54 protein-coding genes and 1 riboswitch are annotated in these 57,671 nt (G+C 43.5%); of the genes, 48 read left to right on the top strand and 6 right to left on the bottom strand.

What is annotated here, in order from left to right:
- Positions 1 to 536: 536 nt before the first annotated feature.
- The 15 genes from TV75_RS11960 to purD all read left to right on the top strand — a co-directional run bounded on the left by TV75_RS11960 (position 537) and on the right by purD (position 15,870).
- Positions 537 to 1,187, top strand: coding sequence for a peroxiredoxin-like family protein (locus TV75_RS11960; protein ID WP_044339017.1), 651 nt, complete (start codon positions 537 to 539; stop codon positions 1,185 to 1,187).
- 238 nt (positions 1,188 to 1,425) lie between these two features.
- Positions 1,426 to 1,977: a DUF2179 domain-containing protein gene (locus TV75_RS11965; RefSeq protein ID WP_044339018.1), complete on the top strand. Its 552-nt coding sequence runs from the start codon at positions 1,426 to 1,428 to the stop codon at positions 1,975 to 1,977.
- A complete protein-coding gene (locus TV75_RS11970; RefSeq protein WP_044339019.1) occupies positions 1,974 to 2,174 on the top strand; it encodes an NETI motif-containing protein in 201 nt (66 codons plus the stop codon). The genes TV75_RS11965 and TV75_RS11970 overlap by 4 nt, the downstream gene beginning before the upstream one ends.
- Before the next feature lie 86 nt (positions 2,175 to 2,260).
- Positions 2,261 to 2,362: riboswitch (purine riboswitch) on the top strand.
- 153 nt (positions 2,363 to 2,515) lie between these two features.
- Positions 2,516 to 2,995 carry a 5-(carboxyamino)imidazole ribonucleotide mutase gene (purE, locus tag TV75_RS11975; protein WP_044339020.1) on the top strand — a complete coding sequence of 160 codons (480 nt, stop codon included), beginning with the start codon at positions 2,516 to 2,518 and terminating at the stop codon, positions 2,993 to 2,995.
- Complete coding sequence (purK, locus tag TV75_RS11980) at positions 2,982 to 4,142, top strand: 5-(carboxyamino)imidazole ribonucleotide synthase (RefSeq protein ID WP_172655734.1); 1,161 nt, start codon at positions 2,982 to 2,984, stop codon at positions 4,140 to 4,142. The genes purE and purK overlap by 14 nt, the downstream gene beginning before the upstream one ends.
- Positions 4,139 to 5,437, top strand: a complete 1,299-nt coding sequence (gene purB, locus TV75_RS11985) for an adenylosuccinate lyase (RefSeq protein WP_044339021.1) — start codon at positions 4,139 to 4,141, stop codon at positions 5,435 to 5,437. The genes purK and purB overlap by 4 nt, the downstream gene beginning before the upstream one ends.
- 107 nt (positions 5,438 to 5,544) lie before the next feature.
- Positions 5,545 to 6,270 (top strand): phosphoribosylaminoimidazolesuccinocarboxamide synthase, encoded by a 726-nt coding sequence (purC, locus tag TV75_RS11990; RefSeq protein ID WP_044339022.1) that lies wholly within the window; start codon positions 5,545 to 5,547, stop codon positions 6,268 to 6,270.
- The gene (gene purS, locus TV75_RS11995; protein WP_044339023.1) at positions 6,258 to 6,512 is read left to right on the top strand and encodes a phosphoribosylformylglycinamidine synthase subunit PurS; all 255 of its coding nucleotides are present in this window, start codon (positions 6,258 to 6,260) and stop codon (positions 6,510 to 6,512) included. Before purC ends, purS begins: the two co-directional genes overlap by 13 nt.
- Positions 6,509 to 7,195, top strand: coding sequence for a phosphoribosylformylglycinamidine synthase subunit PurQ (gene purQ / locus TV75_RS12000; RefSeq protein ID WP_044339024.1), 687 nt, complete (start codon positions 6,509 to 6,511; stop codon positions 7,193 to 7,195). Before purS ends, purQ begins: the two co-directional genes overlap by 4 nt.
- Positions 7,179 to 9,413 (top strand): phosphoribosylformylglycinamidine synthase subunit PurL, encoded by a 2,235-nt coding sequence (purL, locus tag TV75_RS12005; protein ID WP_044339025.1) that lies wholly within the window; start codon positions 7,179 to 7,181, stop codon positions 9,411 to 9,413. Before purQ ends, purL begins: the two co-directional genes overlap by 17 nt.
- Entirely contained in the window at positions 9,389 to 10,810 is a 1,422-nt protein-coding gene (gene purF, locus TV75_RS12010) for an amidophosphoribosyltransferase (protein WP_044339026.1), read from the top strand. The genes purL and purF overlap by 25 nt, the downstream gene beginning before the upstream one ends.
- An 11-nt stretch (positions 10,811 to 10,821) precedes the next feature.
- Entirely contained in the window at positions 10,822 to 11,850 is a 1,029-nt protein-coding gene (gene purM, locus TV75_RS12015; protein WP_044339027.1) for a phosphoribosylformylglycinamidine cyclo-ligase, read from the top strand.
- Between the two features lie 36 nt (positions 11,851 to 11,886).
- Complete coding sequence (gene purN, locus TV75_RS12020; RefSeq protein ID WP_044339028.1) at positions 11,887 to 12,462, top strand: phosphoribosylglycinamide formyltransferase; 576 nt, start codon at positions 11,887 to 11,889, stop codon at positions 12,460 to 12,462.
- A 349-nt stretch (positions 12,463 to 12,811) separates the two neighbouring features.
- Positions 12,812 to 14,347 carry a bifunctional phosphoribosylaminoimidazolecarboxamide formyltransferase/IMP cyclohydrolase gene (gene purH / locus TV75_RS12025; RefSeq protein WP_044339029.1) on the top strand — a complete coding sequence of 512 codons (1,536 nt, stop codon included), beginning with the start codon at positions 12,812 to 12,814 and terminating at the stop codon, positions 14,345 to 14,347.
- 248 nt (positions 14,348 to 14,595) lie between these two features.
- Positions 14,596 to 15,870: a phosphoribosylamine--glycine ligase gene (purD, locus tag TV75_RS12030; RefSeq protein ID WP_044339030.1), complete on the top strand. Its 1,275-nt coding sequence runs from the start codon at positions 14,596 to 14,598 to the stop codon at positions 15,868 to 15,870.
- On the opposite strand, the gene TV75_RS22595 is transcribed toward purD, so the two are convergent.
- Both TV75_RS22595 and TV75_RS22600 read right to left on the bottom strand, forming a co-directional pair.
- Positions 15,848 to 15,961 (bottom strand): EYxxD motif small membrane protein, encoded by a 114-nt coding sequence (locus TV75_RS22595; RefSeq protein WP_367379312.1) that lies wholly within the window; start codon positions 15,959 to 15,961, stop codon positions 15,848 to 15,850. The genes purD and TV75_RS22595 overlap by 23 nt on opposite strands.
- A gap of 166 nt (positions 15,962 to 16,127) precedes the next feature.
- Complete coding sequence (locus TV75_RS22600) at positions 16,128 to 16,565, bottom strand: YgaP family membrane protein (RefSeq protein WP_082051270.1); 438 nt, start codon at positions 16,563 to 16,565, stop codon at positions 16,128 to 16,130.
- Positions 16,566 to 16,690: 125 nt separating this feature from the next.
- On the opposite strand from TV75_RS22600, the gene TV75_RS12040 reads away from it, so the two are divergent.
- The 18 genes from TV75_RS12040 (at position 16,691) to TV75_RS12125 (ending at position 41,967) form a co-directional block, all read left to right on the top strand.
- Positions 16,691 to 18,430, top strand: a complete 1,740-nt coding sequence (locus TV75_RS12040; protein WP_044339031.1) for an adenine deaminase C-terminal domain-containing protein — start codon at positions 16,691 to 16,693, stop codon at positions 18,428 to 18,430.
- Between the two features lie 52 nt (positions 18,431 to 18,482).
- The gene (locus tag TV75_RS12045) at positions 18,483 to 19,520 is read left to right on the top strand and encodes a DUF3048 domain-containing protein (RefSeq protein WP_044339032.1); all 1,038 of its coding nucleotides are present in this window, start codon (positions 18,483 to 18,485) and stop codon (positions 19,518 to 19,520) included.
- Between the two features lie 21 nt (positions 19,521 to 19,541).
- The gene (locus tag TV75_RS12050) at positions 19,542 to 19,841 is read left to right on the top strand and encodes a YerC/YecD family TrpR-related protein (RefSeq protein ID WP_034760840.1); all 300 of its coding nucleotides are present in this window, start codon (positions 19,542 to 19,544) and stop codon (positions 19,839 to 19,841) included.
- Positions 19,842 to 19,982: 141 nt separating this feature from the next.
- Positions 19,983 to 20,669: a heptaprenylglyceryl phosphate synthase gene (locus TV75_RS12055; RefSeq protein ID WP_044339033.1), complete on the top strand. Its 687-nt coding sequence runs from the start codon at positions 19,983 to 19,985 to the stop codon at positions 20,667 to 20,669.
- A gap of 84 nt (positions 20,670 to 20,753) precedes the next feature.
- Entirely contained in the window at positions 20,754 to 22,979 is a 2,226-nt protein-coding gene (gene pcrA, locus TV75_RS12060; RefSeq protein ID WP_044339034.1) for a DNA helicase PcrA, read from the top strand.
- A gap of 71 nt (positions 22,980 to 23,050) precedes the next feature.
- Positions 23,051 to 25,057 carry an NAD-dependent DNA ligase LigA gene (ligA, locus tag TV75_RS12065; RefSeq protein WP_044339035.1) on the top strand — a complete coding sequence of 669 codons (2,007 nt, stop codon included), beginning with the start codon at positions 23,051 to 23,053 and terminating at the stop codon, positions 25,055 to 25,057.
- Positions 25,058 to 25,072: 15 nt separating this feature from the next.
- Positions 25,073 to 26,224 carry a CamS family sex pheromone protein gene (locus TV75_RS12070; RefSeq protein WP_044339036.1) on the top strand — a complete coding sequence of 384 codons (1,152 nt, stop codon included), beginning with the start codon at positions 25,073 to 25,075 and terminating at the stop codon, positions 26,222 to 26,224.
- A 715-nt stretch (positions 26,225 to 26,939) separates the two neighbouring features.
- Positions 26,940 to 28,448, top strand: a complete 1,509-nt coding sequence (gene putP, locus TV75_RS12075; RefSeq protein ID WP_044339037.1) for a sodium/proline symporter PutP — start codon at positions 26,940 to 26,942, stop codon at positions 28,446 to 28,448.
- Positions 28,449 to 28,705: 257 nt separating this feature from the next.
- Positions 28,706 to 30,298, top strand: coding sequence for a malate synthase A (aceB, locus tag TV75_RS12080; protein ID WP_044339038.1), 1,593 nt, complete (start codon positions 28,706 to 28,708; stop codon positions 30,296 to 30,298).
- 199 nt (positions 30,299 to 30,497) lie between these two features.
- The gene (aceA, locus tag TV75_RS12085) at positions 30,498 to 31,778 is read left to right on the top strand and encodes an isocitrate lyase (protein ID WP_044339039.1); all 1,281 of its coding nucleotides are present in this window, start codon (positions 30,498 to 30,500) and stop codon (positions 31,776 to 31,778) included.
- Positions 31,779 to 32,001: 223 nt separating this feature from the next.
- Positions 32,002 to 33,036, top strand: a complete 1,035-nt coding sequence (gene argC / locus TV75_RS12090) for an N-acetyl-gamma-glutamyl-phosphate reductase (RefSeq protein ID WP_044339040.1) — start codon at positions 32,002 to 32,004, stop codon at positions 33,034 to 33,036.
- 14 nt (positions 33,037 to 33,050) lie between these two features.
- Positions 33,051 to 34,280, top strand: coding sequence for a bifunctional ornithine acetyltransferase/N-acetylglutamate synthase (argJ, locus tag TV75_RS12095; protein ID WP_044339041.1), 1,230 nt, complete (start codon positions 33,051 to 33,053; stop codon positions 34,278 to 34,280).
- A complete protein-coding gene (gene argB / locus TV75_RS12100) occupies positions 34,243 to 35,052 on the top strand; it encodes an acetylglutamate kinase (protein ID WP_253275524.1) in 810 nt (269 codons plus the stop codon). The genes argJ and argB overlap by 38 nt, the downstream gene beginning before the upstream one ends.
- The gene (locus TV75_RS12105) at positions 35,049 to 36,209 is read left to right on the top strand and encodes an acetylornithine transaminase (protein ID WP_044339043.1); all 1,161 of its coding nucleotides are present in this window, start codon (positions 35,049 to 35,051) and stop codon (positions 36,207 to 36,209) included. The genes argB and TV75_RS12105 overlap by 4 nt, the downstream gene beginning before the upstream one ends.
- A 73-nt stretch (positions 36,210 to 36,282) precedes the next feature.
- Positions 36,283 to 37,347, top strand: a complete 1,065-nt coding sequence (locus TV75_RS12110) for a carbamoyl phosphate synthase small subunit (RefSeq protein ID WP_044339044.1) — start codon at positions 36,283 to 36,285, stop codon at positions 37,345 to 37,347.
- Positions 37,340 to 40,417: a carbamoyl phosphate synthase large subunit gene (locus tag TV75_RS12115; RefSeq protein ID WP_044339045.1), complete on the top strand. Its 3,078-nt coding sequence runs from the start codon at positions 37,340 to 37,342 to the stop codon at positions 40,415 to 40,417. Before TV75_RS12110 ends, TV75_RS12115 begins: the two co-directional genes overlap by 8 nt.
- Positions 40,417 to 41,367, top strand: a complete 951-nt coding sequence (argF, locus tag TV75_RS12120) for an ornithine carbamoyltransferase (RefSeq protein ID WP_156142423.1) — start codon at positions 40,417 to 40,419, stop codon at positions 41,365 to 41,367. Before TV75_RS12115 ends, argF begins: the two co-directional genes overlap by 1 nt.
- A 150-nt stretch (positions 41,368 to 41,517) precedes the next feature.
- On the top strand, positions 41,518 to 41,967 hold the full coding sequence (locus TV75_RS12125) for a YueI family protein (protein ID WP_044339224.1): 450 nt from the start codon (positions 41,518 to 41,520) through the stop codon (positions 41,965 to 41,967).
- Here the strand turns inward: TV75_RS12125 and TV75_RS12130 are convergent.
- Positions 41,964 to 43,031 (bottom strand): AbrB family transcriptional regulator, encoded by a 1,068-nt coding sequence (locus TV75_RS12130; protein WP_044339047.1) that lies wholly within the window; start codon positions 43,029 to 43,031, stop codon positions 41,964 to 41,966. The genes TV75_RS12125 and TV75_RS12130 overlap by 4 nt on opposite strands.
- A gap of 291 nt (positions 43,032 to 43,322) precedes the next feature.
- On the opposite strand from TV75_RS12130, the gene gatC reads away from it, so the two are divergent.
- The 4 genes from gatC to TV75_RS12150 all read left to right on the top strand — a co-directional run bounded on the left by gatC (position 43,323) and on the right by TV75_RS12150 (position 48,475).
- Positions 43,323 to 43,613 carry an Asp-tRNA(Asn)/Glu-tRNA(Gln) amidotransferase subunit GatC gene (gene gatC / locus TV75_RS12135; RefSeq protein ID WP_034760864.1) on the top strand — a complete coding sequence of 97 codons (291 nt, stop codon included), beginning with the start codon at positions 43,323 to 43,325 and terminating at the stop codon, positions 43,611 to 43,613.
- A 12-nt stretch (positions 43,614 to 43,625) separates the two neighbouring features.
- Positions 43,626 to 45,086, top strand: a complete 1,461-nt coding sequence (gatA, locus tag TV75_RS12140; protein WP_044339048.1) for an Asp-tRNA(Asn)/Glu-tRNA(Gln) amidotransferase subunit GatA — start codon at positions 43,626 to 43,628, stop codon at positions 45,084 to 45,086.
- A 12-nt stretch (positions 45,087 to 45,098) separates the two neighbouring features.
- On the top strand, positions 45,099 to 46,529 hold the full coding sequence (gatB, locus tag TV75_RS12145; RefSeq protein WP_044339049.1) for an Asp-tRNA(Asn)/Glu-tRNA(Gln) amidotransferase subunit GatB: 1,431 nt from the start codon (positions 45,099 to 45,101) through the stop codon (positions 46,527 to 46,529).
- Between the two features lie 275 nt (positions 46,530 to 46,804).
- Entirely contained in the window at positions 46,805 to 48,475 is a 1,671-nt protein-coding gene (locus TV75_RS12150; protein WP_082051271.1) for a M4 family metallopeptidase, read from the top strand.
- Between the two features lie 102 nt (positions 48,476 to 48,577).
- Here TV75_RS12150 and TV75_RS21870 read toward each other — a convergent pair whose 3' ends face one another.
- Positions 48,578 to 48,733, bottom strand: a complete 156-nt coding sequence (locus TV75_RS21870; protein ID WP_156142417.1) for a hypothetical protein — start codon at positions 48,731 to 48,733, stop codon at positions 48,578 to 48,580.
- Positions 48,734 to 48,834: 101 nt separating this feature from the next.
- Here TV75_RS21870 and TV75_RS12155 point away from each other — a divergent pair, with 101 nt between their 5' ends.
- The 7 genes from TV75_RS12155 to TV75_RS12180 all read left to right on the top strand — a co-directional run bounded on the left by TV75_RS12155 (position 48,835) and on the right by TV75_RS12180 (position 54,162).
- On the top strand, positions 48,835 to 49,263 hold the full coding sequence (locus tag TV75_RS12155) for a DUF4257 domain-containing protein (RefSeq protein WP_044339050.1): 429 nt from the start codon (positions 48,835 to 48,837) through the stop codon (positions 49,261 to 49,263).
- The gene (locus tag TV75_RS21875) at positions 49,229 to 49,393 is read left to right on the top strand and encodes a hypothetical protein (protein ID WP_156142419.1); all 165 of its coding nucleotides are present in this window, start codon (positions 49,229 to 49,231) and stop codon (positions 49,391 to 49,393) included. The genes TV75_RS12155 and TV75_RS21875 overlap by 35 nt, the downstream gene beginning before the upstream one ends.
- 430 nt (positions 49,394 to 49,823) lie before the next feature.
- Positions 49,824 to 50,390: a thioredoxin family protein gene (locus TV75_RS12160; protein WP_044339051.1), complete on the top strand. Its 567-nt coding sequence runs from the start codon at positions 49,824 to 49,826 to the stop codon at positions 50,388 to 50,390.
- 182 nt (positions 50,391 to 50,572) lie between these two features.
- On the top strand, positions 50,573 to 50,953 hold the full coding sequence (locus TV75_RS12165) for a helix-turn-helix domain-containing protein (RefSeq protein WP_034760875.1): 381 nt from the start codon (positions 50,573 to 50,575) through the stop codon (positions 50,951 to 50,953).
- A 353-nt stretch (positions 50,954 to 51,306) separates the two neighbouring features.
- Complete coding sequence (locus tag TV75_RS12170) at positions 51,307 to 52,086, top strand: class I SAM-dependent methyltransferase (protein ID WP_044339052.1); 780 nt, start codon at positions 51,307 to 51,309, stop codon at positions 52,084 to 52,086.
- A gap of 50 nt (positions 52,087 to 52,136) precedes the next feature.
- Positions 52,137 to 52,898, top strand: a complete 762-nt coding sequence (locus TV75_RS12175; protein ID WP_044339226.1) for an arylamine N-acetyltransferase — start codon at positions 52,137 to 52,139, stop codon at positions 52,896 to 52,898.
- 349 nt (positions 52,899 to 53,247) lie between these two features.
- Complete coding sequence (locus TV75_RS12180; protein ID WP_044339053.1) at positions 53,248 to 54,162, top strand: diacylglycerol kinase; 915 nt, start codon at positions 53,248 to 53,250, stop codon at positions 54,160 to 54,162.
- A gap of 52 nt (positions 54,163 to 54,214) precedes the next feature.
- Here the strand turns inward: TV75_RS12180 and TV75_RS12185 are convergent, their stop codons facing one another.
- Positions 54,215 to 54,565: a hypothetical protein gene (locus TV75_RS12185; RefSeq protein ID WP_044339054.1), complete on the bottom strand. Its 351-nt coding sequence runs from the start codon at positions 54,563 to 54,565 to the stop codon at positions 54,215 to 54,217.
- Between the two features lie 105 nt (positions 54,566 to 54,670).
- Positions 54,671 to 54,838: an SDR family oxidoreductase gene (locus TV75_RS21535; protein ID WP_437176713.1), complete on the bottom strand. Its 168-nt coding sequence runs from the start codon at positions 54,836 to 54,838 to the stop codon at positions 54,671 to 54,673.
- Between the two features lie 349 nt (positions 54,839 to 55,187).
- On the opposite strand from TV75_RS21535, the gene TV75_RS12190 reads away from it, so the two are divergent.
- The 4 genes from TV75_RS12190 (at position 55,188) to TV75_RS12205 (ending at position 57,631) form a co-directional block, all read left to right on the top strand.
- Positions 55,188 to 55,493 (top strand): antibiotic biosynthesis monooxygenase family protein, encoded by a 306-nt coding sequence (locus TV75_RS12190; protein WP_044339055.1) that lies wholly within the window; start codon positions 55,188 to 55,190, stop codon positions 55,491 to 55,493.
- Positions 55,493 to 55,876, top strand: coding sequence for a hypothetical protein (locus TV75_RS12195; protein ID WP_044339056.1), 384 nt, complete (start codon positions 55,493 to 55,495; stop codon positions 55,874 to 55,876). Before TV75_RS12190 ends, TV75_RS12195 begins: the two co-directional genes overlap by 1 nt.
- 131 nt (positions 55,877 to 56,007) lie before the next feature.
- Positions 56,008 to 57,384 (top strand): 23S rRNA (uracil(1939)-C(5))-methyltransferase RlmD, encoded by a 1,377-nt coding sequence (gene rlmD, locus TV75_RS12200; protein WP_044339057.1) that lies wholly within the window; start codon positions 56,008 to 56,010, stop codon positions 57,382 to 57,384.
- A 16-nt stretch (positions 57,385 to 57,400) separates the two neighbouring features.
- Positions 57,401 to 57,631 (top strand): excisionase family DNA-binding protein, encoded by a 231-nt coding sequence (locus TV75_RS12205; protein WP_044339058.1) that lies wholly within the window; start codon positions 57,401 to 57,403, stop codon positions 57,629 to 57,631.
- Positions 57,632 to 57,671: the final 40 nt, after the last annotated feature.

Genomic DNA, 57,671 nt, shown 5'->3' on the forward strand with positions numbered 1-57,671 from the left:
GTGAAGAAAGAGTAGCTCTTAGGAGTTGCTCTTTTTTTGTTGTGTGTGGATGTGGATATGTGGTTTGAAATTTCTCTCCACCTCTGTGTAAGAGTTAGGAGGTGTTTGGAAAAAGACGCATAAGTGAGTGTAACTGACGCATAAAATGAAAACTAGACGCAAAAAATGTCGGAGAAGACGCATAAATTTATAAAACGACGCAATTCCTGTCCATTTAGACGCAATTATTTAAGTCAGCACAAAGAATCAACGAAATAAAGGGCATCATTGGAACCTAGAGGTACTAAATTTCCATAGACTCTAGCTATATTTCATTCATTCTCAATTAAAACCTTAAAAAAAGCAATTCTACCATTTATCACATCCCTCTTTCACACCTTGCCAAAGTAATCCCTACATTCGAAAACAAACTAAACATCTAAGGTGTCACACCATCACCCATCCCTCTCCATCACCTTACTCAACCAAGCACATCGCTTTTCTTTTGAATAACCTGCTTTTATACTATAAATAAATTCTAAAGGGAGGTTTTTTAAATGACAGCAACCAATATGCTAGAACAGTACAATGAATATATTTCTAAATTTAAGCAGAATGCATCACAGGAAGTACAGGATAAAATGGGAAAAGCAATCAACGAATTGGAGCGCTCTGATGATGGTAAAGGTCTTCGTGCAGGGGAGAAAGCACCGAACTTTACGTTACCGGATGCGACAGGCAAAGGAGTCACACTGGAAGATGTGCTAAAAAAAGGTCCGGTCATTCTTACGTTTTATCGTGGCGGATGGTGTCCATATTGCAATATGGAGCTGCGTGCATACCAACAGCTAATGGAAGACATTAAATCAGCAGGTGCCCAGCTGATTGCGATCAGTCCACAAACACCTGATGCATCTCTTTCTACAAAAGAGAAGAATGAATTGGATTATTTCGTGTTAAGCGATGAAGGAAATAAAGTGGCAGATGAATACAAGCTTGTTTATAAGCTTCCTCCTTACTTAGTAGAGATATATAAAGAGAAAGGTCTGGATCTGGAGAAAGCGAATGATAGTGATTCATGGACGCTTCCTGTTTCAGCGACGTATATTATTAATCAGGACGGAACGATTGCTTATGAATATACCAAAGCAGATTACAAAGATCGTGTGGAACCTTCAGAAGTGGTTGAGAAGCTGAAATCTTTATAAATTGTACTATGAAAAAGGCTAAATGGTTGCGAGAAATGGCAACCATTTAGCCTTTTTGTGTTTTAAGATAGTGAAAATAGGAAAGATACAGAATAGGAAACCTGACTTTTTCTAGAAATTGTCACTGGTTCATCCACGTTTATTTTACTTGTAATGGTTCATATTCCGATTCTTTTCTAGTAAAATAGATACTTAATTTGAGCATACTACAAGTAGTAGTGGAGAAAGGAGCATCTCGGTGTTAGACAATAGCTTTGTGATGGTAGCGATTATTTTGATTATCAATGTTGTATATGTATCCTTTTTTACGATCAGAATGATTTTGACGTTGAAAGGTTATCGATATATTGCCGCTTTTGTAAGTACATTTGAAGTAGTGATTTATGTTGTGGGTCTTGGGCTGGTACTGGACAATTTGAATGAGATTCAGAATCTGATTGCGTATGCGGTCGGTTATGGTCTCGGTGTGATTGTGGGAATGAAGATCGAGGAGAAGCTTGCCCTTGGTTATATTACAGTCAATGTGATCACGAAAGAGTATGATAAGGCCCTTCCTAATGAACTCCGTGCAAGGGGTTACGGGGTGACGAACTGGGAAGCGAATGGATTGGAAGGGAACCGGATGGCTTTGCAGATCCTGACTCCTCGAAAGTATGAGATGAAGCTGTATGATACAATTAAGGAGCTTGATCCAAAAGCATTCATCATTGCCTATGAGCCGAAAGCGATTCACGGTGGATTCTGGGTGAAGACAGTCCGAAATATACGTAAAGGAAAGTTAAAACAATGAGTAAAAAGAAACTATTATTCGAAGTGCAGGAGAATGAGACGATTGCAGACTGCTTGGACCGTATGAAGGAAATGGGATATATGCCAGTAAGACGGATGGAAAAGCCTGTATTTGAAGAGCAGAAAGAAGGCAATAAATCGGAATATGTCCCTATTAGACAGACAATTGTCTTTGAAGGGAAGAAGGTTGAGGAGTAAACGCTTCAAATCCGAACATTAATTTTCAGACTTTTATTATCGTTCGATTATTCGTTGACAGAGCCTCTATATCAGGTTATGATGGAGACAAATAAACCGAATACCCTCATATAATAATGGGAATAAGGCCCATGAGTCTCTACCTGACTACCGTAAATGGTCGGACTATGAGGGAAAGTAGCTGTCTGGATACGAGCTCGTTTGTGGACCTTATCGGATGAAACGGGACCATTCTCTGTAAAATACCCAGATCAATTGCTTTCTCTCAATAAGTAGAGAACAATTGATCTGGGTATTTTTTGTTAAGAGGGATTAAACTACGGGAGGTGCCTGTCACCATTATGATATCAGTGATCATGGGAAGTACATCGGACTGGGAGACAATGAAGCATGCTTGTGAGGTTTTGGAAGAGTTAGAGATTCCGTTTGAGAAACGAGTTGTATCGGCTCACAGGACACCCGATTATATGTTTGAGTTTGCGGAAGGTGCAAGAGATCGCGGAGTGAAGGTCATTATTGCAGGTGCAGGCGGGGCTGCTCATCTGCCGGGAATGGTGGCTGCGAAGACCACATTGCCTGTGATTGGGGTACCGGTTCAGTCTAAGGCCTTGAATGGAATGGATTCACTGTTGTCGATCGTGCAGATGCCGGGCGGCGTTCCGGTGGCGACTGTGGCGATCGGGAAGGCAGGAGCTACCAACGCAGGACTCCTTGCCGCACAGATTCTTTCGATAGAAAATACAGAGTTGGCTGCAACTTTGGAAAATAGAAGAGATGCACTACGGGAAAAAGTGATGGAAAGCAGTGATGACCTTGAATAAAAAAACGATTTTACCAGGACAGATGATCGGGATCATCGGCGGAGGACAGCTTGGACGAATGATGGCCCTTGCTGCGAAACAAAATGGCTTTCGTGTGGCCGTTTTAGATCCGGCACCACAATCACCATGTGCCCAAGTGGCAGATCTTGTGATCACGGCCGGCTTTGACCAATATGATGCCCTTTATAGATTGGCAGAAGAGTGTGACGTGATCACATATGAATTTGAAAACATCGATTATGAAGCACTTAAATGGTTGTCGGAGCGTGCCTTTTTACCTCAAGGAGCAGAGCTCATCCGAATTACACAGGATCGCATCATGGAAAAGGAAGCCCTTACACTTGCAGGGGTGAAAGTAGCTCCTTATGCTGTGATTAAACAACAACAGGATATCTATGATAATATAGAAAAGCTTGGCTATCCAGTGGTTCTGAAAACATCAAGAGGTGGTTATGACGGGAAAGGACAGTATGTGATCCGTGAAGAGAGCGGGATAGAAGAAGCCGCTTCTTTATTGGAGAACGGTCCATGTGTGTTAGAGAAATGGATACCTTTTGAAAAAGAGTTATCCGTGATTGTGACACGAAATCCCGATGGACAGCAAACCAACTTCCCGGTAGTGGAAAATATTCATGTGGATAATATCTTACATGAAACGATTGCGCCGGCAAGGGTGAGTGAAGAAGTAGCAGATAAAGCGATCGAGATGGCGAAGAGAATCAGTGAGACTCTTGATCTAGTAGGGACGCTTGCGATTGAAATGTTCCTGACGGAGGATGGAGACATCTATATCAATGAGCTGGCTCCAAGACCTCATAATTCCGGTCACTACTCAATCGAAGCATGCGACTTCTCACAATTCGCCCAACATATCAAAGCTGTTTGTAACTGGCCGCTTGTTCAACCAACCTTATTAAAGGACGCTGTGATGGTTAACCTATTAGGAGAGCATATCGAGCCTATTATGAAGGCTGTTCCAAAACATCCAGACTGGTTCATTCATCTCTACGGCAAGGATGTACCAAAGCCGAAACGTAAGATGGGTCATGTCACTCTTTTAACAAATGATATTGAAGAGACGTTGATGAACATAAACGAAGCTGGAATTTGGAAGGTGCAAGAAAAGATCGGAGGACGACTGGTATGATAGAACGTTATACACGCCCTGAAATGGGAGCAATTTGGACAGAGGAAAATCGTTTTCAAGCATGGCTTGAAGTAGAAATTTTGGCTTGTGAAGCGTGGGCTGAAATCGGGGACATTCCGAAAGAGGATGTTGCGAAGATTCGTGAGAACGCCGGATTCAATGTAAATCGTATTAAGGAAATCGAAGAAGAAACGCGACACGATGTTGTAGCTTTCACCAGAGCGGTTTCTGAAACCCTCGGAGAAGAAAGAAAATGGGTTCATTACGGATTGACTTCTACTGACGTAGTGGATACGGCACTTTCTTATCAATTAAAGCAGGCTAACGAGATCATTCTAAAAGACTTAGAACGATTCGTGGAAATTCTAAAGAACAAAGCAATCGAGCACAAACATACGGTTATGATGGGGCGTACCCATGGTGTTCATGCTGAACCGACTACGTTCGGTTTAAAGCTTGCCCTTTGGTATGAAGAGATGAAGCGTAACGTAGAACGTTTCAAAGCAGCGGCAGATGGAGTGGAATTCGGTAAGATTTCCGGTGCCGTTGGAACGTATGCGAATATCGATCCATTCGTCGAGTCTTACGTATGTGAAAAGCTTGGCATTAAGCCGGCTCCGGTTTCTACACAAACATTACAACGTGACCGTCACGCTCATTACATGGGAACACTTGCATTGATTGCGACGTCCATTGAAAAGTTTTCTGTTGAGGTCCGCGGCCTGCAGAAGAGTGAAACACGTGAGGTGGAAGAGTTCTTTGCGAAAGGTCAAAAAGGATCATCAGCCATGCCTCATAAACGCAACCCGATCGGTTCTGAGAACATGACGGGAATGGCGCGCGTGATCAGAGGATACATGCTGACAGCTTATGAGAACGTGCCTCTATGGCATGAGCGTGATATCTCTCACTCATCAGCAGAGCGTGTAATCCTGCCCGATGCGACGATCGCTCTTAATTACATGCTGAATCGTTTCGGAAATATCATCAAGAACTTAACGGTATTCCCGGAGAATATGCAGCGCAATATGGATCGTACACTTGGATTGATTTACTCTCAACGAGTTCTTCTGGCCCTTATCGATAAAGGGATGACGCGTGAAGAAGCGTATGATACGGTTCAGCCGAAAGCGATGGAGGCGTGGGAGAAGCAAGTGGCCTTCCGTTCTCTCATTGAAGAGGATGCAACCATCACATCCAAGCTAACACCTTCTGATATTGATGACTGCTTCGATTATAACTATCACTTAAAGCATGTGGATACAATTTTTGAACGTTGCGGCTTGGTGGAATAAGTCCTTCTGATAATTGAATAGGGCAGGGGTTTTAGCAGAATCCCTCCCTTTTTTTATGGAAATATAGACTGAAGATTGGCAATATTACGTTAATGGGGGGATTTCACATGGAAAAAGGGACACTTTTATATGAAGGCAAAGCGAAACAAATCTTTGCAACACAGGATGATGATGTTGTTTGGATTCAATATAAGAATTCTGCCACTGCTTTTAACGGGGAGAAGAAAGCAGACATCGACGGCAAAGGGGTTTTAAATAATAAGATTTCGAGCTTGCTATTTTCAAAGCTTGCTGAAAAAGGAATACAGAGTCACTTTATTAAACAGTTATCGGACTATGAGCAGCTGGTCAAACGTGTGCGTATCATCCCGCTTGAGGTCGTGGTTCGCAATGTGATTGCAGGAAGCCTTTCGAAGCGACTCGGTAAAGAAGAGGGCACGCCACTTCAAAAGCCGATCATCGAATTTTATTATAAGGATGATGATCTTGGAGATCCACTCATCACGGATGATCACATTGATTTCCTGGAGATTGCTTCTCGGGAAGAACGCACTGAAATAAGGGAAATGGCTCTTGGAGTAAATGAGGTCCTTCAAGGGATTTTCAAGGAAGCGGGAGTCACGCTTGTCGATTTCAAATTAGAGTTTGGGAAAGATCGCAACGGTTCAATTTTACTAGGGGATGAAATTTCGCCTGACACATGCCGATTATGGGATGCAGAGACCAACCAAAAGCTGGATAAAGATGTTTTCAGAAGAGATTTAGGCAGTTTAACAGAAGTATATTCAATTATTTTAGAACGCTTAGGAGGAAACAAGCTATGTACAAAGTAAAAGTTTATATCACATTAAGAGAAAGTGTATTGGACCCTCAAGGAAGTGCTGTTAAACATGCTTTACATTCAATGGAATTCAAGGCTGTTGAAGATGTGCGCGTCGGGAAGTATATGGAGCTTACTCTTCCATCAACTGTTGAAAACGTGGAGGCTGCGGTTGAAGAAATGTGTCATCGACTACTCGCAAACCCTGTCATCGAGGATTACAGATATGAGATTGAGGAGAGTGTGGCTCAATGAAGTTTGCAGTAATTGTATTCCCGGGTTCTAACTGTGACATCGATATGTACCATGCGATTAAAGACGAAATCGGCGAAGAAGTCGAATACGTTTGGCACGATGCTGATAATCTGGAAAACTATGATGCTATTTTATTACCAGGCGGATTCTCTTACGGGGATTACCTGCGTTCAGGTGCGATCGCCCGCTTCTCAAACGTCATGAAAGAGGTCGTGAAAGCGGCAGAGCAAGGAAAGCCCGTTTTAGGTGTATGTAACGGATTTCAGATTTTACTAGAAACAGGCTTACTTCCGGGAGCTATGCGCAGAAATGATAGCTTGAAGTTCATTTGTAAAACCGTTCCTTTAACGGTAGAGAACAATGAAACGATGTTTACGAATGGTTATGAAAAGAATGATGTAATCCAAATTCCGATAGCACATGGAGAAGGAAATTATTTCTGTGATGAGGATACAATGAGCACTCTTAAGGAAAACAACCAAATTGTATTCACATATTGTGATGAAAATCCGAACGGCAGTGTGGAGAACATTGCGGGGATTACAAATGAGGCTGGAAATGTTCTCGGTATGATGCCTCACCCGGAACGGGCCATGGACACTTTATTAGGTAGTGAAGACGGGAAGAAACTATTTCAATCGATTGTGAAACACTGGAGGGAAAAACATGTCGTTAATGCTTGAACCAACTTCAACCCAAGTGAAAGAAGAACAGCTTTATCGTGAGATGGGTTTAACAGACGAAGAATTTTCAATGGTGGAAAACATTCTGGGAAGAACACCTAACTACACAGAGACCGGCCTTTTCTCTGTTATGTGGTCAGAGCACTGCAGCTATAAAAATTCGAAGCCTGTACTGATGAAATTCCCAACGACAGGTGAACGAGTTCTTCAAGGACCTGGAGAAGGAGCTGGAATTGTTGATATTGGCGATGATCAAGCAGTGGTGTTCAAAATCGAGAGTCACAATCATCCGTCAGCCATCGAGCCTTTTCAAGGAGCGGCAACGGGTGTCGGAGGTATTATACGGGACGTATTCTCGATGGGCGCAAGACCTATCGCACTCCTCAACTCTTTACGCTTTGGAGAGTTGGATTCTCCTCGTGTTCAGTATCTATTTAAAGAAGTCGTAGCAGGTATCGCAGGATATGGTAACTGTATCGGGATCCCGACCGTCGGAGGGGAAGTTCAATTTGATGCTTCTTACGAAGGAAATCCCCTTGTAAACGCCATGTGTGTCGGGTTGATCGACCATAAGGATATTAAAAAAGGTCAGGCACACGGTGTCGGGAACACTGTGATGTACGTTGGGGCAAAAACAGGTCGTGACGGCATTCACGGAGCCACTTTCGCATCCGAGGAATTAAATGAAGGGTCAGAAGAGAAGCGCCCGGCGGTTCAAGTAGGAGATCCATTCATGGAAAAATTACTTCTTGAAGCATGTTTGGAACTGGTTCAGAATGATGCCCTTGTTGGGATACAAGATATGGGTGCGGCTGGTCTTACAAGTTCATCAGCAGAAATGGCAAGTAAAGCAGGATCCGGGATCGAAATGAATCTTGACCTTGTGCCGCAGCGTGAAAGAGGAATGACGGCATATGAAATGATGCTTTCGGAATCCCAGGAGCGTATGTTGATCGTCGTTGAAAAAGGACGCGAGCAAGAAATCGTTGATCTTTTTTCAAAATATGACTTAGAGGCAGTTTCGATCGGTAAAGTAACGGATGATAAGCGCCTTCGCCTTCTTCATAAAGGAGAAGTCGTGGCGGATGTGCCGGTTGATGCACTTGCTGAGGAAGCACCGGTTTATCATAAGCCATCTCAAGAAGCGGCTTACTACAAAGAGTTTCAAGCAATGGAAACAGTATCTCCAAAAGTAGACGATTATAAAGAAACCCTTAAGGCGCTCTTGCAGCAGCCGACGATTGCGAGTAAAGAATGGGTGTACGATCAATATGATCATCAAGTAAGAACAAGTACAGTTGTAAGTCCGGGTTCTGATGCAGCAGTCGTACGGGTACGCGGTACTAGAAAAGCCCTTGCCATGACAACGGATTGTAATTCCCGTTACCTTTACCTGGATCCGGAGGTCGGAGGAAAGATTGCGGTAGCGGAAGCGGCACGTAATATCGTTTGTTCAGGAGCGATTCCACTGGCGATCACGGACTGCTTAAACTTCGGAAATCCGGAGAAACCGGAAATCTTCTGGCAGATTGAAAAATCAGTTGACGGAATGAGTGAGGCGTGCCGTGAGCTATCGACTCCTGTCATCGGTGGAAATGTGTCCCTTTATAACGAATCAATGGGTACTGCCGTTTATCCAACTCCGGTAGTTGGAATGGTTGGATTGATCGAGGACGTCGATCATATTACAACGCAAAGCTTCAAGGAAGCGGGAGACTATATCTTTGTCATTGGTGAAACCCATGATGAGTTTGGCGGGAGTGAGCTTCAAAAGCTTACAGAAGGAAAAATCTTTGGCAAGGCTCCAAAGATCGATCTGAAAACAGAGCTTCGTCGTCAAATGCAGTTACTTGAAGCAATCCAAAAAGGGCTTGTAGCTTCAGCTCATGACATCGCTGAAGGAGGTTTCGCCGTCGCTCTTGCAGAATCCACGTTTGGAACAAATGGATTGGGAGCAAAAGTAGAGCTTTCGGGAGAAAACAATGTAGCGGACCTTTTCAGTGAAACACAATCACGTTTCATCGTTTCAGTTAAACCTGAAAACAAAGACGAATTCGAGAAGCTTGTTCCGGATGCCAAGGCAGTAGGAAACGTAGCAGATCATGAATCAATTACGGTGTCATCAGGAAATGGAGAAATCATCTTACAAGCTTCAGTTGAGGAATTAGAGTCAGCTTGGAAAGGAGCCATCCCATGCCTGCTGAAATCAAAGGCTTAAACGAAGAATGTGGAGTGTTTGGCATTTGGGGACATCCTAATGCCGCACAAATTACGTATTATGGACTTCATAGCTTGCAACATAGAGGACAAGAAGGAACAGGGATTGTCGTTTCTGACGGTGATAAGTTACGCTGCCTAAAAGGGGAAGGTCTTGTAACGGAAGTGTTCCAGGAAGGCACGATCGAGAAGCTGGAAGGGGATTCGGCCATCGGGCACGTGCGCTATGCGACTGCTGGAGGTGGAGGCTACGAGAACGTTCAGCCTCTTCTCTTCAATTCGCAGAGCGGAAGCCTTGCTCTTGCCCATAACGGGAATCTGGTTAATGCGAACGCCTTGAAGCATCAGCTTGAAGGACAGGGGAGTATTTTTCAAACTAGCTCGGATACAGAAGTACTGGCTCATTTGATTAAACGAAGCGGTTATTTCAACTTGAAGGATCGCGTGAAAAATGCGCTGACCATGTTGAAGGGCGCCTATGCATTTGTGGTGATGACGGAAACAGAAATGATGGTGGCCCTGGATCCGCACGGGCTACGCCCACTATCACTTGGTAAGCTTGGGGATGCTTACTGTGTTGCGTCTGAAACATGTGCCTTCGATATCGTGGGGGCTGAATTTGTACGGGATATCGAGCCGGGGGAGCTTGTGATCATCAATGATGAGGGATTGACCTCAGAACGGTTCAGTTTTTCAGGTGGGAATGCGATGTGTACGATGGAATACGTATACTTCTCAAGACCAGACAGCAATATTCAAGGGATCAATGTCCATTCCGCGAGAAAAAGAATGGGAATGGAACTTGCGAAAGAAGCACCGATTGAAGCGGATGTTGTAACGGGTGTACCTGACTCCAGCATTTCAAGTGCGATCGGCTATGCAGAAGCATCAGGAATTCCATACGAATTGGGTCTTATTAAGAACCGCTACGTTGGGCGCACGTTTATACAGCCTTCTCAATCTCTTCGTGAGCAAGGTGTGAAGATGAAGCTTTCACCAGTCAGAGGAGTGGTAGAAGGGAAACGCGTGGTAATGGTGGACGATTCGATCGTTCGCGGAACAACAAGCAGACGAATCGTCAGCATGTTGAAAGAAGCCGGAGCCAAGGAAGTTCATGTGTGCATCAGTTCGCCGCCGATCAAGAATCCTTGCTTCTACGGCATTGATACATCGACTCATGAAGAACTGATCGCATCTTCCAATTCAGTGGAGGAAATGCGGCAGATCATCGGCGCCGACTCCCTGACCTTCTTGAGTACAGATGGTGTGTTAAAAGCCATCGACCGGAATGATTCGTCAGAAAATCGCGGTCAATGCCTGGCTTGCTTTACAGGGAAGTATCCAACCGAAATCTACCCGGATACACTTCATCCACATGAAAAAGAGTTAGTGAAATAGGGGGAATCATGATGGCAAACGCGTATCGTCAAGCAGGAGTAGATATCGAAGCGGGGTACGAATCAGTCGACCGCATTAAAAAGCATGTGAAAAGAACCGCACGAGAAGGGGTTCTTGGTCAATTGGGCAGTTTTGGCGGGATGTTCGATTTATCTTCTTTGAATTTGAAAGAGCCTGTTCTTGTATCAGGTACGGATGGAGTCGGTACGAAGCTGAAGCTTGCCTTCATGGCAGACAAACATGATACGATCGGGATCGATTGTGTGGCCATGTGTGTGAATGACATTGTCGTTCAGGGAGCGGAACCACTGTATTTCTTAGATTATATAGCGACTGGAAAAGCACTTCCAGAGAAGATAGAAGGTATTGTAAAAGGTATAGCGGACGGATGTGAAATGGCGGGCTGTGCGCTGATCGGTGGCGAAACTGCTGAGATGCCTGGTATGTATTCCGAGGAAGAATATGATATCGCCGGCTTTGCTGTAGGAGCTTGTGAAAAAAAAGAGATCATCACAGGCGAAAAGATTTCTGAAGGAAATGTGTTAGTCGGGCTGGGTTCCAGTGGTATACACAGTAATGGGTACTCTTTAGTACGAAAAGTATTCTTCGAAGATCAGTCGTTCTCTTTGGAAGAATCATTACCGGAAATCGGGACCACACTAAAAGAAGCGTTGCTTACACCTACCAAGATCTACGTGAAACCAGTGTTAGCTGCAATGAAGCAATTCTCCATCAAGGGTATGTCCCATATTACAGGCGGCGGTTTCATTGAAAATATCCCGCGGATGCTGCCGGATCATTTGCAAGCGGACATTACAGAAGGAAGCTGGGATATTCCAGGCATTTTCACGGCCATTGAGCGCTATGGGGAAATTCCCCGCAGCGAAATGTACAACATTTTTAATATGGGAATTGGATTTGTATTAGCGGTTGAGGAAAAAGAAGCAGAAGACATTCTTCAATTCTTCAACGAACAGGGAGAAGAAGCCTTTATCATCGGACGTGTGGCAACTGGAAATGGAGTGCGTTTCGTTCGTTGAAATGAAGGATGAGTAAGTCAATATCGGGGGCGAGTCATGAGACAGATTGCCATTTTTGCATCAGGAAGCGGAAGTAATTTTCAAGCGTTGGTAGATGCCGTACAAGGCGGAACACTGAAAGCGAATATTAAACTTCTTGTCTGTGACCAGCCGGGAGCGTTTGTGATTCACCGAGCTCAATCAGCAGGGATTCCGACATTCGTCTTCCGTGCAAAAGATTACGAAAACAAGCAGGCATTTGAACAGGAAATCCTAAATGAACTGGCTCATTTGGGTGTTGATTTTATTGTATTAGCAGGTTATATGAGATTGATTGGTCCAACATTACTGGAAAGCTTCGGAGGACGGATCGTGAATATCCACCCTTCTCTTCTCCCTTCCTTTCCGGGAAAAGATGCCATCGGTCAAGCGATCGATGGTGGAGTGAAGATCACTGGCGTCACCATCCACTATGTAGATGCCGGGATGGATACAGGCGAAATCATCGCGCAGGAAATCGTCCGGGTCACAACAGGCGAAACCAAACAATCACTCCAGGACAAAATCCAGCACGTCGAACACCACCTATACCCAACCATCCTGAATCACCTCTTCCTTACTACCGGCCACTAAAGCCGGGGAGAGGTGGTTGCTTTATTGTGGTAGTGTGGTAAAGTGATGAGGGACGGACCTCGGGATTGGGTTGATTTTGGTGAAGCGGTAGAAGAGTGAGTGCACAGTATAGTATGGGCAGGGCGTGTTTGTTGTTTGTACATAATCTGGGTCAACAAACATCGAAAGTGGCACAAGTTTAACAACAATGAAAAAGTGCTGCAACCCACAGAATAAAACAGCCGTGATACACGACATCACCAACCACTCCCTTTACTTTTACACCATTAAACCCTCAATCCCATCCTCAATTCAACAACAAAATAATGAAATAAAATCAGCATTACATAAGGCAGAGGAGGATCAGACATTGAAAAAGAGAGCATTGATCAGTGTTTCAGATAAAAGCGGAGTCATCGAATTTGCGAAAGAATTAAAGACACTTGGGTATGAAATCATTTCGACGGGTGGCACAAAGAAGCTTCTCTTAGAAAATGAAGTGGACGTCATGGGAGTGGAAGAAGTAACGGGTTTTCCTGAAATTTTAGAGGGACGTGTAAAGACCCTTCACCCTAACATCCACGGTGGGCTGCTTGCAAAACGCGGGGAAGATAGCCATCGCCAGCAGCTTCAGGAACAAGGAATAGAAGGGATCGACCTGGTTTGTGTGAACCTTTATCCATTTCAACAGACCATCTCTAAGCCGAATGTCGGTGTAGAAGAAGCCATTGAGAATATCGATATCGGCGGTCCAACGATGCTTAGGGCGGCTGCGAAAAATCATCAATACGTTACAGTCGTAGTCGATGCTTTGGATTATGATGAAGTCATTGCTGAGTTAAAGCTTCATGGCGAACCATCATTGGAAAAACGTCGCAAATTAGCGGCCAAGGTGTTCCGTCATACGGCAGCTTACGATGCATTTATCGCTGAGTACATGACAGACATTTCAGGGGAAGAGCACCCAGAGCGTTTTACGAGGACGTATGAGTTAAAACAAACATTACGCTACGGGGAAAACCCTCATCAGCAGGCTTCTTTCTACCGTGCACCACTTGGATCTGAATTCTCTGTAGCCATGGCGAGACAGCTTCACGGAAAAGAGCTTTCTTATAATAATATCAATGATGCGAATGCAGCTCTTCAAATCGTGAAAGAGTTTACGGAACCAGCGGCAGTCGCTGTAAAGCATATGAACCCGTGTGGAGTCGGCGTTGGCTCTACTATTAAAGAAGCCTTCTCGAAAGCCTATGAAGCCGATTCTACATCTATTTTTGGTGGGATCGTGGCTCTGAATCGTGTCGTGGATGAAGAAACAGCCAAGCAGCTTCATGAAATTTTCTTAGAGATCGTCATCGCTCCAGCTTTCAGTGATGAAGCGTTTGAAATCCTTTCAGGCAAAAAAAATATCCGCTTATTGACGGTTCCATTTGAATCCACAAACAAAATCGAACGTAAATTAACGACCGTTGAAGGTGGATTGCTTGTTCAGGCGGATGACACATTTACCCTTGAAGATGCGGATTTGAGAGTGGTAACAAAACGTCAGCCAACTGAAGCAGAGTGGGCAAGCATGAAATTAGGCTGGAAAGTTGTGAAACACGTGAAATCCAACGCAATCGTTGTAACGGATGCTCACATGACAGTGGGAGTCGGGGCAGGTCAAATGAACCGCGTAGGAGCTGCTAATATTGCCTTGGAGCAAGCAGGCGAAAAAGCAAAAGGGGCAGCGATGGCATCTGACGCATTCTTCCCAATGGACGACACCGTAGAAGCAGCAGCCAAAGCAGGCATAACAGCCATCATCCAGCCAGGAGGCTCAATTCGTGACGAAGACTCCATCAAAAAAGCCGATCAATACGGCATCACCATGGTCTTCACCGGAATCCGCCACTTCAAACATTAATTTGAGGGACGGACCTCCAATTATACAAGGAAGTTTTGTAATATTACCGTTTAAACCATGTGGGGAACGAAATATTGGGAACTGGGTGATTAGAAAGAGTGCGGATTGAGGGCCGGACCTCAACCAAACTACTGCCTACCCATTGCCAATTCATCAAACCCACCTAACCATAGATCCATTCCACATACAACCTCTCCTCATCTTCAACTCTGGCAGGAGAGGTTTTCTTAAAAAGGGGGCTTTTCAAGATGAAAGTACTTGTTATCGGTCGCGGTGGTCGTGAACATGCCATATGTAAGAAGTTAGCGGAAAGTGAAAGTGTGACAGAGGTATTCTGTGCACCCGGTAATGCAGGGATTGCAAGCGTTGCGACGAATCTCCCATACACTGAATCCGATGTGAATGAACTCATTGCTTTTGCCAAAAAAGAGCATATTTCTTATACCTTTGTAGGTCCTGAAAACCCATTATTGGAGGGGATCGTTAATAGCTTCCAAGCTGAAGGGCTGCAAATCTTTGGCCCGACCAAAGAAGCTGCCATCATAGAGGGAAGCAAATCGTTCTCAAAGGATTTAATGAAAAAATATAGCATTCCTACGGCAAAATATGAGGTGTTCACAAGTGTTGAGAAAGCAATTGAATATGTAAAAGAAGTTGGCGCCCCTATTGTCGTGAAGGCGGATGGATTGGCAGCAGGAAAGGGTGTTGTGGTTGCTGAAACAGAGGAAGAAGCGATCAGTGCATTGGAAGAAATGCTTCTTGATGAAAAGTTTGGAGATGCTTCTTCTAAAGTGGTAGTGGAAGAGTGTCTGTTTGGGGAAGAGTTTTCTTTGATGGCCTTTGTACATGGAGAATCCGTTTATCCGATGGTGATTGCGCAGGATCATAAGCGTGCCTTTGATGGTGATCAGGGACCGAATACTGGCGGAATGGGTGCGTATTCCCCGGTACCTCATATTTCGGACGATGTCGTGCAAGAAGCGATTTCAACTGTTCTCTATCCGACAGCTCAAGCGATGGTACAGGAGAATCGCTCGTTTACCGGGATTCTTTATGCAGGTCTGATGCTGACAGATGAGGGTCCCAAGGTCATCGAATTCAATGCGCGATTTGGCGATCCGGAAACACAGGTGGTACTGCCGCGGTTGACTTCTGATTTCGGTCTCGTTATAAAAAACATGATCGAAGGGAAGCCGGTGCAATTAGAATGGTCTGATGATGCAGTTCTTGGAGTCGTTTTGGCTGCAGATGGTTATCCCGGTAAATATGCAAAAGGGATTGCCCTCCCAAATCTTGATAAGTCATTAGCTGAAGAAACCCTTGTATACCACGCTGGAACTGAGCTGAATGAAGAAGATTCATTAGTTTCAAATGGTGGAAGAGTGTTACTTGTAGCTACCTCTGCAGCTTCTGTGGAAGAAGCGCAGGCTAAAGTGTATAAAGAGTTAGACAAGGTAGACTGTAAAGGATTGTTCTATAGAAGGGACATCGGGAAGAAAGCTATCGAACACGTCTCTTCCTAGTTCTGCGAACATAAACAAAAGCAATGGCAACAATGCCGCCAATGAGCGAAAATAACACATACGACATATCCGTTAAATACTCCCAAAACATAAATGAACAACTCCTTTATTAAAAAATAGATTAAATCAAGAGTGCCAGGTCCTATCCCATTTAAGGGACGGACCTCGGCACTCTTGCCATTAGCGGATTTCAAAGGCGGAATTCACTGCAGGAGAACATGCCTTTGAATTTGGAAAGGGAAGGAGAGGTCCGTCCCTCAGCGGAGGTCCGTCCCTTCGATATTCTCACCATTCAATGCTGCCTGGACTTCTTTGTTGGTGAGTTCTTCTGGATTGAAGTTTGATTCTTTTTTGGTATTGTCGAGCGGGTCTTGTTTGTGTTCTTTTGTTGGGTGGTGGTCTTTGTTTTCTGGTGATTTGTCTGATTTCAGCATGTCTTTAAAGTTCATCATATCTTTCGCTTTGAATCCTCCGAAACCACCGTTTCCGTCCCCGCTTTTCTCAAATAGGGCTGTAACAGGGCAGTAGCGAAGAATTCCTTCTCCTACTTTCATGGCACCAATTACGGCCATCACGAGATAAGAGTCTCTCCAAGGGCGTCTCGCAAGCTTGGATGTGCTCCAGGCCAGAATCGTGAAACCAACGGTAATGCGGATAAGGGCATTGATAATCCCAATGTTTGATGATACTTTCATTTGTAAACTCCTCCTTAATAGAAAATTCACATAATTGTTGTAAACCTTTAATGCGTTAAATAGTAAAATATGTTAACATAAAATGAAACTTAAACTAATACCATTCCACTAGAGGAGTGTTCACATTGGAACAGCGCTACAGATGGAAGAACAAACAACTACGAGAACATGTACAAGTACTGAACGGAGAAAGATCTCCGAGCCTTCTTTTGAAGAATGCAACGTACCTTCACTCGACTCTAAAGAAATGGGTGCAGGGACACATTTGGGTTTACCGTGACCGGATTGTCTATACAGGCGATCAGCTCCCGGAAAACCTTGAGAAATGCGAAATAGTGGACTGTAAATCACAGTACCTCGTTCCCGGATATATCGAACCGCATGTACATCCGTTTCAGCTTTATAATCCCCAATCTTTTTCCAAGTATGCATCCCAAACCGGTACAACGACATTCGTAAATGATAACCTGATGATGTTTTTACAATTGGAAAAAAAGAAAGCGTTTTCTTTATTGGGGGAATTCAATAAGCTGCCTGTCACCATGTATTGGTGGACTAGGTTCGATTCGCAAACGGAGATGGCGAATGAAGAGGTGACCTTTTCAAATGGTGAAGTGAAATCATGGCTGGAACATGACTCCGTGCTTCAAGGAGGGGAACTGACTGCCTGGCCGAGACTGCTCCAGGGAGATGATCTGATTCTCCACTGGATGCAGGAAGCGAAAAGAATGGGCAAGATCGTTGAAGGACATCTGCCGGGAGCATCTGACAGAACCATTGCCAAGCTTCGCTTATTGGGAATTGATGGTGATCATGAAGCCATGACAGGTGAAGATGTCTATAAGCGGCTTATTCAAGGACTGACCGTCACATTACGCCACTCCTCCATCCGACCGGATTTACCGGTCCTTTTAGACGGGTTAAAAGAAAAAGGCATCGATTCGTATGATTCCTTACTGTTTACAACGGACGGATCGACACCGGGCTTTTATGAACAAGGTGTATTGGATTTCATGATAAAAATGGCGATTGATAAAGGCATACCCCCAATCGAAGCATATAATATGGCTAGCTATAACGTTGCCAATTACTATAACATCACTCATTTGCATGGGATGATTGCTACAGGCAGAGTGGCAAATATTAACTTCCTATCGACAATTGATGACCCTACTCCGATTTCCGTCCTCTCAAAGGGGAATTGGGTACGCAGAGATGGCGGGGAGATGGAAGATACGACAGAAATAAACTGGTCATCAAACGGATTCAAGCCATTGACCCTGAACTGGGAAGTGGGATACGATGACCTTCAGTTTTCCATGCCTTTTGGAATTGAAATGGTGAACGATGTCATCACCAAGCCTTACTCCATTTCCATCAATCCTTCTACGGATGAGCTCGATCTTGATCATGATCAATCGTTCCTCATGCTTCTGGATCGAAAGGGAGAATGGAGAATCAGCACCATGATCAAAGGATTTTCAACGGGTGTCATGGGCTTTGCTTCCTCCTATTCGAATACAGGGGACATCATCTTAATTGGTAAAAACAAGTCAGATATGATTGCTGCCTTTAAAAGAATGAAAGAAATCGGTGGCGGAATTGTTTTAACGGAGAAGGGTGAAGTCCTTCATGAAATACCACTTCCATTAAGCGGCCTGCTCTCTCATAAAGAGATGCCGGACCTTATCGAGGAAGAAAAAACACTAAAAGGGTTGTTAAAAGAAAGGGGCTATCGCTTTTCGGATCCCATTTATACATTGCTATTCCTTCAGTCTACTCATCTGCCTTATATACGGATGACACAAAAGGGAATCTATGATGTAATGAAGAAAACGGTACTCTTTCCAACGATAATGCGTTAAAATAGTAAAGTATAGGGAAAAGGATTTCTATATAATAGGGGTGTCTAAAAACATGCTGAAAAGAGCTTTGATCATTGCTTTAAGCTCGTTTACACTTGTCGCATGTAGTTCAGATAAAGAGATAAAGAAAGAATCTGATAAAGAAACTGCAACTCCGGTTGTAAAAGAGGAGACAGGCGTAGAAACGGAAGAGAAAAGCCAATCACCGTTAACTGGTGAGGTACAAGAGAGAGAATCCACGGCGCGAGCGGTTGCGGTCATGGTGAATAATCACCCGAAGGCCCGTCCCCAATCAGGCCTTTCAAAAGCAGACATTGTGTATGAAGTCCTGGCAGAAGGTGATGTGACTCGGTTCCTGGCTATATTTCAAAGCCAGAAGCCTAAAGACATCGGACCTGTACGAAGTGCCAGAGATTACTATGTAGAGCTTGCCAAAGGATATGATAGTCTATATGTAGCTCATGGTTATAGTCCTGAAGCACAAGAAATGCTGACAAGCGGTTTCATTGACAATCTAAACGGCATGAAATATGATGGAACGCTGTTCAAGCGCGCAAGCTTCCGTAAAGCTCCTCATAATTCCTATATCTCCTATGAGCATATCAAGGAGGGGGCGGAGCAGAACGGTTTTGATATGAAACGTCCGCCGGAAGCATTGAACTTTAGTGATAAAGGGCCTGTTAACGGGGAAGCATCCCAATCGGTCATGATTTCATATAATGATAATCCGCTGTTTAACGTAGTGTATGATTTCAACGAAGAAGAGGGCAAATACGAGCGTTACTCAAATGGTGAACAGACCATCGATTACGATTCCAAAGACCCTGTTTTAGTAGAAAATCTCTTTATAGTGGAAGCGTCTCATAAAATAGTCGATGATACAGGCAGACGAAACATTGATTTTGAATCCGGCGGGAATGCGTACTTGATTCAAGAAGGAAAACTCCGGGAAGTTCAGTGGAAGAACGTAGAAGGCAGAATCCTTCCTTTTGAAAATAATAAACCTGTCAGTTTGCGAAAAGGATCTACGTGGATCAATATCATTCCAAGTTCTGAAGGATTGGCGGGGTCGGTATCGTATCAAGAATAGATTGAAAAAGGAGTCTTTTTAATGCAAATCAATAAACTAAGAGGCAAGGAGCTGGATCAGTTATTCAATGCTGTTCTATCTCTACAAGATCTTGAAGAGTGTTATCGTTTCTTCGATGATCTTTGCACAATCAATGAAATTCAATCTCTTGCTCAGCGCCTTGAAGTAGCTCGTATGCTGCAGGATGGGAAAACCTATCATAAGATTGAAACAGAAACAGGTGCAAGCACTGCAACCATTTCCCGTGTGAAGCGTTGCTTAAACTACGGAAATGATGCGTATCAGCTAGTATTGGACCGTGTACATCAGGAAGAAAAATAATAGAAGGGACCGCTGTCGTCATGATGAGCGGTCTTTGTTTTTTTGTTGGAATAGAAATTGTTAACATCGGAGGAGTTAATGCGACTCCCATCCACAAATGATATAATACGTTAGATGGATGTAAGAATGGAGGAACAAAGCATGTATGATGTCCAAAAGTGGAGCCATGTATTTAAACTAGATCCGAATAAGACAATCGATGATGGAGATTTGGAAGCTGTATGTGAATCAGGGACAGACGCCATTATTGTAGGGGGAACGGACGGTGTAACCCTTGAAAAGGTTCTTGATTTGATGGCACGGGTGAGACGATATACTGTTCCTTGTATTCTGGAGGTATCAAATTTGGAGTCGATTACTCCGGGCTTCGATTTATATTTCATTCCGATGGTGATGAACAGCCGGGACATGAACTGGGTGACAGGATTGCATCACCAGGCTGTAAAGGAGTATGGGGAAATTATGAATTGGGATGAAATCCTTGTAGAAGGATATTGTATATTAAACAAAGACTGTAAGGCGGCACAGGTTACGGAGGCCGATACAGATATTTCAAGTGAAGACGCGGCAGCCTATGCCATGATGGCAGAAAAAATGTTCAACTTGCCGATCTTTTACCTGGAGTACAGTGGTACATATGGGGATGTTGAGACGGTGAAAGAAGTAAGAGATTCACTGGAAAATACTACATTATTCTACGGTGGAGGCATCAAAACCGTCCAGCAGGCGAAGGAAATGGCTGCAGTGTCAGATGTTGTCGTTGTAGGAAATGCTGTATATGACAATCTGAAAGAAGCGTTAAAAACAGTAAAAGCTGTGAAGGGATAAGGATTAAACTGGAGGTCCGTCCCTAAGTAGGATATAATGGAAATACAAATATAGAACGTATGTTCGTTATGGTGGTGAGAGTGTATGCAATTTTTGACTGATCGATTGTTGAATGGAATGAATCCCGAGCAGGCAGAAGCTGTGAAGGCGACAGAGGGACCGTTACTGATCATGGCAGGGGCAGGCTCCGGGAAGACGAGAGTATTGACGCATCGAATTGCGTATTTAATGGTGGAAAAAGGGGTCAATCCTTATAATATTTTAGCGATTACCTTTACAAATAAAGCGGCGAGAGAGATGAGGGATCGTATTGAAAACATCCTGGGCGGGGCTTCCGAGAACATTTGGATCTCAACCTTTCACAGCATGTGTGTACGAATCCTGAGACGTGATATTGATCGCATAGGGATGAACCGTAATTTTACCATCCTTGATTCTACCGATCAGCAGTCGGTGATCAAAGCGATTTTAAAAGAAAAGAATATAGATCCGAAAAAATTTGATCCCCGTTCGCTTTTGGGATCCATCAGCTCTGCCAAAAATGAGCTGACCACTCCTGAAGAGTTATCCAAGCAAGTAGGGGGTTATTACGACCAAGTTGTCTCTGATGTGTATACCGAATATCAGAAGCGTTTACGGAAGAATCAGGCGCTGGATTTTGATGATTTGATCATGACCACGATCCAGTTGTTTCAGCGTGTACCGGAAGTATTGGAATTCTATCAAAGAAAGTTCCAATACATCCATGTCGATGAGTATCAGGATACGAACAGGGCTCAATATATGCTCGTTAAACTGCTTGCTTCCCGATTTCAGAACTTGTGTGTAGTAGGGGATTCGGATCAATCGATTTATCGCTGGCGAGGTGCGGACATTGCGAACATCCTTTCCTTTGAAAAGGATTATCCACGGGCAACCGTTATTTTCCTCGAACAAAACTATCGTTCTACGAAGAGGATTTTACAAGCAGCGAACGAAGTGATCCAGAAGAACTCGAATCGTAAACCGAAGAATCTATGGACGGAAAATCATGAAGGTGAAAAGATCTCGTATTTCAGAGCGGATACCGAGCAGACCGAGGCTCAATTTGTGACAGGTAAAATCAAGGAAATGATGGAAAGCGGTAAGAGGAAGTACTCTGATTTCGCCATCCTTTATCGTACGAATGCTCAGTCCCGTGTGATGGAGGAAGTTTTACTGAAATCGAATATTGAATACTCCATTGTCGGCGGCATCAAGTTCTATGACCGTAAAGAGATCAAGGACATATTGGCATACCTGAGACTCATCTCGAACCCTGATGATGACATCAGCCTTCTTCGTGTCATTAACGTTCCAAAGAGAGGTGTAGGAGCAACCTCTGTAGATAAAATTGCCCGTTATGCACAAGATCACGATATTTCCATGTTCAGTGCCTTGGAAGAAGCGGATTTTATCGGCCTAAGTCCGAAAATCACGAAAGCTGTCATTGAATTCAAGGAAATGGTGAAAGGCTATACGGCCATGCAGGAATATCTGTCTGTAACCGAGCTCGTAGAAGAAATTCTGGAGAAATCCGGCTACATCGATATGTTAAAAGCAGAAAAGTCGATCGAGTCTCAAAGTCGCTTGGAGAACTTGGACGAGTTCCTGTCTGTAACGAAAAGCTTCGAGCAATCCAACGATGACAAGAGCCTTGTCGCATTTTTAACGGATCTGGCATTAGTGGCGGATATCGATAAGCTTGATGAAGACGATCAGCCAAAAGACTCGGTTATCCTGATGACCCTTCATGCTGCAAAAGGTCTTGAGTTCCCTGTCGTATTCTTGATGGGAATGGAGGAAGGGGTTTTCCCTCACAGCCGTTCCCTCATGGAAGAAGATGAGATGGAAGAAGAGCGCCGACTGGCTTATGTAGGAATTACCCGTGCTGAAGAGCAACTCTATTTAACCAATGCACAAATGAGAACCCTCTTCGGGCAAACGAAGATGAACCCCGTGTCCCGTTTCATTCAGGAGATTCCAGCTGAACTACTGGATGACGTGATGGCAGAAAAGAAGAGTGCCTTCACACCTTTCGGGAAATCAGCGGCGAAAGCACCAACGCGTCCTGCCCCGCGCAAGCCTGTTTCACGACCGGTTCAAACGACAACCGGTGGAGAATCTGTTGCATGGCAAGTAGGGGACAAAGCCCAGCATAAGAAATGGGGGACAGGGACGGTTGTCAGTGTGAAAGGCTCTGGAGACAGTGTAGAGCTTGACATTGCCTTCCCAAGTCCGATGGGAATCAAGCGTCTTCTTGCGAAATTTGCTCCTATTGAAAAAGCCTAGCTTGTCGGGAGGGAATTCCCTCTCGGCTGTGTTTAAATAACTGATCACTTTAGCAAGAAAGGGTTGTGGAAATGGATCGACAATCAGCCGAAAACCGTATAAGTGAATTACATGAACTGTTAAATCAATACAATTATGAGTACCATGTGCTCGACAAACCTTCCGTGCCCGATTCCGAGTATGATCAACTACTGAGGGAACTCATCGGACTCGAGGATCAATTTCCTGATCTGAAAACATCCGATTCCCCTTCTCAACGGGTGGGAGGTGCGATACTCGATGCCTTTGAAAAAGTGGAACATCGCACTCCGATGCTCAGCTTGGGGAATGCCTTCAATGAAGAGGATCTTCGTGACTTCGATCGTCGTGTCCGTCAGGCAGTCGGAGAGGATTTCTCCTACGTTTGTGAGCTCAAGATCGACGGGTTGGCAGTCTCCCTCCGTTACGAAGATGGAGTGTTTGTTCAGGGAGCAACAAGGGGAGATGGCTCGATAGGTGAAGATATCACTTCGAATCTGAAGACAATACGCTCCATTCCCCTGAAGATATCTGAAAGGATTTCCTTTGAAGTCCGCGGTGAAGCTTTTATGCCAAAAAGATCCTTCGAGGCATTAAATAGAATCAAAGACGAAAAAGGAGAAGAGCCTTTTGCCAACCCACGCAATGCAGCGGCAGGTTCACTTCGTCAGTTAGATCCTAAAATTGCGGCTTCACGAAATCTTGATATCTTCTTATATGCTTTAGCAGACATTGGGGATACAGGAATTCATTCGCATAGTGAAGGATTAGATAAATTGGAAGGTCTGGGATTTAAGACAAACCCTGAACGAAAACAATGTGCCACGATTGAAGATGTGATTGAATTTGTTGGAAAGTGGACCGATCAACGTCCGAATCTTTCCTATGATATTGATGGGATTGTCATTAAAGTCAACTCTTTAGAGCATCAGAAGCAGCTTGGAACGACAGCAAAAAGTCCACGCTGGGCCATTGCCTTCAAATTTCCTGCTGAAGAAGTGGTCACCGTGTTAAAAGAAATTGAATTAAGTGTCGGCCGTACCGGAGTGGTGACACCGACGGCGATTTTGGACCCGGTCCGTGTCGCGGGTACAACGGTTCAACGTGCGTCTCTTCATAATGAAGATCTTATTCGAGAAAAAGATATCAAAATCGGCGATCATGTCGTCATTAAAAAAGCAGGGGATATCATTCCTGAAGTGGTCAATGTATTAGAAGAAAAGAGAACCGGTGACGAACAGGATTTCCATATGCCCACCCATTGTCCTGAATGCGAAAGTGAGCTGGTCAGACTTGAAGGAGAAGTCGCCCTTCGCTGTATCAATCCCAAATGTCCTGCTCAAATCAGGGAGGGTCTGATTCATTTTGTGTCCCGAAACGCCATGAACATCGATGGTCTTGGAGAAAAAGTGATCAGCCAGTTATTCAGAGAGAAATTAATCGAAGATGTTGCCGACTTATACCGATTAGAGCGCGATCAATTGCTTCGACTGGAGCGCATGGGGGAAAAATCCGCTGATAATTTATTGACAGCCATTCAAGCATCAAAAGGAAACTCACTGGAGAAGCTGTTATTCGGACTTGGTATACGTCATGTAGGGGCCAAAGCTGCGAAAACGTTAGCACAAGAGTTCGATACGATGGATAAGCTTATGGAAGTTAGCAAAGAAGAGCTGACCAATGTAAACGAAATCGGCGATAAAATGGCAGATGCCATTGTGGCCTATTTTGAAAATGATGAAGTGAAAGAACTGATCGGGGAACTGAAGGATGCCGGTGTCAATCTTGAATACAAAGGACCGAAGCCGGTAGCAGCAAGTGAAGTCGACTCTTATTTTGCAGGGAAAACCATTGTGTTAACCGGGAAAATTGAACGATTAAGTAGAAATGAAGCAAAAGAAAAAATAGAAATGCTCGGTGGAAAAGTAACTGGTAGTGTCAGTAAGAAAACAGATCTTGTCATTGCAGGGGAAGAAGCAGGATCAAAGCTTACGAAAGCCAATGAACTGAACATCGAAGTATGGGATGAGGACAAGCTGATGGAAGAACTTAACCGATAAGAGGTGTAACGAGTAATGAAAAAAGGGATCTCGGTCGCTCTCTCCGCACTATTGTTATTAGGGGGCTGTGCTCCGACATTTGAAAAGCAGGATCAGGTCGTGCAGGAAAATCAAGATAACGAAGCAAAAAAAGCGATCATTCCAAGCTTCCAGATATCCAAGGAATACTACAAGACGATGCTTCCGTATGAAACGAGTAAAACCCGTGGAGTCGTGGTCAATGATTTAGGTTCAAGATATGATATCAATGAAATCGAAACGGGCTTGCTGCGGGTAGCCCAAAATCGTTTCTCAACGGATGAATATTTTTTCAAAGAAGGCCAATTCCTGACCAAGAAAACAGTCGATAGCTGGCTTCAACGAAAATATACAAGTGAACAGCTGAAAGAAAAGGGAATTCAAGAATCTGAGAATGCAGGCCTCAATCCTGTCCAGTCTAAGGGTGAGAACGCACCCATCTACCTTGCACATGTGATTGAGCATAATTATTTGATGAAAAAACAAGACAACAAGGTTCAACTTGGTGGAGTGGCCATCGCCCTATCCTTGAATTCCGTTCAGTACGAAACCAACCTTTCAACTGGAACAAGGACAGTAAAAAACATTAGTAATGATGTCTTAAAGGAACAAGGGGCCAGAATCGCCGACGAAGTCCTCAATCGTCTGCGTCAGAAAAAAGAACTCCAAAATGTTCCTATCATGATTTCACTTTATAAACAGGCTCCGAAAGAACAGGTCGTCCCTGGTCATTTCTTTGCCTACACAACCGTTGAAGCGAACGAAACCAGCATCCAAAATTGGGAAGGGATCAACGAAGAATTTTACCTATACCCTTCCCCTGAAGCACAGAAAAATCATCCGAACGATTACAAAGTTTTCAACGAGCTGAAAACGGACATTGAAAAATACTTTCCTGTTTACACAGGCTTAACGGGACAAGCACTTTATCAAAATCAAAAGCTGTCCAACATGAAATTCGAGGTAGCTCTCTCCTTCCAGGGAAAAGCTGAAACCATCGGATTTGCCCAGCATCTTTCCCGCATGATCAGCAAGCAGACACCGGACAATTGGGACGTAGAACTGCTCGTCTCATCGTCCTATGGACCTGAAGCCCTGATTGTGAAGAAGCCGGGCAGTAAAGAAACATATATGCACATTTATGAATAGAAGAGGAGAAGGACTAATCTTATATAGGTTAGTTCTTTTTTGAGGATAGGACTGTAGAGGTGTCTGAGAAATTAGTCGAATTTTGTAGAACGGTAGATATCTTGAAAGTTAGGTCGATAAAATGAAAATCAGGCTGATAAAACTTTTTAACAGTGGATAATTCTGAATAACGGTCGATAAATCTCCTTAACGGTTGAAATCATTCTCCTTCTCCAATCTGCCCACCAGTCCCTTCATTCACAACGATTTCAGAAAAAAGAAACCAATCCCACTATGTATATGAATGTTTCATTTGTTGCAAAATAAAGATGCTAACGTTAGTGAAAAACTGTAATCGTAACAAAATGGTGAACAAAAAGTAACTTAATTTTATAAATTTTTATGAATAGATATAGCTAAAAAAGCGCTTTCATAAAAATATATGCATTTTATATGAATAATTATTCATATAGGCAAATGTATTTAGAAAATTCCGTCTGTTAATGAAGTGAATGTATGTTAGTATTAATAACGTTGTGAACTTGTTACGGAACGCAGCTTCGCAGAAAAAACTTTTTCAAACATTATTGAGTGAATAAGTTTACAACCCGTATGCATGGGGTAAAGAACTGTTGGATTTACAATTCGAGAGGTCTTTTAGCATGGTTCGAAAGTTAGATTAAGCACCTAACGAAAAGCAATACAAATTTCTTGAAAGGAGAATGCTAACTACACAATGGATATAGCTACTTTAGTCACCTTTATCGTATATTTAGTTGGAATGCTCGCAATCGGTATTATTTCTTACAAATTAACAAGCAATTTATCGGATTACGTTCTTGGAGGACGTAGTTTAGGACCGGGGGTAGCAGCATTAAGTGCTGGTGCTTCGGATATGAGTTCATGGTTATTACTGGGACTGCCTGGCCTTGCTTATGCAATTGGTTTAGGTTCGATCTGGTTAAGTATTGGGTTAGTAATTGGTGCTTATTTAAACTGGAGATTCGTCGCTTCAAGACTACGCGCTTATACGGAGGTTGCAAACGATTCTATTACGGTTCCGGACTTCTTTGAAAATCGTTTTAGAGATGGTTCCCGTCTCCTTCGTGTCATTTCAGCAGTGATCATCTTGGTATTCTTTACCTTCTACACATCTTCAGGTCTTGTAGGCGGAGCGCTATTATTCCAGGAAACGTTCGGAATGTCTTACAATCAATCACTTTGGATTGGTGCCACTGTAATCATTTCTTACACATTCCTTGGAGGATTCTTAGCAGTAAGTTGGACTGACTTCGTACAAGGTATTCTAATGTTCCTTGCATTAATCATTACACCAATCGTTGCTATTACAGAGCTGGGTGGATGGAATGCTACAGTTGATGCTGTTCGTTCTGTTGACGCGGCAAATCTTGATACAATGAACACGATGACGGTTATGGGAGTTGTTTCACTCCTTGCGTGGGGACTTGGTTACTTCGGTCAGCCGCATATCATCACCCGCTTTATGGCACTTAAATCCACTAAAGATGTACCAAAGGCACGTTGGATTGGTATGAGCTGGATGACATTATCAATGATTGGTGCTGTACTGGTTGGTTTCTCCGGTATCGCCTATTTCGCTGATATGCCGTTGATTACAGGTGATGTTGATAATTCTGAGAAAGTATTCATCTTCTTTACAGATGTTTTATTTAACCCATGGGTATCCGGTATTCTGTTAGCAGCGATTTTATCAGCTATCATGAGTACGATTGATTCCCAATTACTTGTTTCTTCCAGTGCGCTAGCGGAGGATTTCTATAAAGCGATCATTCGTAAGAATGCTTCTGATAAAGAACTTGTTTGGGTAGGTCGTATCGGAGTGCTTCTGATCGCATTCATCGCGATCATGCTTGCCATTCAAGGTAACCCTGCGAATGGCGGCGGTACGAAGATCCTTGATCTGGTAAGTTACGCTTGGGGTGGATTTGGTGCCGCATTCGGACCAATCGTCCTGTTGTCACTTTACTGGAAAGGTATGACACGAAACGGTGCATTAGCCGGTATGATCACTGGTGCTGTAACAGTCGTCGTTTGGAAACAGCTGACTGCAGCTGGAGTCATTCCATTCGAACTGTATGAAATTGTTCCAGGATTCTTCCTTGCTATGCTGGCAATCGTGATCTTCAGTAAGGTTGGACCACAGCCAAGTGCTGAGATCCAAGCTGATTTCGACGAAGCTGTTGCCAAAGACATCGTAAAATAATTTCAATATCTAAAAGAGGTCCGTCCCTCGTCACTTAGTAGTGACTGAGGGACGGACCTCTTTTTTGTGATTTTTCAGCTTAGGGGAGGATTTGTGATACCTGCCCTCCTTGATAGGTACTGCGAAATTTGTCGAAAAAAAATTACCAAAAAGTTGTTCCAAAACCAAATACTCTGTTATATAATACAAACATGTTAAATAATCTGTATTATAACAATGAAGACTTGTTTAATACTGCTAAGGAGTGATGGTGTTCAATGTCTACAAAAATGGTTGGTATCAAGGTAACTGGGGAGCTTCAGCCAGGCTTTGATGAAATCTTATCCAAACAAGCTTTGCAGTTTTTGGAACAACTGGAGCGCCGATTCGGAGCAAAACGGAGAGAGCTGTTACACAACAGAGAGAAACAGCAGGAACGGATCAATGGAGGAGAGCTTCCTCACTTTTTGTCTGAAACAGAATCGATTCGACAAAGTGAATGGAAAGTAAGTCCGATTCCTCAAGCTTTACAAGATCGAAGGGTAGAAATCACTGGACCGGTTGATCGAAAAATGGTCATCAACGCATTGAACTCAGGCGCAAAATGTTTTATGGCATGTTTTGAAGATGCCACTTCACCTACATGGACGAACCTCATAGAAGGACAAATCAACCTCAGAGATGCAGTACATCAAACAATAGACTTCACGAATCCAAATGGTAAGCGTTATGAATTAAACAAAGAACATGCTGTATTGATTGTTCGACCGAGAGGATTACATCTGGAAGAGAAACATATCGAACTGGATGGGGAATCACTATCAGCAAGCCTTGTCGACTTTGGATTATTCTTTTTTCATAATGCGACTCATTTAACCTCAACGAACAAAGGCCCTTATTTTTACTTACCTAAATTAGAAAGTCACCTGGAAGCGCGCTTCTGGAATGATGTGTTTATATTTGCCCAGGAATATATCGGGATTTCTCAAGGAACGATTAAAGCAACTGTACTGATTGAAACCATCACGGCCGCGTTTGAAATGGATGAAATTCTTTATGAACTAAATGAGCATTCATCAGGCTTGAACTGTGGAAGGTGGGATTACATTTTCAGTTTTATTAAAAAACTCCGGGAGCAAGAGGATGTGATCTTACCGGACCGTTCAACGGTTACGATGACAGCACCATTCATGAGATCGTACTCTTTACTCACGATTAAGACCTGTCACAGAAGAGGAGCTCCTGCAATCGGAGGGATGGCGGCACAAATTCCTGTAAAGAACGATCCTGTGAAAAACGAAGAAGCGTTTAACAAGGTGAGAGCAGATAAAGAAAGAGAAGCGCGGGATGGTCATGACGGTACCTGGGTGGCTCATCCTGGTCTTGTACCGGTGGCCATGGACGTTTTCAATCAGGAAATGAAAAATGATAATCAAATTGCAGAGAAAACATTACATGATCTCGAAGTGTCAGAGCAGGATCTTCTTGAAGTTCCTCAAGGGACGATAACAGAAGAAGGTGTCCGCTTAAATATAAACGTCGGAATTCAATATATATCTTCCTGGCTGAGCGGCCAAGGAGCAGCACCGATCCACAACTTAATGGAAGACGTGGCAACGGCTGAAATTTCCCGGGCTCAGCTATGGCAATGGATCCGTCATCCTAAAGGAGTTCTTGACGACGGCCGAAACATCACCATCGATCTCTATGAACGACTAAAGCAAGAAGAGTTGACCAAACTCAAAGCCCAAATGGGAGAACAGCTGTACAAAGAGCGCCGGTTCTCAGAAGCCGTCCAACTATTCGACCAACTCATCCAGAACGACCAATTCACAGACTTCCTTACCATCCCTGGTTACCGAATCCTTTAGGGGGACGGACCTGCAAAAAGCATCATCAAAGCAAAAAAGTTGAATACACAAGCCTAATTGCTTTAATGAATTACCGCTGCAGTGAATAGAGGGACGGACCTCAAACTAACTGCAAATCAGATAAATACAACTTCATCAAAGAACTTCACTTAATGCTTAGAATCAAAACCAATAAACAAACAAAAGGGAGAGATTATCAATGGTAAAAGCAAATAACGAACGCGTGAAAGCACTACAGGAAATTTGGGAATTGGACCAAAGATGGAAGGGTGTAGCCCGACCGTACTCGGCTGAAGATGTCATCCGTTTAAGAGGGTCAATTGATATCGAGCATACCCTTGCCAGACGCGGATCTGAAAAGCTGTGGGATCTGCTTCACAAAGAAGATTATATCAATGCTCTTGGTGCCTTGACCGGAAACCAGGCAGTACAACAGGTCAGAGCCGGTCTGAAGGCGATCTACTTAAGCGGATGGCAGGTAGCGGCCGATGCTAACCTGGCCGGGCAAATGTATCCTGATCAAAGCTTGTATCCTGCGAATTCAGTACCATCCGTGGTAAAGAGAATCAATCAAGCCCTGCAGCGTGCAGACCAGGTTCATTATGTTGAAGGGGATGAATCGATTGATTGGTTTGTGCCGATCGTAGCCGATGCAGAAGCGGGCTTTGGAGGACAGCTTAATGTATTCGAACTCATGAAGGGTATGATTGAAGCAGGGGCTTCAGCCGTCCACTTTGAAGATCAGCTTTCTTCTGAGAAGAAGTGCGGACACTTGGGAGGTAAAGTATTACTGCCGACACAAACGTCAGTGAAGAATTTAATTTCAGCACGTCTGGCAGCAGATGTAATGGGTGTACCAACATTAATCGTAGCCCGTACAGATGCGAATGCCGCAGATTTAATTACGAGCGATGTTGATCCGTATGATGCGCAGTTCATTACAGGGGAACGTACTCCTGAAGGGTTCTTCCGTACAAAAGCGGGCCTTGATCAGGCGATTGCAAGAGGCTTGGCTTATGCTCCATTTGCAGATCTTGTGTGGTGTGAAACATCAGAACCGAGCCTTGAAGAAGCCCGCCAATTTGCTGAGGCGATTCATGCTGAGCACCCAGGGAAATTATTGGCGTATAACTGCTCACCATCCTTTAACTGGAAGAAGAAGCTGGACGATGAAACGATCGCTAAGTTCCAAAAGGAGCTTGGGAAAATGGGCTATAAGTTCCAGTTCGTAACGCTTGCAGGATTCCACGCCTTGAACCATAGCATGTTCGAGCTTGCGAGAGGGTACAAAGAGCGCGGGATGGCTGCATATTCCCAACTTCAAGAAGCGGAATTTGCCAGCGAAAAGTATGGCTATTCAGCTACTAGACATCAGCGCGAAGTAGGAACAGGTTACTTTGATGAGGTATCGATGGTGATCTCAGGTGGAACATCCTCTACAACAGCCCTTAAAGGTTCAACAGAGGCTGCTCAATTCTAAAAAATTCAGTTCCGTAAAAATATAAATGAAGGTCCGTCCCTCGGGGTTTGTTATACCGAGGGACGGACCTTTCTTTTTTTTTGCGCTTTCCCGTAGTACTATCGATGCAAATTTGTGAATAGATTAACTTTATAGAAAATATTTATAAATATACTATTGATTTTATTAATATACATACATATAATTAGAGCTAATTTAAATTTTATCTGTGTGGTGAATCGTTATGAATGTTGGTATTGTTGGTAGTACGGGTTATGGTGGAGTGGAGTTGTATCGGTTGTTATCAAATCATCCGAATGTAGATGCTTGTATTTTGTATTCATCTTCTTTGGAAGGGGCACCATATGCAGATCAATATCCACACCTCTTTAACCTGTCAAATGAAGTAGTGAACCCTATTAATATCGAGGAAATGAAGCAGCTTGATTTCGTCTTTTTGGCTGTTCCTTCCGGTGTATCCAAAAAATTATCCCAGAAGCTCCTTGGTGAAAAGACGAAAGTGATCGATCTTTCAGGGGACTTACGTTTGAAGGATCCTCAAGAATACGAGGAATGGTACAAAGGGGAATCGGCATCTTCTGATGTTTTACAGAAAGCGGTGTATGGTCTCACAGAATGCAATCGACAATCCATTCAAGAGGCGGAACTGATCGCGAACCCAGGCTGCTTTCCGACAGCCACCCTTTTAGGATTGGCTCCGCTTTTTCCCCATCAGATTGTAAAGACCCATTCCATCATAATCGATGCTAAAACGGGATTATCGGGAGCAGGGAGAAAAGCGACTCAATCCAGTCACTTTTCAGAGACTCAGGAAAATCTACGAATCTATAAGGTTCATCAACACCAGCACACCCCTGAAATTGAACAGCAGCTGAAGGAGTGGGACAGCGAAGCGGGCCCCATCACCTTTACGACACACCTTATCCCCATGACCCGTGGGATTATGGCTACAATGTATACGGAATTAAAAAGCACATATACCACTGAGCAGTTACACGACATCTACCAAGACTATTACGAGAAGCAACCCTTTATCAGGATTCGTCCTAAGGGCCAGTTCCCAAGTACAAAAGAAGTGTTCGGCACGAATTTCTGCGATATTTCGGTAAAAGTAGATTCACGGACGAATCGCGTGACGATTGTGTCTGTGATCGATAACTTACTAAAAGGAGCTGCCGGTCAGGCGGTTCAGAACATGAATCTGATGCTCGGATTAGACGAAACAACGGGACTCTATCATTATCCGATCTATCCATAAGAGGAGGAGAATCAATGAAACTAGTAAAAGAAAAGGCTGTTCAGCACATTCCTGGAGGAACGATTCTTTCACCTCTTGGATACAAGGCAGGGGGGATGCATACCGGTCTTCGATACTCAAAGAAAGACTTTGGCATCATCTTCAGTGAGAAACCTGCACAAGTCGGAGCAGTTTATACGCAAAGCCATTTTCAAGCTGCTCCCCTTAAAGTCACACAAGAAAGTATTCTGAAAGCACACACTTTACAAGCGATTGTAGTCAACAGCGCGATCGCAAATGCCTGTACGGGTGAACAAGGGCTAAAGGATGCCTATCAAACGAGAGAGTGGGCGGCCAAACGATTTCAAATCCCGGAAGAGTACGTAGCTGTTGCTTCGACAGGAGTCATTGGCGAGTGGCTTCCTATGGAGAAGATTGAAAAGGGCTGCAATGAAATCGAGGTTGATTCGACAGAGAAGAGTGCAGAGTCTTTTCAACAGGCCATCCTAACGACGGATCTTATTGAAAAGACTTCATGCTATGGAGTAAAAGTAGATGGAGAAACAGTCACAATCGGAGGATGTGCAAAGGGATCTGGTATGATTCATCCTAATATGGCAACCATGCTCGGCTTCATTACAACGGATGCATCGATTTCATCCACCACCCTGCAAAAAGCACTTAAAACAGCGATCAACCAATCCTTTAATCAAATCACTGTAGATGGGGAAACATCGACGAATGATATGGTCATTGCCATGGCAAACGGGATGGTAGAGCACGACCCTTTACATGAAAGCCATCCCGATTGGCATCACTTTCAAGAGGGGGTAATTCACGTATGTCAAGATCTGGCCAAACAAATTGCCCGGGATGGTGAAGGAGCAACCAAACTCGTGGAAGTGAACGTCACAGGAGCTCACACCCATCAAGACGCCAATATCATGGCAAAAAAAATCGTCGGTTCCAATTTAGTCAAAACGGCACTCTTTGGCGGGGATCCAAACTGGGGAAGGATCGTCGGGGCCATGGGACACAGTGAGGTGACGATCGATCCACATCAATGTGACATTCATATTGGAGAAACTCTCGTGTTTTCAAATGGTACTCCTCAGCCTTTCAATGAGGAGAGTGTAAGTCAGTATATGCAAGCTGAACATGTAATCATATCTGTCGGATTGCATGGTGGAGAAGGAGAAGGAAAAGCCTGGGGGTGCGATCTTACGTATGATTACGTCAAAATCAATGCAAGTTATCGAACATAAGCCAGTGATTGCAATCAAACTGGGAGGAAGTGTCCTTTCTAAGCTTTCATCCCATTTTTATGAAAGTATAAAAGACCTTCAGCGGCACTACCATGTAGTTCTTGTTCACGGGGGAGGTCCTGAGATCACGGCTATGCTGAACAAACTGGCCATCGAATCCACCTTCATCAATGGCCAGCGAAAAACGACAAAGGAGGTTTTGGGTGTCGTTGAACAGGTGTTAAAGGGAAAAGTGAATAGCGAATTAACACATCAACTCAATCTGGCAGGGATAAACGCAATCGGTTTAAGCGGGTACGATGCCCATTTGTTAAAGGCCGGCATCATGGATGAAGGATCCCTAGGTTATGTTGGTAAGATTGAAAAGGTTAACCTTACCTTATTAAACAATCTGCTTTCGCTAAACTACGTGCCCGTCATCGCTCCCCTTGCCACTACAAACGATGGGGAAAAGCTCAATGTGAATGCAGACCTGGCTGCATCAGCGATAGCAGAAGGCCTGCAAGTAGAGAAGCTGGTCTTTGTAACAGACGTTCCCGGAATTTTAAAAGAAGGGGAAATTGTTTCACGTGTAACAAAGGAAGATATCCTTCATTATATACAAACCGGGATCATCCACGGCGGAATGATCCCAAAGGTGCAGGCAGCCCTGTCGGTTCTAGAGCTTAACATTAAAGAAGTAATGATCGTCGGGTGTCAGGACACAATCATTCAAGACGGAGTGATGCTTGGCACACGTATAACAGACGGAGGAGGAGTGAGGGCGGTATGAATCATTTATTTCCCACTTATAATCGGTTGGATATAGAATTGGTTTCAGGAAACGGCACGGTTGTTCAAGATCAAAACGGGCAATCCTATTTGGATTTTATTTCAGGTATAGCGGTTTGTAATTTAGGTCACTCTCCTTATGCTGTTAAAAAAGCTCTTGAAAAACAATTGGATAAACTTTGGCATGTATCCAATCTGTTTCCGATTACGCTACAGGAAGAGGCAGCTTCACTCCTTGCCTCCGCCAGCGGCTTAGATGCTGTTTTCTTCTGTAATAGTGGAGCTGAAGCAAACGAAGCAGCGATTAAGTTAGCCAAAAAGCATACGGGCAAAACCAAGATTCTGACCTTCAAGCAATCGTTCCATGGGCGGACCTTTGCGACCATGAGTGCAACGGGGCAGGAGAAAATTCATAGCGGATTCGGCCCATTGGTTCCAACCTTTGACTATCTTCCATATAACGATGAGCAGGCTCTTTCAAACGTGGAAGGAAATGACGTTGCGGCCATCATGGTGGAAGTGATCCAAGGGGAAGGCGGGGTGAATCCTGGTACTCTTTCTTTTTTAAAGGCTGTAGAAAGATTGTGCAAGGAGATGGATGCTTTACTCATTGTCGATGAAGTCCAAACAGGGATCGGTCGTACCGGAGTTGCATTTGCGTATCAGCATTATTCCATGCAACCGGATATCGTCACGACTGCAAAAGGACTGGGAAGCGGTTTTCCAGTAGGTGCGATGATAGGCAAAAAAGATCTTGTTTCCTCCTTTTCGCCAGGAACTCACGGGTCGACATTCGGAGGGAATCCATTAGCGATGGCAGCAGTGAAAGGGACTCTTGAAACGATTTTTGATGAAGTGTTTCTGCAAGAAGTACAAAGTAAATCCCAGTACTTTATGCAGAGGCTGAAGAATCAACTACAGGAATGCCGGAGTGTAAAAGAGGTAAAAGGAATCGGCTTTATGATCGGCATCCAGTTCGATGTGGAAGTAAAAGAAATCATCGATGAGCTGCGGAACAATGGATTATTGACTCTTCCGGCAGGTTCTCAAGTGATCCGTCTATTACCACCTTTAACGGTCACGTATGATGAACTCGATCAGGCTCTTCATATACTGGGGGATACGCTAAAACAACATCAATCAGCTGGTGTCTGCTAATCTCTTTTTTTTAGATATAAATGCATAAAAATACTTTTAATTATATAAATATTCAAATGTAGGAGGCAATCTCATGACAGGTTACTTATGTTTAGAAAACGGAAAGACCTTTATAGGTGAAGTCACAATGGATGAAGAAGAGCCCGTTCAGGGTGAGATTGTGTTTTTCACGGGGATGACGGGATACCAGGAAGTGTTGACCGATCCTTCCTACAAGGATCAAATCGTCGTTTTCACGTATCCGCTCATCGGTCAATATGGCGTGAACGAAGATGACTACGAGAGCTCACAGCCGCAGGTGAAAGGGGTCATCATGCTCCAATCACCGGAGTTGTATTCCCATTATCATGCCACTTCTTCTCTTAAAGACTATCTCGGGAAGTGGAAGATCCCATTCATGACAGGTGTGGATACGAGGCAGGTAGTGAAGGCGATCCGAGATGTTGGAACTCAAAATGCGTGTATATCTTATACAGAAGTGCTTCCTTCAAAAGAGAAGCTCACAGGCCAAATTGAGAAGGTAGCCCTTACTCAGATCCGCAAGATGGGTAGTGGAAACAAGCATATAGCCGTCGTCGATTTCGGTGTGAAGAAATCGATTGTATCCAGTCTGATAAAGATGGATTGTCTTGTTACCGTCATTCCCTATCATCAGCTTGAGCTTCTGGATCAGATGAATGTTGACGGACTGGTGCTGTCGAACGGTCCTGGAGATCCGAAAGAAATGATGAGTCTTTTACCTAAGCTGAAGGAGAAAATCATGGAGCTTCCGACCCTCGGAATTTGTTTAGGACATCAATTAATCGCACTGGCACTCGGAGGGGATACCGAACGATTATTATTCGGTCATAGAGGAGCAAACCATCCTGTCATGGACAACCAAACCGGAGACGTGTTTATCACATCACAAAATCATAATTACGTCGTGAACGGGGCCAGTTTAGCAGGAACCGGGTTGGAACCGCGTTTCATGAACGTCAATGACGGTTCCCTTGAAGGGCTTCAACATATAAGCAAGCCTATCCTTTCGGTTCAATTCCATCCTGAAGCGCGTCCGGGTCCGGAGGATGCTTCTTGGATATTCCAGCAATTCTATCAAACGATTACACAACCAGGGAGAGAGAAGATGTATGCCTAAAGATTCCAGTATTCAAAAAATCCTCATAATCGGATCAGGTCCCATCATCATCGGGCAAGCAGCAGAGTTTGATTACTCAGGTACACAAGGCTGCCTTGCCCTGAAGGATGAAGGGTATGAAGTGATTCTCGTGAATCACAATCCGGCTACGATCATGACAGATACGACCTATGCTGACAAAGTTTACTGCGAGCCCTTAACGGTCAAAACGTTAACTGCGATTATCGCTAGTGAACGCCCCGACGGATTAGTCGCCAACCTTGGAGGTCAAACAGCCCTGAATCTTGCAGTGGAGCTGGATGAAAGCGGAGTTCTCGCGGAGTATGGAGTGACACTCCTCGGAACCTCTGTGGATTCGATTCAAAAAGGGGAAGACAGAGAGAAATTTCGAACCTTGATGGACACATTGGGACACCCAACGGCAGAAAGTGATATCGTACACGATCTTCAAGGGGCTATCCGCTTTTCTGAAAAGATTTCCTTCCCGATCATTGTCCGCCCGGCTTATACACTGGGGGGAAGAGGCGGCGGCATCGCTTCAACCAGGGAGGAATATAGTAAACTCGTTAAAACCGGATTGAAGGCGAGCCCGATTCATCAAGTGCTGGTGGAAAAAAGCATCGCCGGGTTCAAAGAGATTGAGTATGAAGTCATGAGAGATTCGAAAGGAAATTGTATATCCGTCTGCAATATGGAAAATTTCGATCCCGTTGGTGTCCATACGGGTGACTCCATTGTTGTCGCTCCGTCCCAAACCCTGACAGATCAAGAGTTTCATATGCTGCGTACAGCGGCATTCAATATTGTCAGTGCATTAGAAGTGGTGGGAGGATGCAATATACAATTTGCTTTAGACCCTAACAGTAACCAGTACTATGTGATTGAAGTGAACCCCCGGGTGAGCAGGTCTTCTGCTTTGGCATCGAAGGCAACGGGCTACCCCATCGCCAAGATAGCGGTTAAGCTTGCTGTCGGCTATACATTGAACGAAATCATTAATCCGCTGACGAAAACCACTTTTGCAAGCTTTGAACCTGCCCTTGATTACGTGGTCGTCAAGTTTCCAAGATGGCCATTCGAGAAATTTCCTGAGGCAAATCGGGTGCTCGGAACGAAGATGAAAGCAACGGGAGAAGTGATGTCGATTGAGCGTTCGTTAGAGGCTGCCTTTCAAAAAGCTCTTCAGTCGTTGGATCTGTCCTTAGAAAACATTTATAGCGAACTGGCCGGCTTGTCTCAGGAAGAACTGGAAAAGAGGATTGGAACACCAACGGATCTTCGCTTTTTTGAACTGTTGGAATTGTTGAGACGAGATCTTTCAATTCACCATCTTCATGAAAAGACAGGAATTGATAAGCTGTTCTTGTCCAACTTGAGTAACCTAGTATTCATGGAAAATAAGCTAAGAACATCCGACTTCACTTCTGATCTTTTGAAAGAAGCAAAGCAATTCCGGTTTGAGGATAAAACCATTGCCAGATTAATGGGGGAACCGGAAGAGTCCATCGAAATAATGAGAATGAAGGCAGGAATCGTGCCCGCCTTTAAAATGGTGGATACATGTGCAGGTGAATTCGAAGCGATCACCAATTATGCCTATTCTACTTATTATGGAGACAATGAGATTCAACCGTTACCGGGAGAGAAGAAGGTCCTGATTGTGGGAGCTGGTCCGATTCGAATCGGTCAGGGAGTCGAGTTTGACTACAGTGCCGTTAAGGCGATTCAGCGATTGAAAGAGCATGGATACACCACCATTATGGTGAACAATAACCCGGAAACAGTGAGCACGGATTATGAGACGGCAGATCGATTGTACTTTGAACCTATTACGAAAGAATCGGTCCTTTCCATTATCCAGCATGAGAATGTCGATACCGTACTCGTTCAATTCGGAGGACAAACGGCATTAAACCTGGCTTCTATATTAGAGAAGGAAGGTATCCGATTATTTGGGACGTCTTCAGACATCATTGACCATGTAGAGGATCGTGAACGTTTCTATCAACTGCTGGATGAACTGGAGATCCCCCGTGTAAAAGGAGATATCTGCCACAGTAAAGAGGAGGCATTACAAGTAGCACACAACTTAACCTTTCCTCTTCTTTGCCGTCCATCCTATGTGATTGGAGGAAAAGGGATGGTGAAAGTAACGACACAAACCAAGCTGCAGAAGTTCATACAGGAAGCGGATGCAGACTACTATCCTATTTTAATGGATGAATTCAAAGAAGGTCAGGAAATCGAAGTTGACTTGGTGGGGGACGGAGACGGAGTGTATGTACCCGGAGTGATGGAGCATATTGAACGGGCAGGCGTCCATTCAGGGGACAGCATGTCTATTTTCCCTTCTGAATCCCTGTCCGGTGAAATCAAGAGAACGATTGAAGAATATGCCCGGAAGATTGTGTCTGCCCTTCATTACAAAGGGATCATGAATATTCAATTTTTGCTGCAGGGTGAAGAGGTATTCGTGTTGGAAGTAAACCCGAGGGCAAGCCGGACGGTTCCGGTGATCAGTAAGGTCCTTGGTTACTCATTAATCGATATGGCCACAGACCTCATGTGCGATGAGACGTTGAAGATAGACACCTTTAGCCCTCCTTCTGAAATAGAGGTTGTTGGAGTGAAGTATCCTGTATTTTCATCACATGCCCTGCCGGAAATCGATCAAACACTCGGGGCCAATATGAAATCAACGGGAGAAGGGTTATGCCTGGGTAAAACGGTTGAAGAAGCGCTATTTAAAGTATTTGAAGGAATGCATGAGGCTGTAGAGAGTGGTGGAACGGTTTATGTCGATAGTAAGCAGAAAGTATTAAAACAGTACCAGACTTCTACGGAAACTTCGTTTAATGACTGGATTGAAACAAGCAATGCCTCTATATATTTCAGTCATGAAGGAACGGACGAAATGAAGAAAAGAAGAATTGCTGCTTTAGAAGCGGGGGTCACCGTTCTAACGGAAGCAGCGACCTTGTTGGCCTTTATTCGAAGTATGAAAGTGAATAAAGTGAACCCCATTCCATTGGCACCATCAAAATCGATACAGGGAGTGAGCAGAGTATGATGAATTCAAATGTTGCGACGTCGCCGGTAAAGGTTTCTTTAAAAGGGAGAGATCTTGTCACTTGGTTAGATTACACAACGGAAGAAGTACATGAGCTCTTATCACTGGCACAGTACTTAAAGAAAAATCCTTATTCAAAGGCGTTGGAAGGGAAAACCCTTGGAATGATCTTTGAGAAGTCGTCCACAAGAACCCGTGTTTCATTTGAAGCGGGAATGCTCCAGATGGGAGGTCATGCCATCTACCTGAATGCCCGTGATATACAGCTGGGTAGAGGAGAGTCAATCGCAGATACGGCAAGGGTCCTTTCCTCTTATGTGGATGGAATCATGATCCGTACGTTTGAAACTGAGAAGGTCACGGAACTTGCACAGTACGCGAATGTACCTGTCATCAATGGACTATGCGATACGTACCATCCTTGTCAGGCGTTGGCGGATGTACTCACGATATTGGAGCTGAAAGGAACGCTGAAAGGATTGAAGGTTGTGTATATAGGGGACGGGAATAATGTGGCACACTCCTTTATGATTCTATGTGCGAAGCTTGGAATGGACGTCGTCATTTCTTGTCCTGAAGGCTATGAACCCGTTAAAGAGATTGTCGGGAAAACGGTTGAGCTTGCCGGAATGAACGGCGGAAGCTTTACGCTTTCTTACGATCCGGTTGAAGCGGTAAAGAATGCTGACATCGTATACACCGATGTATGGGCAAGTATGGGGCAGGAGGAAGAAGCGATTAAGCGTCTTAAAGATTTCAAACCTTATCAGGTGAATGAACAGCTTCTACAGCATGCTGCACCCGAAGTGAAATTTCTTCATTGTCTCCCGGCACACCGTGAAGAAGAGGTGACAGCGGCTGTCATTGACGGACCTTGTTCTGCTGTATTCCAGCAAGCGGAGAATCGATTACATGTACAGAAGGCTATACTGCAATCACTATTTGTATAAAGCTATTAGGTCCGCTTCTGATGTGAGGTGGACCTTTTAGTTGCCTGAAAGCATTTCCATAAGAGAAAATAGGGCTGAACCAAATGAACACATGTAAACATATAGTGTAGGAGAAACTGTAATTAGACCGTTTTGGAGGTGCTTGTGGTTTTGAGTAAACCAACGATTGATGACTACCTGGATAATGGAATATATGGCCAGAAGCAAACGAAGCCTGATGAAAGAAGAAAGTTTCTCGGGAGCTTGCGGGAACGAATCGTCATTGCCCTGACTCAGAGTCAGGTGAGGGAAAAGGGAGTGTACAAGGAAGTTCAGGAGAGTCTGAAGAAGCATCCTGATGCGAAGCTTTTATTAAATGGTAATATGAGCTACTCCTACTTATCTAAGTATATCAAGCTCGCTGATACGCATCATGTCTCATTTTCAATGGTGACCAATAAGGAGATCGAAACCGATATCGGCCTCGTCCTCGCGTATGATCATGCCATTGATAAAGAGGAAATCTATGTGAAGAAAAAAAGTGAAAAAGCCCCTGAAGCCAAAACGAAGCAAAAGACAAAGAAAAGCCTCTTTTCATCGATTAAAAAGAAGCTTTTCTAATACTGTTTGCTCTTTTGGAAGAAAGAGAGTTTAAACAATCCTTTCAAAATCGCTGGGATGATAAACAGAATAAATAATATCCGAAACAAGTGATATCCGGTAATGATGGAAAGGTCAGCGTTGACGGCTTGTCCGACTAAGGCCATTTCTGCCATTCCCCCGGGAGCCAAGCTAATAAAGGCAGTAAGAAATGTCATGTCATGCCAGCGACTTAATAAAAAGCTAAGACCCGCGCAGCATAATAGCAGAGAGACGGAAGTAAACAAAGACCAGACAATGAAATTGGACAAACCTTTAGATGACGAAAAATTCATCATAAAACTAAAATAAATGCCCAATGATAATTGAGCCAGAATAATGAACGGATCAGGCATATGGGGAATTGAAAACCCAGCCACCGTGAAGCCGCCAATCACTAAAATCGGTCCAAGCATGGCAGGGGTGGGTAAATGGATTCTTTTGGCCACAAGCCCTGATACAATAGCAATGATGAAGAATAAAAAGAAAATCCACTGGAAAGAAGGGGCTTCTAAGGAAGTTACAGCCCTCCCGGCATTGGATCCACCCCCGCCTTCTAAAAGGGGACTGAAGACGAGGAACGGTACAACAAAGATAACGGACAGCAGTCGTATGACTTGAAGGATTGTCACAACCGTTAAGTCTATATTCTTCATTTCTTCTCCAAGAGCCACCATTTGAGAAAGCCCGCCCGGTATACTCCCTGTAATGGTTGAGGAAAAACCGATCCCTGTCATTTTAGACGTAATATAAGCAAGTACCATACTGAAGGCGATGATGGCAACCGTCATCGTAAGCATGGAAGGGAGCTGGGTAACGATTTCAATCATGGTTTCCCGACTAAAGGATTGGCCAATGGCATAGCCTACAATGATCAATCCTAGATCTCTGAAATAAGAGGGCCATGAGAGATCAAGCTTCGTCCATTTGTTGATGAGGAAGACTGAAGTCATAGAACCGAGAAGCCAGGATAGGGGAAGGTGAAGGAGTGTGAATACCCCTCCGCCCGAAACCCCGACGACAAAGGCTAATAAAATAGGATGCATGCTAAAAATCCTCTCATTTAAGTACTCTATTTAAAGGTAATCAATTGGAGGAGAGGAAGCAAATGGAATGCGTTAACGATCATTTCACCACGTGATACCCCCACCCAAGGTCCGTCCCTCACAAAATGGCACATCCTACCCCAGATTCGTGGTAGAATGAATGGAGGTATGGACAGGAATCAGCCATGCTCCCAACAATCGTTATCTCTTTATCATAGTTGCTTTAATGAAGCGGATTTTGGTATTATCAATAGTATTGTGAGTGTTCGAACATATACGGAGGTGAAGAAGATGTCTAGAATTTCTGAAGAGCAAGTAAAGCATGTTGCCCACCTTGCACGACTAGCCATCACAGAGGATGAAGCGAAAAAGTTTACAACTCAATTAGATGCGATCATCGGGTTTGCCGAGCAGCTGAATGAATTGGATACTTCAAATGTGGAAGCAACGAGCCATGTGTTGGATATGAAGAACGTTATGCGTGAAGATAAGCCTGTTGAAGGATTACCGCGTGAAGAAGTATTAAAGAACGCACCAGACAAACAAGATGGACAAGTGCGCGTTCCATCGATTTTGGACTAAGGAGGGTACCTCATGTCATTATTTGACCATAAATTATCAGAGCTTCATGAGCTTTTACATAAGAAAGAAGTATCTGTGACAGATCTAGTAGACGAATCATACAAGCGTATTGATGAGGTCGAAGATAAAGTAAAGGCATTTTTAACTTTAGATGAAGAAAATGCCCGCAATAAAGCGAAGGAAATGGATGCAAAGCTTGGTACAGATGAAAGCAAAGGCCTTCTATTCGGCATGCCGATCGGGATCAAAGATAATATCGTAACAAAAGGACTTCGTACTACATGTGCCAGTAAAATCCTTGAAAACTTCAATCCGATTTATGATGCTACGGTAATCAATAAATTACATAGTGCCGATACGATTACGATCGGTAAACTGAATATGGATGAGTTCGCGATGGGTTCTTCTACTGAGAACTCCGGCTTCCAAAAGACGAGCAATCCATGGAATCTTGATACGGTTCCCGGCGGATCTTCAGGTGGTTCCGCAGCATCTGTTGCAGCTGGAGAAGTACCTTTCTCACTTGGTTCGGATACAGGTGGATCGATCCGCCAGCCAGCTGCATTCACGGGTACCGTCGGTTTAAAACCAACGTACGGACGTGTATCCCGTTTCGGTCTTGTGGCATTCGCATCTTCACTGGATCAAATTGGACCGATCACTCGTAACGTAGAAGATAATGCATATTTACTGCAAGCGATCGCCGGTCTTGACCCGAATGATTCCACTTCAGCGAATGTTGAGGTTCCGAACTACGCGGCAGCTCTGACAGGTGATGTGAAAGGCTTGAAGATTGCTGTGCCGAAAGAATATTTAGGTGAAGGTGTCGGCGAAGAAGCCCGTCAAGCAGTGCTTGCTTCATTGAAAGTGTTGGAAGGCATGGGAGCTACATGGGAAGAGGTTTCACTGCCTCATTCTAAATTTGGTGTTTCAACGTACTACCTATTAGCATCGTCTGAAGCATCTGCCAACCTTGCACGTTTTGATGGCGTTCGTTACGGTTATCGCACTCCGAACGCAGAGAACCTGCTTGATCTTTACAAGAAAACCCGTGCAGAAGGTTTCGGGGACGAAGTGAAGCGTCGTATTATGCTTGGAACGTTTGCATTAAGTTCTGGATACTATGATGCTTACTACAAAAAAGCACAGCAGGCACGTACGCTGATCAAGAAAGACTTTGAAGATGTATTTGCGAAATATGATGTCATCATCGGACCGACAACACCGACTCCGGCGTTTAAAATCGGGGAAAAAATCGATGATCCATTAACGATGTATGCCAATGATATTTTAACGATCCCAGTAAACCTTGCAGGAGTGCCGGGAATTTCTGTTCCTTGTGGATTCTCTTCCGCTGGACTTCCACTTGGACTGCAAATCATCGGGAAGCATTTTGACGAAAGCACGATTTATCGCGTAGCCCATGCATTTGAGCAAGCTACAGATTTCCATACAAAGAAACCACAACTGTAAGGGGTGAAATCAATGAACTTTGAACCAGTAATCGGACTAGAAGTCCACGTAGAATTAAAAACGGACAGTAAGATGTTCTCTCCGGCACCGAACCATTTCGGAGCAGAGCCGAATACCAATACGAACGTGATAGACCTTGGGTATCCCGGTGTACTTCCAGTGGTAAACAAGCGTGCCATCGAGTTCGGGATGAAAGCAGCGATCGCATTGAACTGTGAAATCGCAACGGATACGAAGTTTGACCGTAAAAACTATTTCTATCCGGATAACCCGAAAGCGTACCAGATTTCTCAATTTGACAAGCCGATCGGTGAAAACGGCTGGATTGAAATTGAAGTGAACGGTGAGAAGAAACGCATCGGGATCACTCGCCTTCATCTGGAAGAAGATGCTGGAAAACTGACGCACTCAGGCGACGGTTATTCCCTTGTCGACTATAACCGCCAGGGAACTCCGCTGATCGAGATCGTATCTGAGCCGGATATCCGTACACCGGAAGAAGCTTATGCGTATCTTGAGAAACTGAAATCCATCATTCAATACACAGGTGTTTCCGATTGTAAGATGGAAGAAGGGTCGCTTCGTTGTGACGCCAACATTTCCCTCCGTCCAATCGGCCAGGAAAAGTTCGGAACGAAAGCCGAGCTTAAAAACCTGAACTCCTTTAACTTTGTTAAAAAGGGATTGGAGTATGAAATCGTCCGTCAGGAGAAAGTTCTTTTATCAGGAGGCTTGATCCAACAGGAAACGCTTCGTTTCGATGAATCAACAGGAAAAACGATCCTTATGCGTGTAAAAGAAGGATCGGATGATTACCGTTACTTCCCTGAACCTGATCTATTAAATCTCCACATCGATCAGGAGTGGATGGACCGTATCCGTGCTGAGATCCCTGAGCTTCCGGACGAGCGTAAAAAGCGCTATGTAGAAGATTTAGGCTTACCTGCTTACGATGCCATGGTTCTGACATTAACGAAAGAAATGTCTGATTTCTTCCAGGAAACCGTTGAGGCAGGAGCGGATGCGAAGCTTGCATCCAACTGGCTGATGGGAGAAGTTTCCGCCTACTTAAATGCACAGCAAAAAGAACTTGAAGACGTCAAGCTGACTCCTCAAGGACTGGCAGGCATGATTGAGTTAATCGAAAAAGGAACGATTTCTTCCAAGATTGCGAAGAAAGTGTTCAAGGAACTAGTGGAAAACGGTGGAGATCCAGAACAAATCGTGAAGGATAAGGGTCTCGTTCAAATCTCTGACGAAGGTGCCTTACTCAAAATCGTGACGGAAACGCTTGATGCCAATCCTCAATCAATCGAAGACTACAAGAACGGGAAAGACCGAGCCATCGGCTTCCTTGTCGGTCAAATCATGAAAGCGACTAAAGGACAGGCCAACCCGCCGCTTGTAAACAAATTACTGCTTCAAGAAATTCAAAAACGCTAAAAATATAGGCGAAACCCCTGGAAACCTTATATTTCCAGGGGTTTTTTTGTGCGGAAGAGGGACGGGACCTTGATCTAAAATCAAGGTCCGTCCCTCTTTTTAGTTCAAGTTTTCCTAAAAAGCATGATTTTCCTGCGTTTTTCGTAGGTATTTTAACCCGATGTTGAAAAAAGAAGTATGTAGATCTTTTAACTCATTCGTTGTGCAGGATGCTTGTACTATAGTATATCTAATGTTTTAAATAGTTTGAAAATTCTTATAAAGAGGTGTTGTAATTGAAGAAAAAAGTCGTAGCATTAGGTCTGACAGCCGGGTTAATGATGAGCCCTGTATTTTCACCGGAAGCATTGGGTGCATCAAATGTGAGTGAAAAGGTGAACTTCAATGAGAAGTTGGGGACTCCACAATTCATATCCGGGAAATTAACAAAGGCATCTACAAATGCACCTGAAACGATCGTGTTTGATTATTTGATGGAAAAACAACAGTCATTCAAGTTCAAAGGAGACGCAAAACTATCTTTTCAAGTGAAAGAAAAGCGTAAGGATGACTTAGGGTATACATATCTACGCATTCAGCAAGTATATAAAGGAACACCTGTATATGGAGCCGTCCTGACTGCCCATGTGAATAAAGAAGGTGTCCTGACTGCGTTATCCGGGGCTCCGATAGCTAATCTAGATGAAAAACAAAACTTAAAGCAAACCAAAAAATTATCTAAAAAAGAAGCCGTTTCAAAAGGGGAAACTGATTTAGTAAAACACGTAGGCAGTCAGCCTGACTATGAATATGCACCTAAATCCGAATCAGTGATTTATGTGAAAGATGGGGAAGCCCATTATGCCTATCTCGTAAACTATAATTTCCTTGCTCCTGAGCCTGGGAACTGGAATTATTTCGTTGATGCGGTCACAGGGGAAATCCTGGGCAAAGTAAATGATATTCATGAAGCGAAAAACGGAGCCGGTAAACCAGGCGGCGGAGGTGGAGCTGCTGGAGGAACCGATACTGTCGGATCCGGTAAGGGAGTACTGGGAGACACGAAATCACTAAACACGTATCTGTCATCTTCAACTTATTATTTACAGGATCGTACGAGAGGTGGCGGAGTGTTCACGTATGACGCTTCGAACCGGACACGTCTGCCGGGATCACTGTGGGCGGACAGCGACAATCTGTTCAACGCAAGCTATGATGGAGCGGCTGTTGATGCTCACTATTATGCTGGACAGACATACGATTACTATTTGAACACACATAATCGGAATAGCTATGATGGCAATGGGGCAGTACTGAAGTCGACTGTCCACTATGGAAGAAACTATAATAATGCATTCTGGAATGGGCAGCAAATGGTATATGGCGATGGTGATGGAACGACATTCGTTGCATTATCAGGAGGATTGGATGTCATTGCCCATGAACTGACGCATGCTGTAACGGATACAACAGCTGATCTGATTTATCAAAATGAGTCCGGGGCTATCAATGAATCTATGTCTGATATTTTTGGGACATTGGTAGAATACGATACAAATAATAATCCGGATTGGGAGATAGGGGAAGACATTTACACACCTAATAAGAGTGGGGATGCACTTCGCTCCATGTCAGATCCGGCAAAATACGGTGATCCTGACCACTATTCTGTAAGATACACAGGGACGCAAGACAATGGCGGGGTTCATATCAATAGTGGAATAGGAAATAAAGCGGCCTATCTGCTAAGTCAAGGTGGTACTCACTATGGTGTGAAGGTAACTGGAATCGGAACCGATAAAACAGGGGCGATCTATTACCGTGCATTAACTCAATACTTAACACCATCTTCAACATTCAGCCAGCTTCGTTCAGCAGCGGTTCAAGCGGCTACGGATCTATATGGTGCAGGAAGTGCTGAGGTGGCGAGTGTGAATGCCGCGTATAATGCGGTAGGCGTTAACTAAATATGCTGAATGAAGAGAAGGGCTGTCATGGCTCTTCTTTTCTTTTGTCCATCTTTGTTCTTTATGAGGCGGTTTTTATCTGAATCCTCCATGTGGTCATGGTTATATTTGTTTCCTTTTTGCTTTTTCCAGAATCTGCTTGGCTAAGCGGTAATACGTATCTGCTTCAACTTTCGATTCAGCTCTTTTTAACTGTATCATGTAGTTTTGGAATCGAAGTTTGTCGACTGACGAGACTTTCATCACAATTTTTCTCATTTCGGCACTCCTTTAGTGGACAAAATTGCGTCCAATTATCTATTCTGAATTTTCTGTAAATAATATATAATATTAGTAAATGATTCCAGAGGGTGGATAGAATGTCCTTATTCGAAGTGATCTTGTTGCCAATGTTAATGGGTGGTATTGGAGGCTTAGGACATATTCTGGTTTTCAAAAATGGTCATTTCACTTTTCCACGAAAATTTATCGACGATCAAGGTGAGAAGCACTATCTTTTTGGCTCAACAAAGGATATTATCATAGGCATTCTAGCAGGGTATCTGTCAGTATTACCGGTAGTTGATACAGTCCCCATCTGGTATGTGATCTACATTAGTTTATTATCGGGAATCGGGGGAAGTTCCGTCATCACACGAAAAATCGAACAAAATTTAGCAAACACCAAAGCATCTTATATCCAAGAGCTATCTCATTATCAGCTCGAACCGACCTCTAAGGGAGGATCTTCAAATCATAATGAGGTGAAACCTGTTGGCGAAGTGGAAGAAAAAAAGAATCAAGGTTGAACTGCCACCAGAAGACTATGAAAAAGCAAATCATTATTTAAAAAGACTGAAGGAGGCAGATAGCCTAGTCGAGCTGAACTACTACTATAATAAAGTGGCAAAAATAATTGAGAAATCACAGAATGTTTAAGATGGGTCAATTGAAGAGTAGTCCTATAACACTCTACTTTAACCAAAAAATGTGAGGATGAAACTGACAATTGAGTCAGCTTTTTTTCTGTTAAGGAAAGATGTATGTAAGGTACTTCTCCTATCATACTTCCTTCTTTCCATCCCCCTCTGGAAAGATAGACTGATGAGGAGTAGCGGTATGCTATTCCTTTTTTTTAGATTGCAAGGCGTTAAATGATAGAGTTCATAAGAACCTGTAGATCTGTCCGAAATGGTGCTTTTCTTATATTATATTCCTACAGGCATAATCGTACAATTGAAAATTGACTTATAATGAAAACTATATTTTCCTTGTGAAATACGAGAAACATGAATATGCTATAAGGAGAATTTAAGAGAATAGATGTTTGTGCTTCACGGAAATGTGTGGGGCTGGAGGAGGAAGAAACATGAACTTAGAACAATGGTTCAATAAAGGAATGGCATCTGTAGATTACCTGGAGTATATGAGTGTACATAAAGAAAATACCGAAGTTATCAGGAAGAACTTCACCATTCCACAAGAAGATATAGAAGTTTTGAATAAACTGGGAGAACACTCCTTACGAGTGATTGCCATCACGGAAGATTGGTGCGGGGATGCCATGCTGAATATCCCCATCTTGCTAAAAGTGGCAGAGTCCGCTGACATGGAGGTTCGAATGGTTTTACGGGACGAAAACCTTGAATTGATGGATCAATATTTAACGAATGGAATATCTAGAGCGATTCCCATTTTTATTTTTATCGATCGTGATGGTAATGAAAAGCTGGTATGGGGACCCAGAGCCCCTATGGTAAAGAAGATCGTCGATGATGAACGGGCGAAGCTGCCACCGAAGGATCATGAGCTTTTCCCAGAAAAGCAGAAGGAAATGATTCAACGCTTAACCACTCAATATACGAAAGATAAAGAAATATGGCAGGAAGTGTATGAAAGCTTGAAAACGAGTCTTGTCCAGAATGTGCTGATGTAAAAAAGATTGTAATAGTGGAAGTCATCCGGTCGTTTCTGGAGTCTTCTTTTTTAAACGGCATGATGTCTTCATACTCACTCAAAATAGAATGGTAAAAAGTACCCGTCGGAATGGGATTTTTTGCCGGTTCACGAATGACGGAATTCGCGTTAATATGGTATAGGATGAGGAGTTGAAGCATCATGATTCACCAAAAGACAAATACAATTGTGATAGAAGCGCTAAATAAATTTCCCCATAAAATTCACATTAAATTGGGAGAAATCCTGCGTGAACGAGGATTGACACAAGGCGATCTTCATCGCTTAACAGGGCTAAGAGTGGCTACGATCAATGAGCTGGTTAATTTCAAGAAGAAATCCTTAACGGTGGCTCATCTTGTTTCCATTATGATCGCCCTTAGAATTACAGATATCCGTGATCTCATCGAAATAGAATTTGATCAAGAAGTTCAGGACTACTTCAATGAAGAAAATCAACGAATGAAAAACGGATTTACTCCGGACCTGACAAAAACCGCTGAACAAAACGTAAAGCGAATCGCAGCTGGAGCCAACAACTAAATATCATTACATCTCAAACGGTCATTTTTGATGACCGTTTTTTTTAGGTTAGGGACGGACCTCTATTTCTTATTTGAATTCCCATATCAAATGATAGAAATATAATATATTTAAAGGTTTACAACCAATCAAAACAGGATAATTCCTTAAAGTAAGAGATGATTCAGCAGGGTTTTAACTATTATGATATAAAAACCTTGGAGGTCCGTCCCTCTATCATTCAGACAGGAGGATTTTGGGGACAGGATACAGAATGTAGTATGTAGGTTGTCGGAAGGCTTTTGTGATGGAGTTGAAATGAAATCGTAACGTTCATTTTAGGGAAAATCAATTATGATAGGGGAAGAGAGTAAATGGAAGTTAATTTTGGTCATGTGTCCTCTCGTTATGCTGTGTCTTGTGAAGATATTCCGCATCAATTCTTTGATACGTTAAAGGTCAGGGGAATTGTGTGGGAAGGGAGAAAAGTGGCTGAAATTGGTGCTGGCACCGGTGCTATGACACGAAAGCTTCACAAGCGTGGAGCCGAAGTGATCGGGGTCGAGCCGTCTATCGAGCTCAGGAAAGCTGCCAAGGCATTAGAGAGTAAGCAATACTTGGAAATCCCATATCTTACTGGCACAGCCGAATCTACGAATCTGCCGGATCAATACTATGATATCACCATAATCCACAGAAGCTGGCATTTATTCGACCGCCCGAGAGCGATTAGCGAAATGAAACGGATTCTGAAGGAAAAAGGAACGTTCATTGTGAGTGATTCCAGCTTCCTGCCACATCACGAGGTGGTAAAGGATACGATGACGTTTTTAAATGATTATATAGAGATAACTCCACCCGGATCAAAAGCCGATTCAGTGAAACAATTGAATGGATTTCCGGTGGAATGGCTGTTAGAATGGCAGGAAGCTGACTTTAACTTGAAAGATTTTTATACATTTTATTACCCAGTCGACTTTACGTTACAGTCTTGGTGTGAACGAGTAGGCTCCTTATCCTGGCTCACTCATTTAGAGAATAGTGAGAGAGAGGGATTATTGCAATCATTACATACGTTCCTGTCAGGGCGTTACGATGCTCTTCATGAGTTTACTCTTCAGCACCAGTTTACAGTCTGCCTGATGAAAAAGTAGAAAGAGTGATCGGATTGGAATCAGCGGAAAAATATGTAAATTATTTAAATATGGATATAGAGCCCCCTACGTTAAACTACTTGCAACGACTTATCCAGCAGCACTTAATCAGGATTCCATATGAGACCTTCAGTAAATTTTATTACTTCTCTCAGGGGGAATCCTTTGTGCCTTCCTTACACACCTTCGCGGAAAATCTCCACTCTAAAGGGTGGGGAGGCACCTGTTTTACATTAAACATTAACTTTGGGAGACTATTGAAAAAATTAGGCTTCGATTGTCATTTTGTCAGAGTGCAGCCGGGCCACCTAGGATTAATGATTACCATTAATAACCGTAAGCTCTACGTGGATGTGGGATATGGGTCACCGATCATGAAGCCCGTGGAGCTTGAAGCGAGGCAGAGGCATCTTCTTCACGGCTTCGGGGAAGAAATTATTTTCACCCAGAAAGACATTCGGGAATTTGAAGTGGATCGCCGTTCAAATGGCAAATCTTTTGTAAAAAAAATCATTGAGTGGGTCCCATTAGAGGAAGAAGAATTAGAAGCCGACATAGAAGCATCCTACTTGGATTCCGATGACAACATAACAATGAGAAGAATCACGGCCGTTCGCTTCCAGGGCAATCAGTGCTACTTCCTGCGTAATGAGACATTGAAAGTGATGACCTACCGAAACATCCGTGAATATCAGATGAAGGATCTTGATAAGTGGAAAGATATCGTCGGGGAAGTCTACCACTTTGATTCATCGTCCCTTCAGGAATCCATCCAGTTTTTACAACAGCGGAATATCAAACTGTTCCCATAAACCGTCTGGAATATCAAGTTGATATTCGGGATGGTTTTTTTGTTTATACAAAAGGTTTCTTAAAATCAACCGTGTAAACATGAGTCAATGTCAAACATTACGAAAGAGAGTGCCGATTTATGTATTTTTTATAACAATGATCGGGGGAGATTGCTTTATGAGTTTACAATTTTCAATTTCCATTAGATTTTTCCAGCGAAAAGAGTTATGATATTGACCGGAAGACGCTTTATAATAGATTTCCAATTGAATAAACATTGCATGAAAAAAAATAATTAGTATATGATGTTAAAAGATGGAATATAACAGGACGAGTTTTTGGAATTAATACAGATTAGGATGATGGGGTATGAAACGAGCAAGAATTATTTATAATCCAACTTCTGGTCGAGAGCTATTCAAAAAGCACCTTGCAGAAGTATTAATTAAATTAGAACAAGCTGGATATGAAACCTCTGTTCACGCAACCATTTGCGAAGGAGATGCAACAGAAGCTGCACGCATTGCTGTAGAACGCAAGTACGATATCGTTGTCGCTGCAGGAGGAGATGGCACTCTAAATGAAGTAGTCAACGGGTTAGCCGAGCAGGATTACCGACCGAAACTAGGAATTGTTCCAATGGGCACAACGAACGACTTTGCACGTGCTCTTCATATTCCAAAGGATATTGGATCAGCTATTGATGTCATCACGAATGGTGATTCCATCCCTGTCGATATCGGACGGATGAACGATCGATATTTCATTAACATCGCCGGTGGAGGAAGAATAACCGAATTGACTTACGAAGTGCCAAGCAAGCTTAAAACGATGATGGGGCAGCTGGCCTACTATTTAAAAGGAATTGAGATGCTTCCATCCATCAAGCCGACGGATGTTTCAATTGAGTATGATGGAAAGCTATTTGAAGGAGAAGCGATGCTATTCCTCATTGGTTTAACGAACTCTGTCGGGGGCTTTGAAAAGTTGGCACCGGATGCTTCAATCAATGATGGTTTATTCTCTCTCTTAATTTTAAAGAAAACCAATCTGGCTGAGTTTATCCGTATTGCGACATTGGCCGTTCGTGGTGAGCACGTAAATGATCCCAACGTCATTTACACACAGGCTAATCGAATTAAAATCAAAGCAAAAGAAAAGGTACAACTAAATGTAGATGGGGAGCTCGGAGGAGTCCTTCCGGCAGAATTTGAAAACCTATACCGCCACCTGCAGGTATTTGTCCCTCTTGATAAGATCCGCCCGGAAGATAAAGCTGAATAATGATAAAAAAGAATGCCGAGGTGGCATTCCTTTTTTTTGTATATTTGATTCTCTAGTTAACTAACAAAAATACACTGAAAGTCAGCGGGAAACCAATGAGAAAGCCCCAGCCGATCTGTTGTTTATGACGGAAAGGAACTTTTCTCACAATCCAAGACAGAATGTGGGCCACGATCACAAATGTAAAGACCCAAATGAGTTGCCCCACCACAAACACAAATAGATAAGCAAGGATGGACTCTTTATTAAGTAAGAGGGAAATCCCAAAACCAAAGGTCAATGTTAAAAAAGTGACTGCAATCAAGATGTAGGGTAGCCACCACCTTCTTGACTTGAGAGCGAATAACACTCCAAGAAAAACATTTCCTACGAGGATAAGGTTTACTAAGAAGTCTGGGTTCATATTTATCTACCTTCTCTTTCTAGAATTATTGCACATACCATTTTACCCTTTGTTCATCGGATAAAACGAGGTAAGTTTTAACATAATATCTAGTAAAATGAAGAATTACATGAACCTGTTAAAAGAATGGGTCTTATAGAATACTCTGGATGATCCGCCTTCGACACGTTGAGCTGCACCGTTTATTGTGGAAGCTTTCTCGGAAGCCAGGAAAACAATTGTAACAGCCACTTCCTCCACTGTGGCATAGCGTTGTAAAAGGAAATAGAGTATTCACTGATAAATATGTCCAGATCCTGACCGTTTTCATTCGCTAAGTCTGTGATGAATGTGCGTCCATGTATCCAGGTCTCATAGTTCGTTTACTCTCGAAATTAATTCGTCTGACTCATCTTACTTCGAGACATCTGCGCGGATGCCATAAACGGTCCCAAAGTCGGACAACTCTTAATGGGGAGAGAAGCATATCGAAAGAAATTTTGAAAATATATATGACGTCTTAGAAGAAAGTATTCTCAATCGATAACTCCTGTTAAATTTTGTATTCCCCACCACTCCGCGACTATGTTACAGTGGATAAAAAGCATGTATGACAAACAGTGCCACTGGAAGGGTGAATTCAATGTATATCGTACATTCAACATTTATAGTTCCTGATGAAAAGGCTGATGAAGTGATTTCAATCTATCATTCCCGTTCAGGAATAGTCGACAAGGCTGAAGGGTTTCAACGCTTCCTGCTCTTGCAAAATGAGAAAAAACCGGGAGAGATCACAGTTCATATGGAGTGGGACACGAAGGAATATTTTATGACGTGGGTGCAGAGTGAAGACTATAAACGTATTCACGAATTGGAGAAGAAGTACCCTGACCAGGAGCTGGCTTCGATCATTCCTTCCATTCATCGTTTTAAGGTGGTGGCGTACTAATGGAAAATAAATATAAGAGTGTGATAGAAGATGCGGTGGCAAAACTGTACGAACAATATCCTGAATTGGATGAAAAGTACGGTGAGGTCGGACGGAAAAAATGCTATGAAGATAATATTCACCATTTCAACTATCTGGAATCGGCATCTGATGTTGGTGAATCAAAGGTTTTTTCTGACTATGCCCTTTGGCTCAACAGCGTGCTGGTGAGCAGAGGCATGAAATCAGACCATCTCATTGATAACTTCAAATGTATCAAGGAATCTATTAAAGAGAGCGATGTTGATAAAGGAGAAGAATTCAAACTTTATCTAAACGAAGCAATAGAGTCCATTCAAGCGGCAGATAGCGAAAGCGAAAATATGCCATTTACTAAACGATAAAAGCATCGAACCACCGCGTTCGTTGCTTTTTTTACATAGAGAGGGACGGACCTTTATCCATTTCATTCTCGACCTCCATTTATGGTACAATCAGTAGAGACTTAAAAAGGAATTCGTAAAGGAAGATATACGTGAGTAAAAATGCGCCAGTTCAAAAAAATGATTATATAGATGAAGCAGTATTTGAAGATCTGACCCATGACGGGAATGGGGTGACGAAGGTGGACGGATACCCGTTATTCGTTCCCAATGCCCTGCCAGGTGAGGAAGGCAAGGTTAAGGTCGTGAAAACGAGTAAAGGCTATGGGTTTGGGCGGCTGACAGAGCGTACCCAGGAAAGTCCGTTTCGCCAGGAGCCTCCATGTCCGATCTACAAAGAATGCGGGGGCTGCCAAATTCAGCATATGACCTATGAAGGACAGCTGCAGGCAAAAGAAAAAAATGTCCGCGATGTCATGCAGCGCATAGGAAAGCTTCATGACGTAAACGTTCACCAGGTTTTGGGGATGGAAGAACCATGGCGCTACCGCAACAAAGCCCAAGTACCTGTAGGGGAAAAAGACGGACGCTTTGTAGCCGGCTTCTATCAAAAACGAAGCCATGAAATCATCGATATGGACAAATGTATCATCCAGTATGAAAAAAATGATGAAGTGATTCAGCATGTAAAGGATATATGCGAGAAACTGGAGGTCCGTCCCTATGATGAGAAGAATCATAAGGGGACCCTCCGTCATATTATGACCCGGACGGCGTATACGACGGGAGAAGTGATGGTCGTGTTGGTCACTCGTACGCCGGAGCTTCCTCATAAGAATGCAATCATCGAAGCCCTCGTCGAGAATATTGAAGGGTTGAAATCGGTTGTCCATAATGTGAATCCTAAGAAAACGAATGTGATAATGGGGGACACCACCCGCGTTCTTTGGGGAGAAGAAGTGATCTATGATTACATCGGAGACGTGAAATTTGCGATTTCCGCGAGATCCTTCTATCAGGTGAATCCTGAGCAAACGAAGGTGCTCTATGATAAAGCATTGGAATACGCTGATTTACAAGGGGAAGAAACTGTCATCGATGCGTATTGCGGAATTGGAACAATTTCCCTTTTCCTTGCCCAAAAAGCAAAAAAAGTGTACGGGGTTGAAATTGTCCCGCAGGCGATAGAAGATGCGAAGAAAAATGCTGAGTTAAACGAAATGACCAATGTAGAGTTTAAAGCAGGACCTGCCGAGGTGGTCATTCCTGATTGGTATAAAGAAGGAATCAGAGCCGACGTGCTTGTCGTGGATCCTCCACGTAAGGGTTGTGATGAAGCACTTCTGAATACGATCCTGGCCATGAAGCCGAAGAGGGTCGTTTATGTATCGTGTAACCCCGGTACACTTGCACGGGACCTTAGAATATTAGAAGATGGCGGGTATAAAACGAAAGAGGTACAGCCTGTTGATATGTTTCCGCAAACGATGCACTGTGAAGCCGTTGCGAAGATTGAGTTAGTAGAATAAGCGAGGAAGAAAGCCGATGTATCTCACAATTGAAGAAACAGCCGAATATCTGTCTCTGCCCCAGTCGTATATTGAGAGCCTCATTCAGCAAAAGAAAATACGGGCAGTACATGACGGAGAGCAATATTTAGTATACAGGGACCAATTCAATCAGCACCTGGAGCAAATGGAAAAGATGAAGCGTCAGCTTGCTGAATATTTGAGTGAACCGATTCCGGAAGATATCGATGTGAAGGATGAAGACTAGCTTCTCCCCTGGATAAAGACTTTCGGAAACCACCTTATGA

The sequence above is a fragment of the Rossellomorea aquimaris genome, assembly GCF_000935355.1.
In the GTDB taxonomy this organism is placed as follows: domain Bacteria; phylum Bacillota; class Bacilli; order Bacillales; family Bacillaceae_B; genus Rossellomorea; species Rossellomorea aquimaris_B.

What these genes read in the sequence shown, in the direction of transcription:
- TV75_RS11960 (WP_044339017.1), top strand. Translation starts at nt 537, where the DNA reads ATGACAGCAACCAATATGCTAGAACAGTACAATGAATATATTTCTAAA.
- TV75_RS11970 (WP_044339019.1), top strand. Translation starts at nt 1,974, where the DNA reads ATGAGTAAAAAGAAACTATTATTCGAAGTGCAGGAGAATGAGACGATT.
- purE (WP_044339020.1), top strand. Translation starts at nt 2,516, where the DNA reads ATGATATCAGTGATCATGGGAAGTACATCGGACTGGGAGACAATGAAG.
- purK (WP_172655734.1), top strand. Translation starts at nt 2,982, where the DNA reads ATGACCTTGAATAAAAAAACGATTTTACCAGGACAGATGATCGGGATC.
- purB (WP_044339021.1), top strand. Translation starts at nt 4,139, where the DNA reads ATGATAGAACGTTATACACGCCCTGAAATGGGAGCAATTTGGACAGAG.
- purC (WP_044339022.1), top strand. Translation starts at nt 5,545, where the DNA reads ATGGAAAAAGGGACACTTTTATATGAAGGCAAAGCGAAACAAATCTTT.
- purS (WP_044339023.1), top strand. Translation starts at nt 6,258, where the DNA reads ATGTACAAAGTAAAAGTTTATATCACATTAAGAGAAAGTGTATTGGAC.
- purQ (WP_044339024.1), top strand. Translation starts at nt 6,509, where the DNA reads ATGAAGTTTGCAGTAATTGTATTCCCGGGTTCTAACTGTGACATCGAT.
- purL (WP_044339025.1), top strand. Translation starts at nt 7,179, where the DNA reads ATGTCGTTAATGCTTGAACCAACTTCAACCCAAGTGAAAGAAGAACAG.
- purF (WP_044339026.1), top strand. Translation starts at nt 9,389, where the DNA reads ATGCCTGCTGAAATCAAAGGCTTAAACGAAGAATGTGGAGTGTTTGGC.
- purM (WP_044339027.1), top strand. Translation starts at nt 10,822, where the DNA reads ATGGCAAACGCGTATCGTCAAGCAGGAGTAGATATCGAAGCGGGGTAC.
- purN (WP_044339028.1), top strand. Translation starts at nt 11,887, where the DNA reads ATGAGACAGATTGCCATTTTTGCATCAGGAAGCGGAAGTAATTTTCAA.
- purD (WP_044339030.1), top strand. Translation starts at nt 14,596, where the DNA reads ATGAAAGTACTTGTTATCGGTCGCGGTGGTCGTGAACATGCCATATGT.
- TV75_RS22595 (WP_367379312.1), bottom strand. Translation starts at nt 15,961, where the DNA reads ATGTTTTGGGAGTATTTAACGGATATGTCGTATGTGTTATTTTCGCTC.
- TV75_RS22600 (WP_082051270.1), bottom strand. Translation starts at nt 16,565, where the DNA reads ATGAAAGTATCATCAAACATTGGGATTATCAATGCCCTTATCCGCATT.
- TV75_RS12045 (WP_044339032.1), top strand. Translation starts at nt 18,483, where the DNA reads ATGCTGAAAAGAGCTTTGATCATTGCTTTAAGCTCGTTTACACTTGTC.
- TV75_RS12050 (WP_034760840.1), top strand. Translation starts at nt 19,542, where the DNA reads ATGCAAATCAATAAACTAAGAGGCAAGGAGCTGGATCAGTTATTCAAT.
- TV75_RS12055 (WP_044339033.1), top strand. Translation starts at nt 19,983, where the DNA reads ATGTATGATGTCCAAAAGTGGAGCCATGTATTTAAACTAGATCCGAAT.
- pcrA (WP_044339034.1), top strand. Translation starts at nt 20,754, where the DNA reads ATGCAATTTTTGACTGATCGATTGTTGAATGGAATGAATCCCGAGCAG.
- ligA (WP_044339035.1), top strand. Translation starts at nt 23,051, where the DNA reads ATGGATCGACAATCAGCCGAAAACCGTATAAGTGAATTACATGAACTG.
- TV75_RS12070 (WP_044339036.1), top strand. Translation starts at nt 25,073, where the DNA reads ATGAAAAAAGGGATCTCGGTCGCTCTCTCCGCACTATTGTTATTAGGG.
- putP (WP_044339037.1), top strand. Translation starts at nt 26,940, where the DNA reads ATGGATATAGCTACTTTAGTCACCTTTATCGTATATTTAGTTGGAATG.
- aceB (WP_044339038.1), top strand. Translation starts at nt 28,706, where the DNA reads ATGTCTACAAAAATGGTTGGTATCAAGGTAACTGGGGAGCTTCAGCCA.
- aceA (WP_044339039.1), top strand. Translation starts at nt 30,498, where the DNA reads ATGGTAAAAGCAAATAACGAACGCGTGAAAGCACTACAGGAAATTTGG.
- argC (WP_044339040.1), top strand. Translation starts at nt 32,002, where the DNA reads ATGAATGTTGGTATTGTTGGTAGTACGGGTTATGGTGGAGTGGAGTTG.
- argJ (WP_044339041.1), top strand. Translation starts at nt 33,051, where the DNA reads ATGAAACTAGTAAAAGAAAAGGCTGTTCAGCACATTCCTGGAGGAACG.
- argB (WP_253275524.1), top strand. Translation starts at nt 34,243, where the DNA reads ATGATTACGTCAAAATCAATGCAAGTTATCGAACATAAGCCAGTGATT.
- TV75_RS12105 (WP_044339043.1), top strand. Translation starts at nt 35,049, where the DNA reads ATGAATCATTTATTTCCCACTTATAATCGGTTGGATATAGAATTGGTT.
- TV75_RS12110 (WP_044339044.1), top strand. Translation starts at nt 36,283, where the DNA reads ATGACAGGTTACTTATGTTTAGAAAACGGAAAGACCTTTATAGGTGAA.
- TV75_RS12115 (WP_044339045.1), top strand. Translation starts at nt 37,340, where the DNA reads ATGCCTAAAGATTCCAGTATTCAAAAAATCCTCATAATCGGATCAGGT.
- argF (WP_156142423.1), top strand. Translation starts at nt 40,417, where the DNA reads ATGAATTCAAATGTTGCGACGTCGCCGGTAAAGGTTTCTTTAAAAGGG.
- TV75_RS12130 (WP_044339047.1), bottom strand. Translation starts at nt 43,031, where the DNA reads ATGCATCCTATTTTATTAGCCTTTGTCGTCGGGGTTTCGGGCGGAGGG.
- gatC (WP_034760864.1), top strand. Translation starts at nt 43,323, where the DNA reads ATGTCTAGAATTTCTGAAGAGCAAGTAAAGCATGTTGCCCACCTTGCA.
- gatA (WP_044339048.1), top strand. Translation starts at nt 43,626, where the DNA reads ATGTCATTATTTGACCATAAATTATCAGAGCTTCATGAGCTTTTACAT.
- gatB (WP_044339049.1), top strand. Translation starts at nt 45,099, where the DNA reads ATGAACTTTGAACCAGTAATCGGACTAGAAGTCCACGTAGAATTAAAA.
- TV75_RS21870 (WP_156142417.1), bottom strand. Translation starts at nt 48,733, where the DNA reads ATGAGAAAAATTGTGATGAAAGTCTCGTCAGTCGACAAACTTCGATTC.
- TV75_RS12155 (WP_044339050.1), top strand. Translation starts at nt 48,835, where the DNA reads ATGTCCTTATTCGAAGTGATCTTGTTGCCAATGTTAATGGGTGGTATT.
- TV75_RS12160 (WP_044339051.1), top strand. Translation starts at nt 49,824, where the DNA reads ATGAACTTAGAACAATGGTTCAATAAAGGAATGGCATCTGTAGATTAC.
- TV75_RS12165 (WP_034760875.1), top strand. Translation starts at nt 50,573, where the DNA reads ATGATTCACCAAAAGACAAATACAATTGTGATAGAAGCGCTAAATAAA.
- TV75_RS12170 (WP_044339052.1), top strand. Translation starts at nt 51,307, where the DNA reads ATGGAAGTTAATTTTGGTCATGTGTCCTCTCGTTATGCTGTGTCTTGT.
- TV75_RS12175 (WP_044339226.1), top strand. Translation starts at nt 52,137, where the DNA reads ATGGATATAGAGCCCCCTACGTTAAACTACTTGCAACGACTTATCCAG.
- TV75_RS12180 (WP_044339053.1), top strand. Translation starts at nt 53,248, where the DNA reads ATGAAACGAGCAAGAATTATTTATAATCCAACTTCTGGTCGAGAGCTA.
- TV75_RS12185 (WP_044339054.1), bottom strand. Translation starts at nt 54,565, where the DNA reads ATGAACCCAGACTTCTTAGTAAACCTTATCCTCGTAGGAAATGTTTTT.
- TV75_RS12190 (WP_044339055.1), top strand. Translation starts at nt 55,188, where the DNA reads ATGTATATCGTACATTCAACATTTATAGTTCCTGATGAAAAGGCTGAT.
- TV75_RS12195 (WP_044339056.1), top strand. Translation starts at nt 55,493, where the DNA reads ATGGAAAATAAATATAAGAGTGTGATAGAAGATGCGGTGGCAAAACTG.
- TV75_RS12205 (WP_044339058.1), top strand. Translation starts at nt 57,401, where the DNA reads ATGTATCTCACAATTGAAGAAACAGCCGAATATCTGTCTCTGCCCCAG.